At 30.5% G+C, this 47,443-nt stretch carries 43 protein-coding genes and 1 rRNA gene; 35 read left to right on the top strand and 9 right to left on the bottom strand.

Annotation, left to right across the window (positions count from 1 at the left end; genetic code table 11):
- The 6 genes from BUA92_RS18775 to BUA92_RS18800 all read left to right on the top strand — a co-directional run.
- Window positions 1–2,349: tandem-95 repeat protein (locus tag BUA92_RS18775; protein WP_175550934.1), on the top strand; the 2,349-nt coding region annotated here is incomplete at its 5' end.
- A gap of 147 nt (window positions 2,350–2,496) precedes the next feature.
- Window positions 2,497–2,814 (top strand): PadR family transcriptional regulator, encoded by a 318-nt coding sequence (locus tag BUA92_RS18780; RefSeq protein ID WP_073022209.1) that lies wholly within the window; start codon window positions 2,497–2,499, stop codon window positions 2,812–2,814.
- On the top strand, window positions 2,811–4,121 hold the full coding sequence (locus BUA92_RS18785; RefSeq protein ID WP_073022210.1) for a DUF2812 domain-containing protein: 1,311 nt from the start codon (window positions 2,811–2,813) through the stop codon (window positions 4,119–4,121). The genes BUA92_RS18780 and BUA92_RS18785 overlap by 4 nt, the downstream gene beginning before the upstream one ends.
- A gap of 3 nt (window positions 4,122–4,124) precedes the next feature.
- Complete coding sequence (locus BUA92_RS18790) at window positions 4,125–5,438, top strand: DUF2812 domain-containing protein (protein WP_073022211.1); 1,314 nt, start codon at window positions 4,125–4,127, stop codon at window positions 5,436–5,438.
- Between the two features lie 3 nt (window positions 5,439–5,441).
- Window positions 5,442–6,734: a DUF2812 domain-containing protein gene (locus tag BUA92_RS18795; protein ID WP_073022212.1), complete on the top strand. Its 1,293-nt coding sequence runs from the start codon at window positions 5,442–5,444 to the stop codon at window positions 6,732–6,734.
- Between the two features lie 2 nt (window positions 6,735–6,736).
- Entirely contained in the window at window positions 6,737–8,002 is a 1,266-nt protein-coding gene (locus BUA92_RS18800) for a DUF2812 domain-containing protein (RefSeq protein ID WP_073022213.1), read from the top strand.
- A 52-nt stretch (window positions 8,003–8,054) separates the two neighbouring features.
- Here BUA92_RS18800 and BUA92_RS18805 read toward each other — a convergent pair whose 3' ends face one another.
- Window positions 8,055–8,570, bottom strand: coding sequence for a nitroreductase family protein (locus BUA92_RS18805; protein WP_073022214.1), 516 nt, complete (start codon window positions 8,568–8,570; stop codon window positions 8,055–8,057).
- A 348-nt stretch (window positions 8,571–8,918) separates the two neighbouring features.
- Here BUA92_RS18805 and BUA92_RS18810 point away from each other — a divergent pair, with 348 nt between their 5' ends.
- The 7 genes from BUA92_RS18810 to BUA92_RS18840 all read left to right on the top strand — a co-directional run bounded on the left by BUA92_RS18810 (window position 8,919) and on the right by BUA92_RS18840 (window position 16,315).
- Entirely contained in the window at window positions 8,919–11,024 is a 2,106-nt protein-coding gene (locus BUA92_RS18810) for a helix-turn-helix domain-containing protein (RefSeq protein ID WP_073022215.1), read from the top strand.
- 135 nt (window positions 11,025–11,159) lie between these two features.
- Entirely contained in the window at window positions 11,160–11,270 is a 111-nt protein-coding gene (locus BUA92_RS23880) for a DUF2500 family protein (protein ID WP_207650362.1), read from the top strand.
- 24 nt (window positions 11,271–11,294) lie between these two features.
- On the top strand, window positions 11,295–12,224 hold the full coding sequence (locus BUA92_RS18820; protein WP_073022216.1) for an NAD-dependent epimerase/dehydratase family protein: 930 nt from the start codon (window positions 11,295–11,297) through the stop codon (window positions 12,222–12,224).
- Window positions 12,225–12,435: 211 nt separating this feature from the next.
- Window positions 12,436–13,815: an FAD-binding oxidoreductase gene (locus BUA92_RS18825; RefSeq protein WP_073022217.1), complete on the top strand. Its 1,380-nt coding sequence runs from the start codon at window positions 12,436–12,438 to the stop codon at window positions 13,813–13,815.
- Between the two features lie 159 nt (window positions 13,816–13,974).
- Window positions 13,975–15,345: a glycoside hydrolase family 1 protein gene (locus tag BUA92_RS18830; RefSeq protein ID WP_073022218.1), complete on the top strand. Its 1,371-nt coding sequence runs from the start codon at window positions 13,975–13,977 to the stop codon at window positions 15,343–15,345.
- A gap of 33 nt (window positions 15,346–15,378) precedes the next feature.
- Window positions 15,379–15,681 (top strand): Dabb family protein, encoded by a 303-nt coding sequence (locus BUA92_RS18835; RefSeq protein WP_021803720.1) that lies wholly within the window; start codon window positions 15,379–15,381, stop codon window positions 15,679–15,681.
- 70 nt (window positions 15,682–15,751) lie between these two features.
- Complete coding sequence (locus tag BUA92_RS18840) at window positions 15,752–16,315, top strand: NUDIX hydrolase (RefSeq protein ID WP_073022219.1); 564 nt, start codon at window positions 15,752–15,754, stop codon at window positions 16,313–16,315.
- 20 nt (window positions 16,316–16,335) lie between these two features.
- Here BUA92_RS18840 and BUA92_RS18845 read toward each other — a convergent pair whose 3' ends face one another.
- Genes BUA92_RS18845 through BUA92_RS18855 form a run of 3 tightly spaced genes read right to left on the bottom strand, consistent with a single transcriptional unit; the run spans window position 16,336 to window position 18,153 of the window.
- Window positions 16,336–16,872 carry a YcxB family protein gene (locus tag BUA92_RS18845; RefSeq protein ID WP_073022220.1) on the bottom strand — a complete coding sequence of 179 codons (537 nt, stop codon included), beginning with the start codon at window positions 16,870–16,872 and terminating at the stop codon, window positions 16,336–16,338.
- Window positions 16,873–16,883: 11 nt separating this feature from the next.
- On the bottom strand, window positions 16,884–17,393 hold the full coding sequence (locus tag BUA92_RS18850) for a YcxB family protein (protein WP_073022221.1): 510 nt from the start codon (window positions 17,391–17,393) through the stop codon (window positions 16,884–16,886).
- Window positions 17,394–17,421: 28 nt separating this feature from the next.
- On the bottom strand, window positions 17,422–18,153 hold the full coding sequence (locus tag BUA92_RS18855) for a hypothetical protein (RefSeq protein WP_073022222.1): 732 nt from the start codon (window positions 18,151–18,153) through the stop codon (window positions 17,422–17,424).
- Between the two features lie 724 nt (window positions 18,154–18,877).
- Here BUA92_RS18855 and BUA92_RS18860 point away from each other — a divergent pair.
- The 3 genes from BUA92_RS18860 to BUA92_RS18870 are packed head-to-tail and all read left to right on the top strand — an operon-like array spanning window position 18,878 to window position 20,855.
- Window positions 18,878–19,675: a M55 family metallopeptidase gene (locus BUA92_RS18860; RefSeq protein WP_073022223.1), complete on the top strand. Its 798-nt coding sequence runs from the start codon at window positions 18,878–18,880 to the stop codon at window positions 19,673–19,675.
- A gap of 9 nt (window positions 19,676–19,684) precedes the next feature.
- On the top strand, window positions 19,685–20,476 hold the full coding sequence (locus tag BUA92_RS18865) for an aminoglycoside adenylyltransferase domain-containing protein (protein WP_073022224.1): 792 nt from the start codon (window positions 19,685–19,687) through the stop codon (window positions 20,474–20,476).
- The gene (locus tag BUA92_RS18870) at window positions 20,469–20,855 is read left to right on the top strand and encodes a VOC family protein (RefSeq protein ID WP_073022225.1); all 387 of its coding nucleotides are present in this window, start codon (window positions 20,469–20,471) and stop codon (window positions 20,853–20,855) included. The genes BUA92_RS18865 and BUA92_RS18870 overlap by 8 nt, the downstream gene beginning before the upstream one ends.
- Window positions 20,856–20,900: 45 nt before the next feature.
- Here BUA92_RS18870 and BUA92_RS18875 read toward each other — a convergent pair whose 3' ends face one another.
- On the bottom strand, window positions 20,901–21,548 hold the full coding sequence (locus BUA92_RS18875) for a YczE/YyaS/YitT family protein (RefSeq protein ID WP_073022226.1): 648 nt from the start codon (window positions 21,546–21,548) through the stop codon (window positions 20,901–20,903).
- A 315-nt stretch (window positions 21,549–21,863) separates the two neighbouring features.
- On the opposite strand from BUA92_RS18875, the gene BUA92_RS18880 reads away from it, so the two are divergent.
- The 5 genes from BUA92_RS18880 to BUA92_RS18900 all read left to right on the top strand — a co-directional run bounded on the left by BUA92_RS18880 (window position 21,864) and on the right by BUA92_RS18900 (window position 26,956).
- Window positions 21,864–22,658 (top strand): YdcF family protein, encoded by a 795-nt coding sequence (locus BUA92_RS18880; RefSeq protein ID WP_073022227.1) that lies wholly within the window; start codon window positions 21,864–21,866, stop codon window positions 22,656–22,658.
- A gap of 21 nt (window positions 22,659–22,679) precedes the next feature.
- The gene (locus BUA92_RS18885; RefSeq protein ID WP_073022228.1) at window positions 22,680–23,498 is read left to right on the top strand and encodes a CPBP family intramembrane glutamic endopeptidase; all 819 of its coding nucleotides are present in this window, start codon (window positions 22,680–22,682) and stop codon (window positions 23,496–23,498) included.
- A gap of 14 nt (window positions 23,499–23,512) precedes the next feature.
- Complete coding sequence (locus tag BUA92_RS18890; protein WP_073022229.1) at window positions 23,513–24,376, top strand: metallophosphoesterase; 864 nt, start codon at window positions 23,513–23,515, stop codon at window positions 24,374–24,376.
- Between the two features lie 15 nt (window positions 24,377–24,391).
- Window positions 24,392–24,895, top strand: a complete 504-nt coding sequence (locus tag BUA92_RS18895) for an AAA family ATPase (protein ID WP_073022230.1) — start codon at window positions 24,392–24,394, stop codon at window positions 24,893–24,895.
- A gap of 279 nt (window positions 24,896–25,174) precedes the next feature.
- Window positions 25,175–26,956 carry a helicase-related protein gene (locus BUA92_RS18900; protein WP_073022231.1) on the top strand — a complete coding sequence of 594 codons (1,782 nt, stop codon included), beginning with the start codon at window positions 25,175–25,177 and terminating at the stop codon, window positions 26,954–26,956.
- Window positions 26,957–26,989: 33 nt separating this feature from the next.
- Here BUA92_RS18900 and adhE read toward each other — a convergent pair whose 3' ends face one another.
- Entirely contained in the window at window positions 26,990–29,623 is a 2,634-nt protein-coding gene (gene adhE, locus BUA92_RS18905) for a bifunctional acetaldehyde-CoA/alcohol dehydrogenase (protein ID WP_073022232.1), read from the bottom strand.
- 274 nt (window positions 29,624–29,897) lie between these two features.
- On the bottom strand, window positions 29,898–30,647 hold the full coding sequence (locus tag BUA92_RS18910; RefSeq protein WP_034856372.1) for a DeoR/GlpR family DNA-binding transcription regulator: 750 nt from the start codon (window positions 30,645–30,647) through the stop codon (window positions 29,898–29,900).
- 348 nt (window positions 30,648–30,995) lie between these two features.
- On the opposite strand from BUA92_RS18910, the gene BUA92_RS18915 reads away from it, so the two are divergent.
- From BUA92_RS18915 to BUA92_RS18975, 13 genes are all read left to right on the top strand, one after another.
- On the top strand, window positions 30,996–31,817 hold the full coding sequence (locus BUA92_RS18915) for a transketolase (RefSeq protein WP_021803690.1): 822 nt from the start codon (window positions 30,996–30,998) through the stop codon (window positions 31,815–31,817).
- Window positions 31,817–32,734, top strand: coding sequence for a transketolase family protein (locus tag BUA92_RS18920; RefSeq protein WP_021803689.1), 918 nt, complete (start codon window positions 31,817–31,819; stop codon window positions 32,732–32,734). Before BUA92_RS18915 ends, BUA92_RS18920 begins: the two co-directional genes overlap by 1 nt.
- Before the next feature lie 27 nt (window positions 32,735–32,761).
- The gene (locus BUA92_RS18925) at window positions 32,762–34,282 is read left to right on the top strand and encodes a phosphohexomutase domain-containing protein (protein ID WP_073022233.1); all 1,521 of its coding nucleotides are present in this window, start codon (window positions 32,762–32,764) and stop codon (window positions 34,280–34,282) included.
- 211 nt (window positions 34,283–34,493) lie between these two features.
- Window positions 34,494–37,403 carry a sigma 54-interacting transcriptional regulator gene (locus BUA92_RS18930; RefSeq protein WP_341413347.1) on the top strand — a complete coding sequence of 970 codons (2,910 nt, stop codon included), beginning with the start codon at window positions 34,494–34,496 and terminating at the stop codon, window positions 37,401–37,403.
- A 19-nt stretch (window positions 37,404–37,422) separates the two neighbouring features.
- The gene (locus BUA92_RS18935; protein ID WP_073022234.1) at window positions 37,423–37,872 is read left to right on the top strand and encodes a PTS sugar transporter subunit IIA; all 450 of its coding nucleotides are present in this window, start codon (window positions 37,423–37,425) and stop codon (window positions 37,870–37,872) included.
- A 34-nt stretch (window positions 37,873–37,906) separates the two neighbouring features.
- Entirely contained in the window at window positions 37,907–38,212 is a 306-nt protein-coding gene (locus BUA92_RS18940) for a PTS sugar transporter subunit IIB (protein ID WP_021803685.1), read from the top strand.
- A 20-nt stretch (window positions 38,213–38,232) separates the two neighbouring features.
- Window positions 38,233–39,651, top strand: a complete 1,419-nt coding sequence (locus BUA92_RS18945; RefSeq protein ID WP_073022235.1) for a PTS galactitol transporter subunit IIC — start codon at window positions 38,233–38,235, stop codon at window positions 39,649–39,651.
- Window positions 39,652–40,220: 569 nt separating this feature from the next.
- The gene (locus BUA92_RS18950; RefSeq protein WP_073022236.1) at window positions 40,221–40,409 is read left to right on the top strand and encodes a ferredoxin; all 189 of its coding nucleotides are present in this window, start codon (window positions 40,221–40,223) and stop codon (window positions 40,407–40,409) included.
- A gap of 493 nt (window positions 40,410–40,902) precedes the next feature.
- Window positions 40,903–41,952 (top strand): galactitol-1-phosphate 5-dehydrogenase, encoded by a 1,050-nt coding sequence (locus BUA92_RS18955; protein WP_073022237.1) that lies wholly within the window; start codon window positions 40,903–40,905, stop codon window positions 41,950–41,952.
- 41 nt (window positions 41,953–41,993) lie between these two features.
- Window positions 41,994–42,662, top strand: a complete 669-nt coding sequence (gene rpe / locus BUA92_RS18960; protein WP_073022238.1) for a ribulose-phosphate 3-epimerase — start codon at window positions 41,994–41,996, stop codon at window positions 42,660–42,662.
- Window positions 42,663–42,754: 92 nt separating this feature from the next.
- On the top strand, window positions 42,755–43,192 hold the full coding sequence (gene rpiB / locus BUA92_RS18965) for a ribose 5-phosphate isomerase B (RefSeq protein ID WP_073022239.1): 438 nt from the start codon (window positions 42,755–42,757) through the stop codon (window positions 43,190–43,192).
- Between the two features lie 27 nt (window positions 43,193–43,219).
- Complete coding sequence (araD, locus tag BUA92_RS18970) at window positions 43,220–43,912, top strand: L-ribulose-5-phosphate 4-epimerase (protein ID WP_073022240.1); 693 nt, start codon at window positions 43,220–43,222, stop codon at window positions 43,910–43,912.
- Between the two features lie 68 nt (window positions 43,913–43,980).
- On the top strand, window positions 43,981–44,637 hold the full coding sequence (locus BUA92_RS18975; protein ID WP_073022241.1) for a class II aldolase/adducin family protein: 657 nt from the start codon (window positions 43,981–43,983) through the stop codon (window positions 44,635–44,637).
- Between the two features lie 75 nt (window positions 44,638–44,712).
- Here BUA92_RS18975 and BUA92_RS18980 read toward each other — a convergent pair whose 3' ends face one another.
- A complete protein-coding gene (locus BUA92_RS18980) occupies window positions 44,713–45,444 on the bottom strand; it encodes an NAD-dependent protein deacylase (protein WP_073022242.1) in 732 nt (243 codons plus the stop codon).
- Window positions 45,445–45,536: 92 nt separating this feature from the next.
- On the bottom strand, window positions 45,537–46,841 hold the full coding sequence (locus BUA92_RS18985) for a hemolysin family protein (RefSeq protein WP_073022243.1): 1,305 nt from the start codon (window positions 46,839–46,841) through the stop codon (window positions 45,537–45,539).
- Window positions 46,842–47,252: 411 nt separating this feature from the next.
- Between BUA92_RS18985 and BUA92_RS18990 the strand changes: the two genes are divergently transcribed.
- Window positions 47,253–47,443 (top strand): 16S ribosomal RNA (locus BUA92_RS18990); the annotation flags it as partial.

Consider the following 47,443-nt stretch of genomic DNA (forward strand, 5'->3'; position numbering starts at 1 on the left):
TTAAATTGGAACGGAAGTACAAGTTTCGAGTGGAACGGAAGCGATGGAACTGCTTATGCAGCATTAAACGGAAGAGTAGATATAACTATAACTCCAGTAAATGATGCACCAGTTGCGGTAAATGATACAATAACAACAGATGAAGATAAAGCAGTTAATATAAGTGTTTTAGACAATGATAGTGATATAGATGAAGATTCATTAGAAGTAACAGCTGTAACTCAAGGTTCTCATGGAACAGTAGTTATAAATCCAGATGGAACAGTAAAATATACTCCTGACACAAATTATAATGGTGATGATAGCTTTACCTACACAATAAGTGACGGAAACGGAGGAACAGCTACAGCAACAGTAAATGTAACTGTAAATGCGGTAAATGATGCTCCAACGTCTCCTGATTATAATAGAGTAACTCCATATAATACGTCTGTAAGTGGAACTGTGGTTGGAAGTGATGTAGATAATGATAAACTTACTTATTCTTTAAAAACCAATCCTCAAAATGGATATATATATTTAAATACTAAAGGTGAGTGGATATATACTCCAAAAACAAATTTTGTTGGAACAGATAGCTTTGAAGTACAAGTTAGTGATGGACATGGTGGAACTAGTATTTCAAAAGTTACTGTGACTATAAAAGACAAGCTAACACTTGAGGGAACAGTTACAGATAAAAATAGCAATAAAGTTTTACCCAATACTAAAATTGAGATATATGATTTAAAGGGAAATTTGATTTACTCTACTATAACAGATTCAAAAGGGCACTATATTATAAATAATGTAAAAATGGGACTTTATGAATTTAAAATAGGAAATTCACAATATAATATTCAGACGGAAGATATAGAAGTAAAACCATCAAGTGAAACTGAATATACAATGAACAGAAGTTTTCAGCTTGATAAACAAGTTACTTATTCATTGAAGCTTGAAGCAAATCCAGTTACTATAATTGGAGATGGAAAGTCCACATCAATGTTAATTGCAAAAATAGTAGATAGTAACAATAAGCCCGTAGTAAATACTAAAGTTGTTTTTTCAGCAGAAATAGGAAGTTTCCCTAACGGTAATGAAGCTATGACAGATGACAATGGTATAGCTAGAGTTATAATAAAGTCAGCAAAGATTGATGGAACAGAAAGCAGAAGAATACCTGTAACTGCTACTGTTGATGACTCATCTAAAAATCTACATGCATCTGATAGAATATATATTACATTTGAGCCTGGAATAATAGATGGCGTTGTTGTAGATAATGAGAGTGGACTTCCAATATCAGGAGCTGTAGTTGAAGCAAGTAAGGATTTTGATGGGGATGGAATAACAGATTTTTATACTAAGATAATTACAGGAACAGATGGAAAGTATAGTATTGCTATTCCTAAGGGAAATATGCAGTATAATATCACAATAACTAAGCCGGTAAAAGTCGGAAATGAAACTGTTCAAGTAACGTATAAGCAAAATGGATATGCTGGAGAGGTAACAGGAGCAGGAAATGAAGCTTACGCTTCTGTAAACACAGCTGCGGGTATAGTTTTAATGAAGGATACTGAAGGAGATACTGCTTTCCTTAATGACTATTCTAAATTTACACTAGATGTAGTGAATAAGAGTGATTTGTCAGATATATTAAAAGGAAACAAAGCGTTAGAAACTATAAAAGGAATCAATGTTAATCTAAGTGATAAAGGTGTCTTTAATGCTGAAGGTCTGGAAAAGGGAAAAGACTATACTTTAGCTATAAGTTATGCTTTACCAGATGGTACAAAGATAGTAGTTGGAACAATGAATGTTAAAGTTGGGACAGACGGACAGATAAATTTAAGTTCTGCACTTATAGACCCATATGGAACAATTACAGATTCAGTTACCCATAAAATTATAACTGGAGCATATGTTAGACTTTATTATGCAGATACAGAAAGGAATAGAGCATCAGGAAAGGTACCAAATACATTAGTTAATCTCCCTATTATAGAAGGGTTTGATCCAGCTAATAATGAAAATCCTCAACATGGGGATTTAAATGGAAAGTATGCATATATGGTATTCCCTGATACTGATTATTATATAGTTGTGGAGAAAGATGGATATGAAACTTATATTAGTGAAACTATATCAGTAGAAAAAGAAATAGTTAAGAAAGATATAGAAATGGCCTTAAAATTAAAACCTTCAAATCCTAAGCCAATTGAAACTGATGTAAAAAATGTATCAATAGAAAAAACATTACCTAAAACTGGATCAGTAATTGATCTAAATTCATTAGGGGTAATAGGTTTAATTATGTTAGCTTCAGGAGCAGGATTAACTTTGAAGCCTAAAAAGAAAGAATAACAATTTCAAATAGTACTCTAGATTAAATTTCTAGAGTACTATTTTTATATAAAAAATAATGGTAAAAAAATCAAAAAATGTTGCAAATATCGAGTATCGATAATATAATAATATTATCGATACTCGATATTAAAGAGGTGATAACAAATGGCAAGAGAACAGCTTCAGACTCTGACTGAACCAATGTACTATATATTGATGGCTTTGCTTAAAGAAAGATGTGGGGTAGACATCATGGAAGCTGTATTAGAAATATCTAATGGTCGTGTTAAGGTTGGACCAGGGACTTTATACGCTCTCCTTGGAAAGTTTGAAAAGGAAAATATAATAATGGAGACAGAAGTTCAAGGTAGAAAAAGAAGTTATATAATTACGGATAAAGGCAAGGAGATACTTGTAGAGGAATATAAAAGATTAGTTACTATGGTGAATGATGGGTTATCAAATATGGAGGGAGAACTATGAGAAATAAAAAAACTGTTGTTTTTCTTTATGAAGCATATGAATGTTCTGCATTAGAAGAATACTTTGAAGCTATGGCTGAATCAGGATGGTTAATTAAATCTATAAGCAGACCATTTCTAAAATTTGAAAAAATAGAACCTAAAAAACTAAAGTTTTCAGTTGATATATTAAATAAGATTTCGTCTTATGATCCAGATGACAGTGATGATGCATTAGATTACAGAGAATACTGCGAAGCTGCTGGATGGAAATATGTATGCCAAGATAAAAAAATTCAAGTGTTCTATACTGAAGATTATAACTCGACGATAGATATCCAGACAGATGAGGGAGAGAAGTTTAAGTCGGTGGTTAAGGCATCAATGGGGAATGTGTTTTCATATCTTTTTCTTGTGTTGCTTTGGGTATTAAATGTAAAAATGTTATTCATAGGCGATATAAGCTATGCACTAACATCTAATTTTAGCTTCTTTGCATCGGTGGGTATATGTATTTTTATATTTATATATAGCAGTAAAATAATAAGTTTCATAATTTGGTTCTTTAAGGCAAGGAAACAAGTAAAAGAACATAAATCTATACCTTATAATAACTATAAACAATTGAGAAGGAAGAATATTTTATTAAACTCTTATATGGTAATTTGGTTAGGGCTTTTTTTATATTTATCAATTCTTGATGAAACTAAATATAAGAATGGGAATATTACTTTCTTAGTTTTAATGATATCAGTAGTTATAATATCCGTATTTGTGGCGAGATATATTAGAAAGAAAAAATACTCTAGACAAACTAATATTACTTTAGCAATAGGTGGAGGTTTTGCAGCAGTATTTATAGGACTAATACTAGTAGGAATAACAATTTCAACATCTTTATTAAGTGAAGACAATATAAATGAAAGAGCAAAAACCAAGAGTAACCTTACAATTAGTGATTTTGGATATAAGGAAAATGAGAGTGATTTTTATGGGGATTATCAGAGGAGTTTACTTGCAGAACGAGTACGTTACTCAAATAGTGATGAAAACAATAGCTTGGGCTATACAGTTCTAAGTAGTAAGTATCCTTGGATTGTTGAGTTACAAGAAAATAGGATAGTAGAGTGGGTTAGTGGATTTGAAGAGGATTTAAAAATAAGAAATACGAGCCTACCAAGTAATGTTAAGGTTTATTCTGATGAGAAAAATGAAGCATATATATTTGTAACCCCAAGTAAGGTGATTGATATGCATACCAATCTTTCTAGTATTGATAAAGACGAGTTTTTAGATGTAGTATATGAGAAACTGTTAAAGGAGAACTAGGGGATGAGAAATAAAAAGAAGGTTTATTTTGATTATGAAGCATATGAATGCTCTGCATTAGAAGAATATTTTGAAGCTATGGCTGAATCAGGATGGTTAATTAAATCTATAAACAGACCATTTTTAAGCTTTGAAAAAATAGAACCTAAGAAGCTAAAGTTTTCAGTTGATATATTAAATAAAATCTCAAAATATGATCCCGATGACAGTTATGATGCATTAGATTACAGAGAGTACTGCGAAGTTGCTGGATGGAAATATGTATGCCAAGATAATAAGATTCAAGTTTTTTATACTGAGGATTATAATTCGACTATAGACATTCATACGGATGAGAGTGAGAAGTTTAAATCAGTGGTTAAAGCTTCATTAGGCTATATGATTTTATATCTTTTTCTTGTGTTTGTATGGGGACTTAATATAAAAATGCAGTTCAGTTCAGACATCAGTTATGAAGCAACATCTAATTTTTCTTTGTTTTCATTACTTTTAATGTTTAGCTTAATATTAATATACTCTACTAAACCAATTAGCTTTATTATATGGGCCTTAAAATCAAGAAAAAGAATAAGAGAGAATAAATCTATAAAATATAATAATTATAAGCAATTAAGATTAAAAAATATTTTCATATCTTCAATTACAGTAATTTATTGTGTACTATTTGCAGTATTTATCCTTAATGATGATAATGTGCCTAGAAGTGCTGCTGTAGTATCTTTAATACTAATCTTCGGTGTAGTTATAGGTACTGTATTTGTTACTAGATATATTAGAAAGAAGAGATATTCTAGACAAACTAATATTACCTTAGCTATAGGCGGAAGCTTTGCATATATATTTATATTTTTAGCCATTACTGGAGTGATGCTTACATTTGATACATTAGATTATGGTGATAGAAATAAAGTTCCAGAGGATAAAATTGAACTTACCATTAATGATTTGGGATATGAGGAAGATAACTATAGTTTGTATGTTGATTACAGTAAAAGTATGGTTGCTGAAAAATTAATGTATCTTACTTCTAGTAATGAGGATGATGGATTAGATTATACCTTGTTTAAAAGTAAGTACAGTTTTTTAATTAAGCTTCAAGAAAAAAGTTTGGTAAAGCGAATTGGTAAAATTATGGATGACCTAGAGTTGGTGGACTCTAATCTTCCAAAAGATATTAATGTATATACCTATAGAAATGAAGAGGCATATATATTTGTGTCAAAGGATAAAGTATTGCAAATAGATGTTGATTTTAAAGATATGAACAAAGATACATTTATAGATAGAGTATATGAGAAACTGTTAAAGGAGAATTAGGGTATGAGAAATAAAAAAACAACTTTATTTATATATTCTCCTTATGAGTGTTCAGCAGTAGAGGAATATCTAGAGATAATGGCGGAAAAGGGATGGATGATAGAATCACTAAGAAAACCCTTCTTTAAATTTAAGAGAATAGAACCTAGGAGATTAAAATTTTCAGTTGATATATTTGAAGGGATTTCGACTCTTGATCCAAGAAATAGTGAAAAAGCTTTAGACTATAGAGAGTATTGTGAAGCTGCTGGTTGGGAATATGTATGTCAACAGGACAAAATTCAAGTTTTTTATACTGAGGATTATGATAAAACTATTGATATAAAGACTGATAATAATGAAAAGTTTAAGGCTATAGTTAAATCATCTTTGTCGGGATTATCAAATACATTATTTATTGCAATTTTAGCTATTTTGAATATTTGTATACAAGCATTTTTTAATTTTGATGGTATGCTCACTTCAAATATTGGCGTACTTGCAGTAATTTTGACTATTGCTTTTATTATTTATAACTTTATAAGCTTGGCAAGTCTCTCTAAATGGGCTATAAAAACCAAAAGGGTATTAGAGGATGGTAGATATATAGAATATAATACCTACAAACAATTAAAAACCAAAAATTTTTTTATAAAATTATATGCTATTTTGATTGGCTTAGGGGTTCCGTTATTTATGATATTTGAAAAGAATGGAGATAAAACTGTAAATGTTGTTACGGCGATAGCTTTTATAGTTGTAATTATTCTTCTAAGAGGGGTTCAATATATTAAGGATAATGAGAGATTTTCTAAGAGTACTAATGTTGTACTTAGAATTGGGGCAGGAGCTCTTACAGTGGTTATTACTTTAGCATTTTTTGTGGGGCTAGTGGTTTTGGTTATAAGTAGACTTGATGAGCAGAAAAATATAACTGAAGATTTTAAGCTTAGAATAAGTGATTTTGGATATGAAGAGTATGATGATAGATTAATATCCTACACTAACTCAAGTATAGTAGCTGAGAACTTAAAGTATAATTATGGAGATTTATTAGATTATACAGTTTTTCATAGCAATTATAGATTAGCTATTAAATCACATGAAGTTTGGCTAAAGAATAAGTTAAAGAAATTTGACCTAGAGCTTATGGATACTAGCCTTCCTAAAGAGGTTAAAGTTTATGGGAATGAAGGTAGGACAAGATATATAATTTCTTCAGATAATAGGGTTTTAGAATTGTACAATAGGATGAAAACAGATGATGAGGGTGAGTTTTTAGATATAGTATATGAGAAGTTATTAAAGGAGAATTAGGGATGAAGGAGATAAAGACAAGGTATTTTAACTTTGAGCCTTATGAGTGTTTAGCTGTAGAAGAATACCTCGAGATGATGGCAAAACAAGGATGGTTATTAGATACAATAAACAGACCATTTTTTAGATTTAAAAGAATAGAGCCTCAAAACTTAAGATTTTATGTAGATATACCTAATGTGAGGGAAGATAGACTTGGAGATTATATAGAGTATTGCAGAGCCGCTGGGTGGAGGTATTTAGATAAACTAGAGAGCAATTTTATATTTTATGCCGAGGATAATGATAAGACAATAGATATTCATACAGACCAAAATGAAAAGTTTAGGGTGGTTTCTAAAATGTCCTTATCAAATATTGTTCTACGAGTAATATCAATATTAATATATGCTTTTTGGGTTTATATGTGTTTATTTGTGATGGATGATTTTTTGACTTCTAATTTATCTATAATAACCGTTTTAACAATGACCGTTGGTGGAATTAACAGTACTATTAAAGTAATTAATTTTTTCTTATGGAGAGTAAAAGCAAAAAGAAGTTTAACCCAAAACGAATTTATGCCCTACAATAATTATAAACAGCTAAAAAGGAAAAATATATTTTCTAACCTAGGTGTTTTTGGTTTAATTTTCTTTAGCTTTTTAGCTGTTATTAATGAAAATATACACAATACAAAAGCCCTATCTATATTTTTTATATCACTAGCAGTATTTGCGATATTTATGGGAGGTATTATATATCTTTTTAACTCCAAAAAATATTATAAGTATTCTAATGGAATATTGATTTTAGGATATTCAGTAGCAGTTGTTTATATTATAGGAGCAACAATTTCTTTAGGGTCGGTTTCAATGATTGAAAAATTAACTGGGGTAAAACAGGTTAAAATGAGCATTGAGGATTTTGGATATAAACAAGAGAAAGATCCATTTAATGTGTATGATAAAAGTATAATAGCTGAAAAGCTAGATTATAGTTATCATGGGGATGAAAATAGTTTTAGTTATACATCCTTTAAAAGCAAGTATTTTACGGCTATTAAGTTTCAGGAATTAAAGGTTATAAAAAGGGAAGCGAAGTATGGAAGCGATTTAAAGTTAAAGAAAACTAAACTTCCTGAGGACATTCGAGTTTATAGCGATGATGAGAAAAAATCTTATCTGGTGGGGTCAGAAGATAGAGTAATAGATATAAGAAAAGAAATGGACAACATTGATGAAGATGAATTTCTTGATAAGATTTATGAAAAGCTAATATTAGAATAAACATTAAAAGCTCTTGCAAGATTAATTTAAGTTGCAAGAGCTTTTAATTAATTTAGTTATTCTTATTTCCCCAAGTTTCAAAGTGGATATTGTCCTCATTAAACCTGTCAGTTGTGGCTCTATTTTCATCAGGATACCCGATAGAAATAACAGCCAAAGGAGTAATAGTTTCTGGAAGATTAAAAATTTTCTTTAATCCATTAACTCTGCCTTCTTCTGGATAAATTCCAAGCCAAACTCCACCAAGACCAATTTCCTCAGCTCTTAAAAGTATGTTTTCTGTAGCAGCAGAACAATCTTGAACCCAATATCCAGGGAACTTTTCTTTATCCTTATTACCACATACTATTATTGCAACAGAAGCTGTTTTTAATGGAGTAGAATATTTACTGATTTTCATTATTTCTTCAAAAGTATCTTTATTTCTAACAACTATGAAATCCCAAGGTTGAGAATTGCCAGCAGAAGGAGCAGCCATAGCAGCTTTTAATAAATCTTTAACTTGGTCGTCACTTACCTGGTCATTAGTATATTTTCTAATGCTTTTTCTGTTATAAATTATACTCATGGGTAAATCTCCTTTTTAAATAGATTATTTATTTTATGTTATCATATAGGCTATATTGCATTCAAATATGAGTATTTGTATTTTTACTCTGTTAGAACTAGTTTTGATAGATAGAGACAAATTTATTCCTAGAGGTATCTATAATTAAAATAAAGGAGCTTAGTGAAGTATCTGCAAGACTTCTATATCAATATGGGTAAAAGGAATTTGATGCAGTCACTGCGTGACATGCTACAGTAATAAGGTGTATAATTTAGTTAATAAATACAGTTTTGGGAAAGAGGAAATATGACAAGCAGGGACTACTAAATACGGGGATATAGTAATATATGAGAGGAGATTGCAATTATGGATATAAATAGATATTTGAAGTTTGCAGAATCACTAAAACTTGTAAGAAATGAAGTTCTTGAGGATGAGAAGTCGAGTAGCATTATTAATGAAATTTATACAGATTTATTACCTCAGAATGGAGTTATTAATAAGGTTAATTTACCTAGAACAACGATTTTGGTTGGCCGTAAGGGAACAGGAAAATCTACTATTTTTCAAAAGTCGATGAAAGATATTGGTAGTGATAAAAAGATAATAACTTTATATATAGATGTAAAAACACTGTATGAGAATTCGACACCAACAATTTCAACTACTTCACAAACTATAGTACCCCCAGAAGAGTTGATAAAATATTTTATCTATAAGAGTTTTATAAATGAAATTATCATAGAAACAAAAGATAAACTAAAGACTAAATTGGATAAAAGTTTTATAAGAACTGTTCTTGGGTTAGATGAAGAAAAATATTTAGAAATTGAAGAAGAACTTGAAAATATACAAGAATCAATTGATGAAGTATTTAAAAAAATAGATGTCTCATTATTAACTAATATAGGTAATACAATAGAAGATAACAGTGAAGAAAAATGCAAAGGGGATGTAGAGTTATCTAAAACACCTAAAATTACTTTAGGTGGTGAAGGAGCTACAAAAAAATCAATAAAACAAGAGTTTAATAATACATTTATTACTTATCTAGATATAAAAAAATGCTTAATAGAAAATCTATTAAGAATAAGATCTATTTTGAGCTTAAAATACCTATACATCTATTTAGATGATTATTCAGAAATAGATGAGGAAGCACAAAAGTTGTTTATGGATTGGTTTATTGCACCATTAAATAATTTGGCAGATAATTTTATTAAGTTCAAGATAGCTACATATCCTAAACGATTTTATTATGGTAAGTTAGACAGTCAAAAATTTGATGAAATATCACTTGATTTCTTTGAGGCTTTTTATACTTTCAAGAATATATCAAAAATGGAAGAGCTGGCATTAGATTATACTAAAAGATTAATTAATAATAGAGTGAAAGTATTCTTAGGAGATGAAGGATTAAGCAATTATTTCGATATTAAAGATAATGAATTATACGAGTTACTTTTTGATTTATCAATGAATATACCAAGAAAGATGGGATATATTTTATCATATTGTTACGAATCAAATTTAATTCATGGAAATAAGATTACAAAAGCATCATTAGGAAATGCTGCAGTGAGATATTATGATGAAGTTATTAAAAAGTATTTTGAATCTAATCCATACATATTAAGACCATTTACTGATAGAGTTTCTATTGAAAATCAGAAGGATTTAATAAATAAAATTGTTAAGCAACAAGTTGCTAATAAACTTAGTATAGCAAAGTCTTCTGCAAAATTGTTTAAGGTTGAGGGTCAGCCTGCTAGTCATTTTGTTGTAAGTAATGAGCTTAGTCAGTTACTTGATAATCTTGAACTAAATGGTTATATATCAACTTATAATAAGATAAATGACAAGAACAATATACCTTCGACATTGTTTTCAATTGACTACGGTTTATGTAGAAAGAACAATATAAATTATGGGAGACCTAAGGATTCAGAGTTCAGAAAATATTATAATGATACTAGGTTTAATTTTAATAATTTAGTTAGAAATCATTTTAATGAGACACAGATATTACAATGTGAAAAAGGGCATGAATTTGCATTTGAACTATTAGAGCAATTTAAAAAGTTTTCAAATATGAATTGTCCTACGTGCCTAGGTGAACAAATTTTCTCAAAAGTTAATATAGTAGTTTCAAATAAGGAGTTAATTGAACGAATAATGGAGGTAGAGAAAACTACTACTGTTTTATCAGATGTGAATGAATATAACTTGCTGGATTGCTTAAAAAGAGCTCATCCAAGATCAATGTCTAGTACTGATATAGCTGTGGAAATTGACTGTTCTTGGCAATTTGTTAATAAAAGAGCTGATAAGTTGATTGAGAAAGCTTTAATTGAAATTGATGATAGTAGAAGTAACAAAAAGAGATACTACAGAATAACTAGGAAGGCAAGGGACTTAATATTTACTAAAGAGAATGATGCTAAAGAGAACATAGCTGCTACATTAGAATAAAGCAATAATTGGTTAATATATAATTATTTTGATTATAAAATGATTCTATTAACTTTCAGATACCTCAATCATCTCAAATAATATAAATAATAAAAGCCTCAATAACAAGATGGTATTAAGGCAAGATAATATTCAATAGTTGAGTTTGTAGTTCCAGGCTATGATTACGGAATGATGGTTGAGGGAGATAAAGGAACATTAACTTTTCAAGGGACTAGATTTAAAGGGGTTGTTAGGGAATTTTAGACGTAGAAGCAGAAGGAGGATTTTATGAAACTATTAGTTTTAGGGGGAAGCGAGTTTGTAAGTAAAGCTTTGGCAAAGTATCTTATAGCTAAAGGATATAGTGTTGATATACTTACAAGAGGGATAAAGAGTTTAGGTTATGATGGTTATAAAAAACATATTATATGCGATAGAAAAGATATTAATAATATGAAAAGTCAGTTAAATGATGAAGTATATGACTATGTTTTTGATATATCAGCATATACAGAAGAGGATACAAAGATAGCTTTAGAAGCCATAAATAAAGAAAAATTGAAAAAGTATATTTTCTGCTCAAGCGGTGCTGTATACAAGCCATCTAATGATATAGTAAATGAGTATTTTACCAAAGGAGAAAATCCGTTTTGGGGACAATATGGATTAGATAAAAAAGCTGCTGAGGACTATATAATAAATAGCGGAATAAATTATTGTATTTTAAGACCTACTTATATTTATGGAGAAGGTAATAATCTATATAGGGAGTCCTATTTCTTTGATAGGATATTAAATAAAAAGTTTATACAGGTACCTTCTGGAGATGAAGTAAGAACTCAGTTTCTTCATATAGATGATTTGGTTAGAATATTTGAAAGTGCAATGTATTCTAATGAAAGTAATGAAATCTACAATGTAACAAATGATGAGATAGTAACATGGAAAGAATATATAAATATCTGTGGAGAAGTAATAGGAGAACAACCTATAATTAAAGAGGTACACAGTTCAAAATCTATACATGAGGTTAGAACCTATTTTCCATTTAGGAATACTACATATACTCTAAGTATAGACAAGCTAAAAAGTAGTAGCCTTCATGTACCTAAGATAGGATTAAAAGAAGGGCTTGAGAAAACTTTCAAATGGTACAAAGAGAATGATATTAAATTGGAAGATAAAAAGATGATAAATGTTGATAATTTATTGGAATAAATTTTATTGAAAAAGTTCTACTTCTTTAAGAGATGGAGAACTTTTTTATTTTTAAAAAATTTAATTGGTATCTAAAGTAAGTCGAGGAATAAATTTTATGCACTTAAATTGAGTACAATGTGATAATATATATACATACAATAAATATATTGCTTATGTATATATGAAAAACATTGATTGTGTGCATATAAAAAATACAGAAGGTGAAAAAATGATTGATATAAATTATAAAGGATTAACAGGAAAAGTTGTAACGAATAAGAGTACTTCTTATGATGAGGATAGACAAGCTTGGAATAGGGCAATAGAAAGGCATCCACTAGTTATTGTTTATTGTTACGAGACGGAAGATGTTATAAATGCAGTAAGATGGGCTAGAGAAAAGTCCTTAGATATAAGAATAAGGTCAGGAGCACATCATTATGAGGGATATTCAACTGGGGATGGTGTAGTAGTTATAGACGTTAGTCAAATGCAACAGATAAATATAGATGAAGAAAATAAGATTGTAAAAATAGCTGGTGGTGTTAGAAATAGAGAGATATATGAAGCATTAGGAGAAAAAGAGTATCCTTTTCCAGGGGGAGGATGTCCTACAGTTGGAGTTACTGGTTTAGTTTTAGGTGGAGGCTGGGGATATTCTAGCAGACTTTTTGGATTAGCTTCGGATAGTTTAATTGAACTAGAGATGGTTGATTATAAGGGCGATTTAATAATTGCAAATGAATCTATAAATGAAGATTTATTTTGGGCTTGCAGAGGTAGTGGTGGTGGAAACTTTGGAATAGTTGTCAGTATGACCTTTGCACTTTCAGAAAAAAGAAAGATGACCACCCTAATAAATATAGAGTATTTACATATAACAAAAGAAGAAAATATAAAGATTATTGAGGTTTTGCAAAACTCATTTAAAACTTGGGGAAGAAATATCAATATAAAAACAGCCATATATAACTCTAAAGAAAAAGGAAGAGGAGTAAAAATTACAGGTTTGATGCATGGAAGTCTAGAAGAGACAAACATAGCATTAAAGGATTTTAAAAATATTTCAGATAAAGCTATTTTTAAGTTAGAACATATGCCTTTATTAGAAGCAAATAGAGTAATACAGGATAGTCATCCTGATTTTGAAAAATACAAGTCTACAGGAAGATTTGTATATAAAGATTATAGCAGGGAAGAGATTGAAAAAATTATAGAAACTGTTGAGAATGTAGCAGAAGGTTCAACTTATGCGGCTATTTCCTTTTATGGGTTAGGTGGAGCTGTAGAAGATAAAGATAAACAAAGCACAGCATTTTATTACAGAGATGCAAAGTTTATAATGGGAATTCAATCCGTCTGGGAAGAAGATAAGTATTCTGAGGAAAATAAGAGTTGGATCATAGATAGGTTTGAATTCATAAAAACTATAACTCAAGGTTCATACATAAACTTTCCTTTGGGGGAACTTGAGGATTATGAAACAGAGTATTATGGAGAGAATAAGTACAAGCTTAAGGAAGTAAAGGCAAAATATGATCCTTATAATATATTTACTTTTAAACAGGGAATCCAAATAGAAAAAGAACAGTTATCAAATTGTATATAGAGATACGTAATTTAGCATCAACTTTAAGAGTTGGTGCTTTTGTTTTGTAGTCAAAAGATTTTCAAATTATGAAACTTTGAGTTTTATTATAGTGATAATTAAAGCATAATGGTAAAATTTATATTAAGGGTAATAATATATTCAAAGGAGATGAAGGGAATGACAAAAGAAACAAAGAATATAATTCCAGAGAACTTTATGTGGGGAGGAGCAGTTACATCTTTTCAGAGTGAAGGAGCTTGGAATGAAGGTGGAAAAGGAGTATCAATAGTTGATACCAGAGAGATTAAGGAAGGCTTTTCTGATTGGAAGGTAGCAGTTGATTTTTACCACAAATATAAAGAAGATATAGCACTTTTTAAGGAATTAGGTATAAATACTTATCGTACCAGCATTTCTTGGAGCAGAATATTTCCAGAGGGTGAAGGGGACGTTAACGAAGAAGGAATAGAATTTTATAATAAAATATTTGATGAATTGCTTGCAAATGGAATACAACCTGTTATAACTTTATACCATTTTGATATTCCAAAAGCTTTAGCAGATAAATATAACGGTTTTGCATCAAGGAAAGTTGTAGATTTGTTTGAAAACTACGCTAGAACAGTATTTGAAAGATTTAAAGATAAGGTTAAATATTGGATTACTTTTAATGAGCAAAACCTAGTTCTTATGCATTTACAAGCATGGGGAGCTACTCCTAAAGAGGGAGATAACATAGAAGAGTTTTCTTTTCAAGTGTGTCATAATGTTTTTATAGCTCATGCAAAAGCAACTAAAGCACTTCATGAAATCATACCAGATGGTAAAATGGGTGGAATGGTTACATATCTAACCATGTATCCAAATAGCTGCAAACCAGAGGATGCCTTAGCAACATTAAAGGCTAAGGAATTATTTAATGATTTATATTTTGATGTTTTTGCAAATGGAGAATATCCATCTTACGTAACTAGTAGTTTGAAAAAGAAAAATATAATGCCTGTATTTGAAGCTGGTGATGAAGAACTATTAAAAGAAAATACTGTTGATTATTTAACTTTTAGCTATTATCAAAGCCAAACTGTTAAGTTTGTTGGAGAAAGCCCAGAAGAGGTAATGAAGGGCATGGTACCAAATCCAACTCTAAAAGCAAATGAATGGGGATGGTCTATAGATCCTATAGGGATTAGAGTAGCATTAAAAGAAATATATGCACGCTATAGAATGCCTATATTTATTACTGAAAATGGAATTGGCGTTAGAGAAGAATTAAATGAAAATAATACTGTAGAAGATGATTATAGAATAGATTATTTAAAGGCTCATATTGAACAGATGAAGCTTGCAATGGAAGAGGGCGTAGAGGTTATAGGATATCTAATGTGGGGATGTACAGATATACTAAGCTCTCAAGGAGAAATGAAAAAAAGATATGGGGTTATTTTTGTAAACCGTGATGAAACAGATTTAAAAGACTTAAAAAGGTATAAGAAAAAGAGCTTTAACTGGTTTAAGAAAGTAATAGAAAGTAATGGAGAAATTCTGTAGTTCTGCTAAAATAATAGGTAGAGGTGATATAAAATGATAAAACATATAGTAACTTGGAAATTAAAAGAGGAAGCTGAAGGAAATACCAAAGTAGAAAATGCTAAAAAGATAAAAGAGATTCTTGAAGCTTTAGATGGAAAGATAGAGACACTAAAGGCTATTGAAGTTGGAATTAATTTTAATGATAGTACGCAAGCTTATGATGTAGTTTTATATTCTGAGTTTGATACAGTAGAAGGACTAAACATTTATCAAAATCATCCAGAACACGTTAAAGCTGGTACCTTTATAAAGGCAGTTGTAACTGATAGAATAGTAGTAGATTATGAAGTATAATTAATTATAAGAGCACGATAGTTTAAAAGCTAAGTGCTCTTTAATTTATACCAGAATTAAGGAGAAAATTATGAGATTTATTGAGGATATAAAAAACTATAAACCCAACAATGAACAAGAAGAAAAAGATAAAAAGCTGATAGAATATTATATAGATAATTTTAAGGACATTCTTACAAGAGAAAATGAATTAGCTCACTTAACAAGTTCAGCTTTTATACTAAATAAGGATAAAAGTAAAGTTCTTATGATTTATCATAATATTTATGATTCATGGGCATGGACAGGTGGTCATGCAGATGGTGAAGAAGACTTGTTAGCTGTAGCACTAAAAGAAGCAAAAGAAGAGACTGGAATTAAAAAGGTAAGACCTATAACTTCAGATATATTTTCTCTAGAAATTTTACCTGTAGCAGGTCATTATAAGAGAGGAAAGTATGTATCTGCGCATCTTCATTTATCAGTGACCTACTTACTAGAATCAGATGAAAATGAAGAGCTTATTATAAAACCTGATGAAAACAGTGGAGTAAAATGGATTCCTATAGACGAAGTGGCTAAGGTATCTAATGAATCTCATATGAGAGTGATTTATGAGAAGATAATTTCTAAGATAAGGGATGTTTATAAGTAGCAAGAAAATAGCAAGTAGCTTTATGGTAAGTTACTTGCTATTTTCTTATTTAAGTAATTTAGAAATGAAGTTTTTTCTTTCTCATTTAAAAAAGCTGTTAGTGGAATGGGAATTCCATCAGCACTATCTATAAAAATAAAAACATATTCGTTAGTTTCTGAGACTTTATTTATTAATGAGTATTTAATTTTACTTTGGGATCTATTAGTTTTTAAAGTAATTTCATTTTCTTCTAGAGATAAAGTAGTTTCTATATCAAAAGTATCTTTGTTACTCTCACTTAATCTTTTTGAGTAATAAATCTTTCTAACAAATCTAAATATAAGGACTAATATAAATGTTTCTATTAGACCTCCTCCTACTAAAATTAATAGATAAAATAAATTACCAGCAAAGTATCGGTTAGTTATAGCTAAATATAACCAAAGTGAAAAGGAAATAATTGCTGCTAGGAAAAAAATAGATTTAACACTTTTTTTGTGAAGATTGGAATTACTCCATGAATAAAAATCCATGTCCACCAAATGCTTTTTAGTATTTATAAAATTCAATACCATGATAATATCCCCTAATCATATTTTTTATGAGTATTTATATATTGTAAAAAATTATTCAAATCTTCAGAATTGCTAAAAGAATTTTTAGGAACTACTATAACCTTCATAGAATTAAGAAAAATAATAATCTGATTATCTGTAGAGGAAACCTTATCGATAGAGTCCCAATTAATCTTAGTCTCTACATCAACGCTATTTTTAAGAATCCCGCTTTCATCTATTATTAAGTTTTGTTCTGTATCTATAAGTCTACTGTAATTTTTTTCTGCTAGTTTTTTGTAAGATTTTCTTAGTTGAGCAAAGAAAATCTTAGGATAAATTGCAAACCATATTATAGAGAAAAATATAGTAAGTGTCATAAATAGAGTATTTGAGCGAAGAATAATTGCAATTAAGAATATTAGCATAGAACTTATTAAACGTATAGATTGAAAATATCTTTTAGATGATTGTGAGTGATTGAACGCATACAGATTAGTTTCAATAAAATCCTCTTTAGTATTTTTATATTTTATTTCCATTACTATCATCTCCTTTCAATTATACTTTCTAAAGAGCCTTTAAGGTTTTTGTCACAGCTCCGCTTTCTTTATACATTTTAAGCCAAAGTTCATAATTTGGATCATCCTCAGGAATAGGAACTCCTGTGGTGCTTCCAATAACATAGGGGATTCCTTTTGCTTCAAAGTTTCTTTTTCCTCCAGGTATTGTATCAAAAGTTTCTTCGTATAAGCCAGGACCTTTTTTTATTACAGCAAACAATAATCCATAATAATTATTTGTACTATTTGGTGATTTTACTGCTACATATAGTCCACTAGCATCCTCTTTAACAGTATATTTATCTTTCCAACTAGCAGGGAAAGTTATGGAGAAACCAAAACTGTTATTTGTGTATACCTGAGGTTCAGCTGTTTCAACTTTAGGAGGAGCAGCTGGAGTTTGGGTAGCAGGTTTTGGAGTTTTAGGTTTTTCAGTAGAAGTATTTTTGTTTGATTCTTTAGGTTGACTATTGTTTGTGTTAGTTTGGTTATTCGAGCTAGCTTTAGGTTTTTCTTCAGAACTTTTATTTTCTGATTGAGTAGTTGAGTTATTTTCCTGAGAAGAATCATCTTCTGTTGTAGTATCTTCTTTTATGTCATCACTAGTCTCTTCAGTTATACTCTGTTGAGATTCAGTAGGGTTTTCTGAGGTATCCTTAGGTTCTTTATTATTACAACTAACAATAGATAAAGTAAGAGCTGTAATTATAGCAGCAATAAGCAATTTAGTATTTTTCATAAAATCTCCTTTCTTTTGTAAGCGATAATTCAATTAAAAGTTTTGGCTTTATAATTATTATAAAATAACAGGAATTAAAATACAAATTTGCAACTATAAACCCAAATGTAATAGTTAGTAACTATAGATGAATCTCTGAGGGATAAGATTATTAAGGGGTATTAAGAATTTTAATACCCCTATTTTTCATGTCTATAAATTTAATACAAATAAAGTTATATGATGTAACTGGGTAGGTGAATTTGATGGAGCTTGAGGGGAAGCTCCTACAGTGCAGAAGTGCACTGCTATTCGGTAGACACGCACTTCTGATCTGTATAAGGCGTTCCTCAGCCTTTATTAGAATCAGTCTATTTCTCAGCGTCAGTCTAATCATTTAATGAGATAAAGTTAAGAGGAATTGATGAGACTTGGGAAGAAGTCTCTACAGTATAAAAGTTAGATGGATTTGATGGAGCTTGGGAAGAAGCTCCTACAGTATAAAAGTGCATACTTAATTATCTAAGTAAGTAATTAGATAAGTAATTAATTAGGTAAGTGGGTAATTGGATAATTAGGTAAGCAAATAATTAGGTAATTAGATAAGCAAGTAATTGGATAATTAGATAATTAGGTAAGTAGTTAATTATCTATGCAGTTAAGATTAATGAAATAATAAGAGGACTAGGATTATTTAATTGTGGTAAAATATAGGTAAATTTGAGAGGTTTAGTAGGAGGGAAGTATGAAGATATATATTAGTGCAGATATTGAGGGGATAACAGGGGTTACTAGTTGGAGTGAAACTGAGAAAGAGCATGGAGATTTTTCAGTTTTTGCAGCTCAGATGACTAAGGAAGTTAAGGCGGCTTGTGAGGGAGCTTATGAAGCTGGAGCAACTGAGATATATGTAAAAGATGCTCATGATAGTGCTAGAAATATTGATATTAATGAGTTACCGGAGTATGTGAAACTTCAGAGTGGATGGGCAGGAGATCCTATGTGTATGGTAAGTGGATTGGATGAAAGTTTTGATGGAGTTATTTTTATAGGATATCATTCAAGAGCAGGTAGTGGAACTAGTCCACTTGCACATACTTTAGATACAGGCATGTCTTATATAAAAATAAATGGAGTTTATGCTAGTGAGTTTTTGATTAATGCTTATGCAGCAGCTCTTCATAATGTTCCAGTTGTATTTGTAAGTGGAGATAAGGGGCTTATAGATGAAGTTAAACAAACAAATGGAAGTATTAAGACTTTATCAGTTAAAGAAGGAGTGGGACAATGCACTATAAATATTCATCCAACTAAAGCTATAAAAGATATTAAAGCTTTAGTTAAGGAAGCCTTAGTGACAGATTATAGTCTATGCAAAATTACTTTGCCAAAAACTTTTAATATAGAGCTAGCTTATGAAAGACATGAAAAAGCATATGGAAATTCTTTTTATCCTGGGGCAAAACTGATTGAACCAAGGGTTATTTCTTATACTACAGATAACTATTATGAAGTTTTAAGATTGTTTCATTTCTTAACTTAGGAGAAGTATATGAATATCAATATACCAAAAGAAAGCAAGGAACAAATTATTAAAATACTTGATTTGTGTAAGAGTAAGTTAAAAGAAAATTTAGTTGGGGTTTATTTGCATGGATCATTAGCCATGGGATGTTTTAATAAAGATAAAAGTGATATAGATATTATAGTAGTAATGAATGAAGCTGCAAATGACAAGGATGGGATAATAAAAGAACTAATGAAAATATCGCTAAAACCATCACCTATTGAAATAAGTTTTCTATTAGAAGATAAACTTAAGAATCCTAATTCAATTTGTCATTATGATTTGCATTATAGTGAGTATTGGAGAGAAAAGTATACGAATATGTTTCTAGAAAACAAAGAGCTAGGAAAGGATATTTTAGAAGATGGAGACTTACCTGCTCACATAAGAGTTATTAATGAAAGAGGAATTAATTTATGGGGAAAAGATAAAGACTTGATTTTCCCTAAGATTAGTAATGAAGAATATCTAAAGTCAATACTCGATGATTTTGAAGATGCTTGGGAGAGTTTTTATAAAAAGCCAGAGTACTATATTTTAAATACTTGTAGAATACTAAATTTTCTAGAGACAAATAAAGTAACATCTAAGAGAGAGGCTGGGGAATGGGCTTTAGATATTTTACCAGTTAGATTTAGGGCTATTATAAAGTCATCATTAGATATTTATGATGGAAGGAAGATGGTTACTAGTTTTAATAATAAGTTAATTGAAAGTTTTTTAGTTTATGCCAATGAGAATATAATGAAGAATCTTGAGGAGAAAAAATATGTATAAAGAAGCTATGTTTATAATCTATGTTAAAGATCAAGAAAAGTCTAAAAAGTTTTATGAGTCACTTTTAAAATTAAGTCCTAGACTTCATGTACCTGGAATGACAGAATTTCAAGTTTCAGAAACAACTGTATTAGGTTTAATGCCAGAAGAAGGTATCGCAAGAATTCTTGGGAGTAAGATAACTCATCCAAAGGAGAGTAATGGTGCGTCTAGGTGTGAGCTTTATTTATATGTAGATAGTCCAGATGAATATTTGGATAGGTTAGTAGAACTAGGTGGTAAAGAAGTAAGTAAAGGTGAAATAAGAAACTGGGGAGACTATGTATCTTATGGATTAGATTTAGATGGACATGTTGTTGCATTCGCTAAAAGAGATTAGATAATAAAAGGATAAATAGACGTAACTATTTATCCTTTTATTGTTTTAAGAATTTGCAAATGATTTTGCGGTATCAAATAAACTGTCATGTTTAACAGCTTTTACGTTAAAGCGTAGTAGTTTAAAAGTATATTGAATAATAAAACCTATTCCAAACACAGATATTATTGTTCCAATACCAACTTTAGCTCCAAGTAACCATCCTATTATTAAGGCAGCCCCTTCAATTCCCCCTCGGATTACCCCTATAGAAACATTGGGAAGACGCTTGCTAAGAGCAATCATAAGAGAATCTCTTGGACCTGAACCAAGTCCTTGTCCTATATAAAAATAACTCCCAAAAGAGATAATAATTTGTCCAACTAAAAGCATTATTAAACCAAAGAAAAAGTTGTCCATAACAGGAATGATTTTTAAACCTAATAAAATATCTGACATTGCCCCGATTAAAACAGTATTTAGGATTGTTCCTAAACCTATCTTTTCTTTAAGTAATACAATAAATATAAGAATACCCACTCCAGTAAGTATCACAACATTTCCATAAGTAATTCCTGTAATATTAGATACCCCCACACTAAAAGCATCCCAAGGAGCAAGTCCAATATTAGCTTGAATTGTTAGCACTACACCTAAAGCAAATAAAAAAAGTCCCCAAATAAGCTTTAGGGTTCTCAAAGATAATTGTTTCATTTTAAAATACCCCCTTGTATTAATTACAATGATTTTAAGTGATTAAGCGAGGATTGTCAAATTTCACTTGAAATTAGTCTATTTAAGTAGACTACTATTCTTAGATAGATTTTCTAAGCCAAATTAAATTATTATTTTTAATAACCATATAACTGGTTAACTGGAAAACCAGAAATACAGAAATCTGGATATCCAGATATCCAGTTAAATGGGGGAAATATTTTATTAGATTCATTTTAAGTATTAAATTATCAGTATCAAAAAATATATGGTAAAATATTAACAAATACTAATATATCTGGAGGGAAGAAAGCTATGATTAAGAAAATCACTAAAGAGATTGTTGATTCTTTTAATGAGATAATAAAGTATTTAGCTAAAAGAGATATTAAAGAGATTTCAAAAGAAGAATTACTTAAGAAATATAATATAGACAAAGTAGATTTATTAATAATATTGGGAAGTGCTATTCCTTATATAGCTGAAGAGGGCGGCAGAGCTTACAAAAATAATTTAGCAAAAGAGATTATGATAGTAGGGGGAATAGGACACTCAACTATATATTTAGAAGAAAACATACTCAATAATTTAAAATATGAAGGTATAGAAGTGAAAAATAGAGCAGAGGCAGATATTCTAAAAGATGTTTTAGTTAAGAAGCTAAGTATAAAAGAGGAAGACATAATTATTGAAAATAAATCTACTAATTGTGGATCTAATGCATATGAAGCCTTTAAAATTATAGAAAAATTAAACAAAAAGCCAAAAATAGTTTTAATTCTTCAAGATCCAACCATGCAGTTAAGAACAGATGAGTGTTTTAAGAAGGAATGGAAGGATGAACAAGTTGAATTTATTAATTATTCTTGTTTTATACCATTAATTAAAGAAGAGAATGGAGTTATGAAGTTTATAGATAATGATATTTATGGGCTTTGGGATATGCACAGATTCATTTCTTTAATTATGGGGGAAATACCTAGGATTAAAGATGACGAAAATGGATATGGACCTAGGGGAAAAGGATTTATAGGTCATGTGGATATTCCTAAAGAAGTTTTGGAGGCCTATGAGATTTTACTTCCTTATTATAGTGAGTATTTGAGATAAAGATTTAAGTCAGGGGGCTTTATGAATAAGAGGAGCATTATAGATATTAAAGAAATTGCATTTATTAGTTTTTTATCACTGTGTTATATATTTTTTAATTCCAATAATTCAAGTGGCATAATAAAAGGCAAAGTTATAGTTATTTTAATGACTATGGGAAGTTTAATAATTGTTAAGTTATTCAGAAAACAATTAGAACAAGAGGGGAAAATATATTCTAATAAGAAAGCTATTTATCCATTTATTTTACATCCTTTAATTGTCATTGGTTTTGGAGTATATGAATTAATATATAAAGTGAGTTTTGTAGATAAAGTTGAAAGTAATTTGGGTAAATTAGTACTTGTTTTATGTGTAGGAATGATACCTTTTATGTGTTATTTATTTGGAATAAAGATATCTAATTTTAAGTGGAGGATTTCATTAAAACAGATAATTGTAATATCGGTAGTATGCGTAGTATATGGTGTAATTAGATTTTTGTTTTTGGGAAAAGATGGATTAAGATATTATTCTTCATATGATGAAAATATAATGGCCTTTATGATAGATACATTAATTAAGTTTATTAGCCCAGGTTTTTTTGAAGAAATAGCTTATAGAGGTTTTTTTATGTCAGCACTTTTATCTTATAATCTAGATATCAAAAAAATCAATATGATTCAGGCAGTAGTTTTTGGACTAACTCATTTTAGTTTGTATTATGGAGATTATGGTTTTATGGGTATTTTTTTAACAGGTGGGCAAGCTTTAGGGGGATATGTACTAGGGGAAATATATATAAGGACTAAATCTTTGACTCCTTGTATTATATTTCATGTGTTTTTAGATGTTATATAAAATAAGGAGGATTTATGAAAAAGATTAAGGTATTTATTTCTGTAATAGTGGTTGTTTTAATTACTGTATACATAGGTAATAATTCAATAAAAATTTCAGAATATAATATAGAAAACTCCAAGATTCCAGATGAGTTCAATAATATGAAAATACTTCAACTATCGGATTTACATAGTAAAAAATTTGGTAAGGATAATTCATATCTGGTTAAGAAAATTAATGAAATTAATCCTGATATTGTTGTAATGACTGGAGATATGATGAATTCTAAAGGTGATGATGGGGAAGTTTTGATAAATATTATTAAAAAGCTTGGAAATAAATATCATATTTATTATATTGTAGGAAATCACGAGCAAATTTTAGAAAGTAATGATTCGGAGTTATTTAAAAATTATTTAGATAAACTGCTGGATCTTAAAGTTAAAGTGATAAATAACGATAAAATTGAACTTAAAAAAGAGAAAAGTGTTATTAACTTATATGGGATGTGGATTAATTTAAGATACTATGTGGATAAAACTAATAATAATCAAAAAGATATTACTTTTAATGATGAGACAGTTAATCAAATATTAAAAACATCAGATAAAGAAAGTTTTAATTTATTGATAACCCATAACCCATTGTATTTTGAGGCATATTCTAAATGGGGTGCGGATTTAACTTTAGCTGGTCATATACATGGAGGGATAATAAATATACCTTTTGTTGGAGGCGTGTTATCTCCGGAGAAAAAACTTTTCCCTAAATACTATGGAGGGGATTATGTATTTAATAATAGTAATATGATAGTTAATAGAGGTCTTGGAAATGAAGGATATCTAATTAGGGTTTTTAATAGACCAGAGATGAGTGTTATAAATCTAAAAAATTAGAAAGAAGTGTGAGAGATGAAAAAGAAGCTAATAATCATAAATGGAACTATGGGTGTTGGAAAGAGTACTATTTCAAAAGCTTTATATAAAAATCTTAAAAATTCTGTCTGGCTTGATGGGGATTGGTGTTGGATGATGAATCCTTTTGTAGTCAATGATGAAAATAAGAAGATGGTTGAAGATAACATAGTTTATCTTTTGAGTAATTTTTTAAGGAATTCTTCCTTAGAATATGTTGTTTTTAACTGGGTGATTCATGAAGAGAGTATTTTTGATCTTCTATTAAATAGACTTAAAGATTTTGATTTTGAGTTATATAAGATAACTCTTATATGTTCAGAGGAAGTTTTAAGAAATAGGATTGTTGAGGATTTTAAGAATGGAAGAGGAGATAGAAATTTAGAGAATAGTCTTAAAAGGCTTGAGCTTTATAGAAATATGGATACTATAAAGATAGATACAAGTTATAAAGACGTTAGTGAGACGGTAGATGAAATTATAAAAGCAATAAATGAGTAGTTAATTTTAAGAGTATGTTATAATGCTCTTATTTTTCTTGCATAGGAAGAAAGTGCTTTCCTATGCAAGAAAATAGGAATTGAGCGCCTGCCAGTTTTCTTCACATGCGTTCAGAAAGGCAGATGCGCAAAAAAAATCGACGGCTCATAATCGCCTTGACGATTTTTTATTTCAATAATGTTATAATAAATTATCGAATTTGGTTTTAAGGTATGTATTTTATAAATAAACTTATAATATAGGAAGGGATAATCTCATTTGACGTTAGGGGGCTTGGGCGTGAAAAAGAGTAAGGACAGGGATTTTAAAAAGCTTAAAGAACAGATTAGTAACATTGAAACTATTGCGAGAAATTCCAAAAATAATGCCTTGTGGGAGCAGGAGGCCTCTTTAAGAAAGAAAATAAAGATTTTAAAAGGTATGCAGGATAAAGGTTTTAAAGGGTTTAAGGATGTATATTATAGATATATAGATTTATTTAAGTATGTGTCTGAGCGAATAATAGAGGATTACAATAGAAAAAATGGAACTGAATTTAGTTTTAATAAAATAATAAAGGATGACTACGAAGGATTCATGAAATCTGGGGTGTTGAGTATTTTACTTACGAAGCATATACCTAAGGTTTTGGAAGAAGACTTTAACAGAACTTTTCCTAAAAATCCAAAAGATGAATATAGAGAAACTAGAAAATATAAGAGAAGATTTTATCTGCATTTAGGAGAAACCAATACAGGAAAAACTTATAATGCCATGGAAGCTTTAAAGAAGGCTAAGAAAGGGATTTATTTATCTCCCCTGAGAATCTTAGCTCTTGAAAACTATGAAAAGCTAAATAAACAAGGGGTTCCTTGCGATCTTGTAACTGGTGAGGAAGAAGATTTAGTTGAAAATTCTAGACATATAAGCTGCACTATAGAAAAACTTAATATAGATGATGAATATGATGTAGGCATAATTGATGAGATTCAAATGATTAAGGATGACTTTAGAGGTTTTGCTTGGACTCGAGCAGTTTTGGGTCTTAAGGCTAGAGAAATTCATGTGTGTGGTGCTTTTAATGCTAAGAATATATTAGTAAATATTATTGAAGATTGTGGAGAGGATTATGAAATAATAGAATATGTAAGAGAGATGCCTTTAATAGTTGAAGATAAAGCATTTAAGCTTAAAAATACATCAGCTGGTGATGGGTTAGTTGTTTTTTCTAAGAAAAAGGTGTTGGAGTTAGCTAGTTATTTTGCTGAAAAGGGCATAAAAGCTAGTCTTATATATGGTGATTTACCTCCAGAGGTTAGAAGAAAGCAATATGAGGAATTTGTAACTGGTGAAAATAGTATTTTAATAACAACTGATGCTATTGGTATGGGGGTTAATCTTCCATTAAAAAGAATTGTGTTTATGGATACTAGGAAGTTTGATGGTAATGAGGTAAGAAGTTTAACATCTCAAGAAATTAAGCAGATAGCAGGAAGAGCAGGTAGAAAAGGCATTTATGAGAGGGGTTATGTAGCGGCTTATGGAGAAAGTGGAGAATTTATAAGATATAACTTGGAGACTAAGGATGAGAATATTCATGAAGCTGTTTTAGGTCCTAGTGAAGGGATTGTAAATATAAGAAATATCCCACTTAAGGATAAGCTTGCCCTTTGGAGCACAAGAGAAGTTGATGGTAGTTTATACAGAAAGATGGATGTCAGTGAATATATAATAAAACTTGAAAATATAAAGACCTATAGATTATCTCAAGAAATAGAGTGGAAACTTATGAAGATTCCTTTTGATATTAGTGAAAGAGAACTTATGATAACTTATTTGAGTTATATAGATGAAATATTTATATCTAATAAGAAGGAAATAACCAAACCTAGATATTTTATGAATGATTTAAAGGAATTAGAGCTTTATTATCAGAGGATAAATATATATTATTCCTTTGGTAAGAATTTTGGACTGGAAATAGATATTGATTGGATTAAAAAAGAGAGAGTAAAAATAGGAGAGAAAATAAATAGACTTTTAAAGAATATAAGGGAAGAAGCCGAAGATTTAGAATCCTAGGCTTCTTCTATTTTTTGGTGTAGAAAAGGCTTATTATGCAAGTTTAGGGTACTTTGAAAATATGCTTTTACTCTTTTTAGCTTCCTCTAAATCAAATGAGTTTATATACATTTCTTTAATTTCGCTTATAAGAGGATATCTTGGATTAGCTCCTGTACATTGATCATCAAAAGCTTGCTCACACATATCATCAAGATTTCTATAGAAGCTTTCTTTTGATATTCCATATTCTTTTATGCTCATAGGAATATTTATTTTCTTTTTAAGTTCATTTATAGCTTTTATTAATAAATCTACTTTTTCATCCTCAGTATTTCCACCAAGGTTTAGATAATCAGCTATCCTTGCATATCTCATTTTTATATTAGGATATTTATATTGAGGGAATCCTGCTTGTTTTTTAGGATCATCTGCTGCATTAAATTTTATAACTTCATTTATTAGTAAGGCATTAGCTACTCCATGAGGAATATGGTGTTCTGCTCCTAGTTTGTGAGCCATTGAGTGACATACTCCTAAGAAACAGTTTGCAAAAGCCATTCCTGCCATAGTTGAAGCATGAGCCATTTTTTCTCTAGCCTTAATATTTGTTGTTCCTTCTTCATAAGCAAGAGGAAGATATTTAAATATAAGTCTTATAGATTCTAGTGCTAATCCATTAGTATATTCAGAAGCTTGAATAGATGTGTAGGCTTCTAATCCATGAGTTAATGCATCTATTCCTGAAGCACTGGTTAATCCTTTTGGCATATTCATCATTAATTCTGCATCTACTATAGCCATATCAGGTGTTAACTCATAATCTGCAAGTGGATATTTTATGCCTGATTTTTCATCAGTAATAACTGCAAAAGGTGTAACCTCAGAGCCTGTACCAGCAGAGGTTGCTATTGCTACCATCATTGCCTTAGTACCTAATTTAGGGAATGGACATATTCTCTTTCTTATATCCATGAATCTCATAGCAACATCTTCGAATTGAATCTCAGGGTGTTCATATAAAACTCTCATTATTTTTGCTGCATCCATAGGAGATCCTCCCCCTAGGGCTATAATTACATCAGGATTATAACTTAACATTTCATTTGCACCTTTAAGGGCAGTAGATAGAGTTGGATCAGGTTCAACTTCAGTAAATATTCTAAAGTCTACTCCTATTTCACTAAGAACATCTGTAACTCTATTTGTATATCCTAGATCATTTAATATTCTATCTGTTACTATAAAAGCTTTCTTTTTTCCTAAGTCCTTTAGTTCTCTTATAGCAAATGGTAAAGAACCATATTTAAAATAGGTTTTTTGTGGAACTTTAAACCAAAGCATATTTTCTCTCCTCTCAGCTACGTTTTTTATATTTAATAAATGTTTTGGTCCAATGTTATCTGAAACTGAGTTTCCACCCCATGGACCACAGCCTAGTGTAAGTGAAGGGGTTAATCTAAAGTTAAATACATCCCCCATAGCTCCATGAGTAGCTGGAACATTTATTAAAGTTCTAACAGTTTTCATGTTTAAAGTGAATTTATCTAATTTTTCTTGTTGTGTTAAGGTATCTATATAAAGGGTTGAGGTATGTCCTAAACCACCTTGTTCGATTAATCTTGAAGCTTTTTCTATAGCTTCATCAAAGGTTTTAACTCTGTACATTGTTAGTACAGGAGATAATTTTTCATGTGCTAAAGGTTCAGAGAATTCTACAGATTGTGCCTCTGCCACTAAAACTCTTGTATTATCTGGTACAGTAATTCCAGCAAGTTCAGCTATTTTTAAGGCAGATTGTCCTACTATATTTGGATTTATATTACCTTTAACTAATAGTATTTTTTTAAGTTTTTCTGCTTCGAAGAATCTTAATACATAAGCGCCTCTTTCTTCAAATTCCTTTTTTACATCATCATAAATAGAGTCTAAAACTAATACTGATTGCTCTGAAGCACATATTACGCCGTTGTCAAAGGATTTAGATAAAATGATTGAGCTTACTGCCATTTTTATATGAGCAGTTTCATCTATTATGGCAGGGGTATTACCAGCACCTACACCAATGGCAGGCTTACCAGAAGAGTAAGCAGCCTTAACCATAGCAGGGCCACCAGTTGCTAATATGATATCAGCTTCTTTCATAACAATTTGAGAAAGTTCTATACTAGGTTCATCAATCCATCCAATTATACCCTCTGGAGCTCCAGCTTCAACCGCTGCTTTTAAAACTATTTTTGCAGCTTCAATAGTAGCATTTTTTGCTCTCGGATGAGGAGAGAATATAATTCCATTTCTTGTTTTTAAAGAAATCAATGCTTTAAATATAGCTGTTGATGTAGGATTGGTGGTAGGAATAATAGCAGCTACAACTCCTATAGGAGAAGCTATTCTTTTAAACCCAGCAGATTCATCATGCTCTAAAACACCACAAGTTTTTTCATCTTTATATTTATTGTAAATATACTCAGCTGCAAAATGATTTTTCATAACCTTATCTTCCAAAACACCCATACCACTTTCTTCTACAGCCATTTTAGCTAATTTAATTCTTGCATTATTTGCAGCTATGGCAGCATTTCTAAAAATCTTATCTACTTGTTCTTGGGTATATGAGGAAAATATCTTTTGAGCTTTTCTTATTTCTTCTAGTTTAACCATTAAATCTTCACTATTAGTAACTTTCATACAAATCCCTTCCTTTAATCCAAATTGTTAATTATTTAACATCTATGTTAATAATATAACGAGAGTTGAATTAAATCAAGACTATTTTCAGAAAATTTTAAATTTACAGTTTAATTAAAATTTAGCTATATAAGCTGAGTAGCTAATGAAAATGTTTAAATAAGGTGGAAATTTTTATGAGAAAAATAGTAAATTCATAAATAATTGATATCAAAATTGATAATTATTTAACATGAAAATATATAAGAAAAAGTGAGATTTATCTCACTTTTTCTTAATCTATAACAGTTATATTTTGTCTGCTATAAAGATTTTTGATTTCAGAACTAATAGAGTCAGTTATTAAATAACTCAAATCTTGAGGTGGGCAAACAACTTGATTTGAAACTGTTCCTAGTTTATCTGAAGTAACAAGTGCTATTATTTCAGATGAAATTGATACCATTTTTCTTTTGGTCAAACATTCAGAAAGGGTAGGGCAGCTTACCCCTATTTGAGAGTCTATATTGTATATACCCATAATATAGATATCAACTCTCATGGTAGATAATGCCTCAACCGTATCTATTCCAACGTTAATCATTGATTTTTTGTTCAATGTGCCACCAAGCATAATAACTTCTATTTGTTTGTGATTAGCTAAAGCTACAGCTATTGGTGGACTGTTTGTTATTACTGTTGCTTTTAGATTGATAGGTAACTGTTTTGTTAAACATAAATTTGTAGTTCCACCATCAATCAATAAAACCTGATCATCTTTTATAAAGGGTAAAGCTTTTTGAGCTAAACTCATCTTTATATCACTGAAGACTTTTTCTCTAATAGAAAAATCCTCAAGTGGTGGACCTAGTCTAAGAGCACCACTATGAACTCTTCTAATTAATCCTTTATTATCTAGATCTTTTAAATCTCTTCTAATGGTATCTTCCGAAACAGATAATCTATGACTTAAATCACTTGCAATAACCTTTTGCTCAGAGTTTATAATTTTTAAAATTTCCTGTTGACGTTCTTCTTTTAACATAATCACCGTTCCAATCTGCTGAATAGATATACTATAAAGAATATGATAACATATATTTTACAATTATTAAATAAAATATAAACAATTAAATATAAGAAAAAAAACGCAAATAAAAGTAAAAAATATGCGTTAATATACTTTACTTAGCGTGAAAAATAGATTAGAATATAAATGAAGAAGCACAAAACCGCTATAACGGGCAAAAATAAGAAAATAGCTTCAACAATTGTTGCATGTATTCAGTACATCAGCATTCTTAAAAGAAATCGTATAAAATTTATAAAATCTTTGGCAACAACATGCCAATAAAAAATAAGATTTAAGATAAGATTTAAGGAGGAAAAAAAGTTGAATACAGAAAAACTAAAAGATATAGCAAAAGCTATAAGAGTAGACATCATTGAAATGTTAACAGCATCAAAATCAGGACATCCAGGTGGATCATTATCTATCGCAGATATATTAACAGTATTATATTTCGAGGAAATGAACATAAAGGTAGAAGATCCTAGATGGGAAGACAGAGATAGATTTGTTTTATCAAAAGGTCATGCAGCACCAGGATTATATGCAGCTTTAGCAGAAAGAGGATATTTCCCAAAAGAAGAACTTAAATCTTTAAGAAAATTTGAATCAATACTTCAAGGACACCCAGACATGAAGAAAACTCCAGGAGTAGATATGTCAACAGGATCACTTGGACAAGGATTATCAGCAGCTAATGGAATAGCTTTAGCAGGAAAATTAAATAAAAAAGACTATAGAGTATATACAATAATCGGAGACGGAGAACTTCAAGAAGGACAAATCTGGGAAGCTGCAATGAGTACATCTCATTACAAATTAGATAATGTAGTAGCTTTCATAGATCATAATGGACTTCAAATAGATGGATCAAACGAAGAAGTTATGAACGTAAATCCAGTAGATGCGAAGTTTGAAGCTTTCGGATGGAATGTTTTAGTGATAGATGGACATAATTTAGAAGAAATAAAAGAAGCTTTAGTTAAAGCAAAAGAAGTTAAAGGAAAACCAACAGCAATAATAGCTAAGACAGTTAAAGGAAAAGGCGTTTCCTTCATGGAAAATAAAGCTTCATGGCATGGAACTGCACCAAATGAAGAACAAAAAGTACAAGCTTTAAGTGAGTTACAAGGAGGAGAAAAATAATGAATATAGCAACTAGAGAAGCTTACGGAGAAGCATTAAAAGAATTAGCATCAAATGAGAACGTAGTAGTATTAGATGCAGACCTTGCAAAAGCAACTAAGAGTGGAGAATTCAAAAATGTTGCACCAGATAGATTCTTTGATATGGGAATAGCAGAAGGTGACATGATTGGAACAGCAGCAGGATTAGCTACATGTGGAAAAATACCATTTGCAACTACTTTTGCTATGTTTGCAGCAGGAAGAGCATTTGAGCAAATCAGAAACTCAGTAGCTTATCCAAAATTAAATGTTAAAATAGCTGTAACTCATGCTGGTATAACAGTAGGAGAAGATGGTGGAAGTCATCAAGCTATAGAAGATATATCTTTAATGAGAAGTATACCAAATATGGTAGTAATAAATCCAGCTGATGCAGTAGAAGCTAAAAAAGCAGTATTTGCAGCAGTAGATTATTATGGACCAGTTTATATAAGATTCGGAAGAGCAGCTACACCTGTAATCCATGATGAAAACTATGAATTCAAAATAGGAAAAGGTGAAGTTTTAAGAGAAGGAAAAGATGTACTTATAGTAGCAACAGGAATAATGGTAGCTAAAGCTTTAGAAGCAGCAGAAACATTAAGCAAAGAAAACATAGAAGCAACTGTTGTAAATATACCAACTATAAAACCATTAGATAATGAACTTATAGTAAACTTAGCTAAATCTATAGGTAAAGTAGTTACAGCTGAAGAACACAGTATAATAGGTGGATTAGGTTCAGCAGTAGCAGAAGTATTAGCTGAAGAAGCTCCAGCTAAACTTAAGAGAATCGGAGTTAAAGACGTATTTGGTCAATCAGGAACTCCAGATGTTTTATTAGCACATTATGGATTAACTGCAAAAGACATAGTTGAAGCAGCTAAATCACTTTAATAGTAATTACTAAGGGGGGAAATAACCATGAGCACAAGTTTATATAATGTAGTAGATGATAATACAAAACTTACATTAAAAAAGCTGAAAAATGGTACGGATATAAGGGGAATAGCTATAGAAACTGAAGAGTACAAAGAAACCCTAAGCCCCGAAATTGTGAAATTACTTGGAGTTGGTTTTGCAAAGTTTTTAAAAAATAAGTCAAATAATAAAGATAATATAAAAGTGGCATTAGGTATGGACTCAAGATTATCAGGTCCTAGTTTAAAATCAGCTTTGACTGAGTCTCTAACTAAAGTTGGAGTAAATGTAGATGATTGTGGGATTACTACCACACCATCTATGTTTATGACTACAGTTTTAGAAGATTATAAATGTGATGGATCAATAATGATAACAGCTAGCCACCTTCCATATTATTATAATGGTCTTAAATTTTTCACTCCACTTGGGGGATGTGAAAAAGAAGATATTGATGAAATAATAAATTTGGCTTTAGAAGATAATGAAGATTATATAGTGGTATCACAAGGAACTGTTTCAGAAATAGATTTAGTAAAAGACTATTCTAAATTACTAGTTGATAAAGTAAGAAATGCTGTAGGAACTGAAAAACCATTGGCAGGAAGCAAAATAATAGTGGATGCAGGAAATGGAGCAGGTGGATTCTTTGCAGATAAGGTATTAAAGGAACTTGGGGCAGACATTGAAGGTAGTCAGTTTTTAGACCCAGATGGAACTTTCCCTAACCATATACCTAACCCAGAAAACAAAGAAGCTATGGAATCTATAAAAAATGCAGTACTTAACTCAAAAGCAGATTTAGGAATAATCTTTGACACCGATGTAGATAGATCAGCAATAGTTTCTAAAACAGGAGAAGAGATAAATAAAAATGCTCTTATAGCATTAATATCTTCTATAGTTTTAAAAGAAAATGAGGGCGCAACTATAGTTACAGATTCTATTACCTCAACAGGATTAGCAGAATTTATAACTAACTTAGGTGGAGTTCATCATAGATTTAAAAGAGGATATAAAAATGTCATAAACGAAGCTAAAAGACTTAATGAAGAAGGCATCGTATCTCCTCTAGCAATAGAAACTTCAGGGCATGCAGCTTTAAAGGAAAACTATTTTCTAGATGATGGGGCTTACCTTATAGTAAAGATCCTTATAGAAATGTCCAAACTGAAAAAAGAAGGCAAGGATATAGATTCCTTAATAAAAGACTTAAAACATCCTTTAGAAACTGAAGAAAAAAGGATAAAAATTAAGTGTGAAGATTTTAGACCTTACGGACAGTCTGTTATAGAAGATTTAAAAGAGAGTGTTTCTACTATAGAAGGCTGGAGTATTGAACCTAAAAACTATGAAGGAATAAAAATTAATTGCTTAAAAGAACAAGGCTGGTTCCTACTCAGATTATCTCTTCATGAGCCTTTACTTGCTTTAAATATAGAAAGTGACTTAAGTGGTGGAGCAAAAGATATTTATAGTAAGTTAGCTAAACTTTTGGAGAAATATAAGGAATTAGCATTATAAAGAAATACACAAATAAGGTTAGAGAGTAAAATCTCTGACCTTATTTTTTTTTGCCTCAAAATTGAGAACTTTCTCATTTAAATAAATCTAACATTAGTATAAAATTTTAAGAAAATGTATACAGAAAACGTAAGTCTATTTTTGAAAATGTATACAGTTTAATTTCTTTTGGCTTAGAAAGGGGGTTAGGAGATAAATTACAATTAGAAATATGTTTGGCACAGCACTTGCTAAATATATAAACGTAGGAGGATTTAGTATGAATTTAAAAGACAAGTTTATAAACCTAATAAAAAATGAAAACAAAAAAGATCCTTATACTGATGCTAAGCTTGCAAAGATGTTAGCTACATCAAGAGAAAATATCACCGCATTAAGAAAAGAACTTAATATAGGAAACTCTCGAGAAAGAAGAAAACCTTATCTTGAAAGTAAAGTAGAAGAAATTCTAAAAAAAGATCCTAAAATAAATGTAAGTAAAATAACTAGGAAACTTTTAGAAGATGGTTTTGATATATCGAGGCATGTAGTTGAAGAGTTATTGCAAGAAAACGGTGAAAATATTGAAAAGATAATTGATGGAGATGAATACTCAGATCCCTTTGAACTTTTGATAGGTTATAACGGAAGTTTAAAAAAATGTATTTATCAAGCTAAATCAGCAATACTATATCCACCTTTTGGACTTCCTACATTAATTACAGGTGAGAGTGGTGTTGGTAAAACACAATTTGCAGAGAGTATGTACAAGTTTGCTAAGAATTATAGAGAAGGTTCAGAAGACATGCCTTTTATAATATTCAACTGTGCAGATTATGGGGACAATCCTCAATTATTATTATCCTTATTATATGGATACAAAAAAGGTGCTTTTACAGGAGCAGATTCAGATAGTGAGGGATTAGTAGAACAAGCAAATAATGGGATACTTTTTTTAGATGAAATTCATAGACTTCCCCCAAAAGGACAAGAAATACTTTTCTCAATATTAGATAGGGGTACATTTAGAAGGCTTGGGGAAACAGGTGTTGAAAGAAAAGTAAATATAATGTTCATAGGTGCTACAACAGAAAACATAGAATCTCAGCTTCTCCTAACATTTAGAAGAAGAATACCTATGATAATTTCTATACCGTCATTAAAAGAAAGATTTTTTGTAGAAAAAATTAATCTTATATATCAGTTTTTTCAAGAAGAGTGCGACAGAATCAATTACAAGATTTATATAGAGGCAAGAGTAATTGAAATATTGACACTAAAAAAGTTTAACGGAAATATAGGCCAGCTGAAAAGTATAATAAAGGTCATTTGCGCCAGAGCATTTATGAAACACATAAATAGAAGCGAAGACATAATCAATATAGGTTATGACGAAGTTTTAGAATCAAACATAGTTGATAATGGTCTTATGCTAGAAGATGTAAATGTAATGGAAGTTAGAAAGTATAGCAAGGATATGATACTCATTCCCTTGTCTGGAAATAAGATAGAGGTTTTAAAAAACAGTAAAAATGATGATGTGTTTTTAGAAGATTTTTATTCTCAAATTGAAAAGAAGTACCATGAACTATTAAATCTAGATATGGAAGCAGAAGAGTGTGAAGAGATACTTTGGACCTTTATAGTAAATAAGTTTAAGGATCTAGAATTTGATGGGGACAAGGATAAATTAGTTACCTTAAATGATTTAGTAAATCTTATTGATGGAGATATAGTTAACTTAGTTAAAGAGCTAAGAGGGAGTTTGATTAAAAACATTGACTCATCGAATGAAAACGTATTTCTTTATTTAGCTATACATCTTGAAGAAGCTGTTAAGAGGATAATGCTTAAACAGCAGATAATTAACATTAACTTAGCTAAGATAAAGGACGAACTCTTTGAAGAATATAGATCAGCATTAAGTTTTGCAGAAAAATTAGAAAAGAAGAAAAACATAAAAATACCAGAGGATGAAGTTGGATTCATTGCTATGTATATAAAGGCAGCCACTGAAAAGAAACCAAATGAAAGTAGAGTAGGGGTAATAGTTTTATCTCATGGACAGATTGCTACAGAAATAGTAAAGGTCACAAAACAACTATTAAATGTTAATTTCCCAGTAGCAATAGATATGCCTTTAAGTGAAAACCCATCTGTAATTTATGAAAAGGCCCTAGCAGTTTCTAAAATAGTGGATGAAGGAAAAGGAATAATATTTTTAGTTGATATGGGCTCATTAGTTAAGGTTGGGGGAATGATTTCAGACAAGCTTGGAATAAAAACTAGGACAATAGACAGAGTAGATTTATTAAGTGTTATAGAAGCCGCTAGAAAGGCATCTTTACACGATAGCGATTTAGATGAAATTTATTTCAGCCTAACTAGATCTAGAGTAAGTTATCCTAACTTAATTGTAGAAGAAACCTCAAAACCTAAAGCAATAGTTACACTTTGTTTAACTGGAGAAGGAACAGCTTTATTTATAAAAGAATCTTACTTAAAAAATTATCCTAATCTCAATATATTTCAGCTAGGTGTTATGGATGAAAAGCTAAGGGAAAAGATTAAAGAAATAGGAATGAATTATAAGATTATAGCAATAGTAGGTACTATAAATCCAGAGATTGAGGGAATAAACTTTATACCTTATGATCCACTATTAATAAATAACGGATCAAGAGAACTGGAATTTATATTAAATAAAAGCAAGCTTAATAGTAGCTCAATATATGATGATGATTTAATTCTCTTTGAACCCGATATTAAAAATGCTAAGGAGTTAATTGAAATAATGTGCTCCTTACTTATAAATAAAGGATATGTAAATAAAGGTTTTATGAATTCTGTACTAAAAAGAGAAGAAATAGTTCCAACCTTCTTTAAAGGGGGAGTAGCTATGCCTCATGGAGATACATCAGAAGTAAAAAGATCTTCTATGGTTTTCGTAAAACTCAAAAGACCTATAAGTTGGGGATTTGGTAATGTTCAAATAGTATGTCTACCAACCCTTAGAGTTAATGATAAAAATCTTGTAAAAAGTATGTTAAAGCCATTCTTAAAACAAGAGTTTATAGAAGAATTAAAGGCTACTAAAAGCATTAAAGAGTTTAAAGATAAAATTTACTATATATTAAATTAATTAAAGGAGTGAAAATATCATGTTAGATTTAGATTTAATCGAACTAAAATTAAAAGCAAAGTCGTCACAAGAGGTCATAGAAAAGTTAGGAAGTCTTATGTTATCAAAAGGATATGTTCTAGATAGTTATGTAGATGCAGTTCTTGATAGGGAGGAAACACTTCCTACTGGATTACCTATAGATGGGTTTAGCGTAGCTATACCACATACAGATTCAGGTCACGTAAATGAGTCAACAATAGCAATTGCTACATTAGAGGAACCGGTAGAGTTTAATATGATGATAGACCCTACACAAAAAACAAAAGTGCAATTAGTATTTTTACTTGCAGTAAAAAATCCTAATGCACAGGTTCAGTTACTAAAAACATTAATGTCAGTTTTCCAAAACAAAGAATTGTTGATGAATCTTCAAAAAGCTTCCTCAAAGGAAGAAGTAAATGAGCTATTACGCTGCTTGGCAGTCTAATATAAAAATAATATGAAAAGGGGTAGAATGTAAAATGAAAAAATTCAGTGTTTTATCAGTATGTGGATCAGGAACAGTTACTTCATCAATGATAGCTGAAAAGCTAAAAGATGAACTTGAAGAAAGAGGTATATATATTACAACTAAGGAAGCTAGACCAACAGAAGCTTATAATTTAGTATCGGGAGGAGGTTTTGATTTTATAACTCATACAAGTCCACTTCCAGAAGCAGATTATGGTATTCCTACTATTAATGCTGTAGGATTCTTAACTGGATTTGGAGAAGAAGAATTCCTTGATGAAGTTATGGCTGTTATTGAAAAATTAAGTAAAAAGTAGAATAAAGGGGAGGGGTCAAGATGTTTTTTCAAACACTAAAACAAATTTTTGATACATTTGGAGCACCAATATTTGTTCCTATAATGATTTTTGTTATAGCAAAAATCTTAAAAGTAAAAACTAAAAAAGCTTTCTTTTCAGCTTTATATGCAGGGGTAGGACTTGAAGGGTTCACGTTATTATTAAATTCATTTACACCAATCATATCACCAATTGTTCAAAAGATGGTAGATACAACAGGAATTCAATTACCTGCCTTCGACGTAGGTTGGCAAGCAACAGCTTTAGTTGCATTCTCAACTGAACCAGGAATGATATTTTTAGCAGTAGGTTTGATAGTTCAGACTTTACTATTTGTTCTTAAAGTTACAAATGTATTCCAACCTTCAGATCTTTGGAATAATTACTCTTATATAGTATGGGGTTCAATGGTATTTGTAGTTACTAAAAACATGTTCTTAGCATTAGCTTGCATGATTTTATTAAACATGTACAGCTTATTAATTGCAGAGCTTATGGCAAAAAGGTGGTCAAGTTATTATCAATATCCAAACTGTACAATAATCGCTATGCATAATATAGAAGCAGCAGTATTTACAGCAGCTTTTGATCCAATACTTAATGCAATAGGATTTAATAAAATAAAGTTAAATCCACAAATACTACAAAAGAAACTAGGTTTCTTTGGAGAACCAATTTCTTTAGGTTTACTATTAGGTATGTTTATAGGTGCACTTGGAAACTTAACATCACTTAACACTTTAGCAGCTTGGGGAGAAATAACTAAGATGGGTATTGCAACAAGTGCAATCATGGCTATATTCCCTAAGATAGCAGGACTTTTTGCTCAAGCATTCCTTCCAATAACTGAAGCTGCTAGAAAGAGTCTTAAAAAAGGTTCTAACTCTACACGTGAATTCTACCTAGGTGTTAATGATGCTACAGGATATGGTGAACCAGCTACATTAATCAGTGGAGTTATATTAATTCCAATCATGGTAGTAGTAGCAATGGTTTTACCAGGAAACAAAGTATTACCAGTTGTAGATTTACTAGCATTGCCTTACATGGTACAAGGTATAGTTGCATTAACAAATGGTAACATGGCTAAAACAATAGTTAATGGAATCATTTGGTTTGGACTTGGACTATTAATGTGTACTTACACAGCACCATTATTTACTGAAATAGCTACAGGGGTAGGAATCGCACTACCTGCAGGAGCTTTAATGATAACAAGCTTTAATATTTTAGGAAAACCACTTATGGGATTAGTATTCTTTGCATTCTTAAGTCAAAATCCTATATTTATCGGTTTAGCAGTAGCTGTATATGTAGTATTACTATTATTATTCAGAAAGAACAAAGATGTAATCTATGATTACCTAGAAAGACAAGCTGCAAAAAATAACCCAGAACCAATAGCAGAAGCAGTTTAATATTTAAAATAGAAATGTAGTGATGGCTTATTAAGGCCACGCTACATTTTTTATTTGTGAAGTTATACACCTTCATGCTGTAGAAACTCCTATTAGTCTTATAAAATTCATTTATTGTAATACTACCTCTAAAGAATAAAAAACTGCATACTTAATTATTTAATTATCACCGTACTTATGGTAGTACGGTGATAATTAAGTAATTAGATAATTAAGTAATTAGATAATTAAATAATTAGATAATTACTTAATTAGGTAATTAGGTAATTAAAAATGCACCGCTGTTCTGTAGAAGTTCGAAGAACTTCATTAAATCCTTTTAACCACTGCTCTGTAGAAGTTCGAAGAACTTCATTAAGTTTCTCATAGTCTATTTCTATAAAGGAGGAAAGCAGTAGAGGAGTAAAGAAGTAGGGGAGTAAAGGAGTAGAGCCGTATACCAATAAATAATTATACAGAGGTAACATCAGTTACAGAAATGAGCTATACAAAGTGATACACTTTAATTAATCACTTATAGAAATTAATGGTAATCAAAAGTGAATAATTATTTTAAGGAGGAGCTTTTTATGAAGGGATTTGTTGATAAGGATGCCTGTATAGGTTGCGGATTATGTGCTGCTGTATGTCCAGAAGTATTTGAAATGGACGATGAAGGAAAAGCGCAAGCAGTAGAAAATGAACTTGAAGGTAACTTAGTTGAAAGTGCAAAAGAAGCTGAAGAGCAATGTCCAGTAAGTGCTATAACAGTAGAGTAATTAACTTAAAACTTAGACACTAATTTTAAACTTATAAAAGTAGACTACATTCTATTTAAATTACAATGATGAGAAGTCATGTGATTTGTGGAGATGTAGTCTTTTTTTTGTTCCTTTAAGATACACTCCTACAGATTAGCGGTGGAAGGAATCTAATGGAGCTGCACTAATGCTCTGTAGAGACTTCTTCTCAAGTCTCGTAAGATTCCTTTAGGGTGCGCTCCTACAGAATAGTAGTTAAAAGGAGTTTGATGGAGCTGAGGTGCGCTCCTACAGTACAAAGGTGCCCAAAAAGCATAAACATTTTATGAAAAAGGATAATTTTTAAGGAAATGTAATGAAGATGGAAGTTTTACTGTAAAAATCTGCTTTTACATACAGTGTAAATTTATATTTTTGGTTGGCATGGGACTTGCTTTTTATTAATTACAAAAGGTGAACTTTTTAAATAAGGGTATCCTACTAGGAACCTTCTGAAAGGAGTAATAGTTCAATGGAAGGAAAAATGAAAGCAGCAGTTATACATGCATTAAAAGATATTAGATGTGAGATGGTAGACATTCCACAGATAGGATCAGATGATGTTTTGGTTAAAGTTAAATATGCAGGAATATGTGGATCAGATTTACCAAGAGCAATGGTTAGTGGGGCAAGAAAGTATCCATTAATATTAGGACATGAATTTTGCGGTGAGATAGAGGAAGTTGGAGCAAATGTTACAGATTTTGTAAAAGGAGATAGAATTGCTATAGCACCACTTATACCTTGTGGAGAATGTGAATATTGCAGAGCTGGAAATTATGGTTTATGCGATCATTACAATATTATAGGAACTGGAAGTAATGGGGCTTTTGCTGAATATACTAAGGTTCCAAAGGAACATGTACTTAAGATTCCTGATACATTAGATTTTGAAACAGCAGCAGGAATAGAGCCAGCTACAATAGGTTATCATGGATTAGCTAAGGCAGAAATAACACCTGGGGATACTGTTGTAGTAATGGGATGTGGTCCAATAGGTCAATTTACTATGCAATGGGCTAAGATTTTTGGAGCTTCAAAAGTTATAGCCGTTGATATATTTGATGAAAAGTTACAACTTGCAAAAGAATTAGGTGCAGACATAACAGTTAATTCAAAGGATTGTGATGCAGTTAAAGTAATTAGAGAATTAACTAATGGTGGAGCTGATGTAGTTGCAGAAACAGCAGGAAGTAAATTCACACAAGAGCAAGCAATACTAATAGCTAAAAAAAGAGGAAGAGTAGTTTATCTTGGAATATCTCATTCTGAATTACATCTAAAAGAAGAGTCCATAGAAAGTGTATTAAGAGGAGAAATTAAGATACAAGGTTCTTGGAATTCATATACATCACCATATCCAGGAAGAGCTTGGTATGCAACTATAGATTTCATGTCAAAGGGTGAAATTAAATTCAAACCAATGATATCTCATAAGATAAAGGTTGAAGAAGTAGGTAAGTACTTAGAAGATATGGCTGGCAGAAAAATTTACTTCAATAAAGTCCTAGTAGAATTTTAGATGTTTAAAATACTAAAGCATATAGTAAAGGAGAAATAGAGATGGGAATAAAAATATCACCTTCAATATTAGGAGCAAACTTTTGTAATTTAGAGAAGGATATACACAGCTTAGAAAGTCATGGAATAAAATCACTTCATATTGATGTTATGGACGGTAACTTTGTACCTAATATAGCTTTTGGACCAGATCAAATTAAGATGCTTAGGGGTATAAGCAAAGATTTAGAATTTGATGTTCACATGATGGTAAAAAATCCAGATATGTTTATTGAGGCTTTAGTGGAAGCTGGGGCGGATAATATAACAGTTCATGCAGAAACTTGCCCTCATCTCTATAAGACTATTTATACTATAAAAAGCTTTGGCATAAAAGCAGGTGTATCTTTAAATCCTGCTACATCAATAGAGGCAATAAAACATGTTAAGGAAATGCTAAACAAGGTTTTAGTTATGACAGTAGAGCCTGGATTTGGAGGACAAACCTTTATACCATTTATTGGACATAAAATAAAGGAACTACATGAACTTAAAATGGCTAAAGGTTTAGATTTTGATATACAAGTAGATGGTGGAATAAATATAAACAATATTTCAAAGGTTATGGAACTTGGAGCTAATGATATAGTTATAGGTTCTGCAATGTTTGAAGGTGGCGATATTTCTAAAACCTTAGCTGAATTTAATAAAGTGGTTTCAAAATTCTACTAAGGTCTTAGTAGAGTAGGATTTTTTGTGGTAAATGAGTTAAGAAATGGATTAGATGTAAGAGCAGTATTTATAAGTGTTTATGGGGTGAGAGTATGATAGCAATAGGTTGTGATCATGGTGGATATGAACTTAAAGAAGCAATAAAGAAGCAATTAGAGAAAAATAATATTGAATATAAAGACTTTGGAAGCTATTCAAGTGAAAGTGTAGATTACCCTAAGGTAGCTTTTGAAGTAGCAACAGAAGTGGCTCTTAAACATTTTGAAAAAGGCATATTATGCTGTGGTACAGGGGTAGGCGTTTCAATTGCAGCTAATAAAGTGCCAGGAATAAGAGCAGCTTTAGTAAGTGATAAATTCACAGCAAAGGCAACGAGAGAACATAATGATTCCAATGTTTTATGTTTAGGTGGAAGAGTTATAGGAGAAGAGCTTGCTTTTATGATAGTTGATATATGGTTAAATACAGAGTTTATAGGAAAACATCATACAAGAAGATTAGAACAAATTAAGGATTATGAAGCATATTAAACTAAAATCAGAGAGGAGAAATTTAAAATGTTAGAACAATTAAAAGAGAAGGTATTAAAAGCAAATTTAGATTTACCGGGATATGGACTTGTTAAGTTTACTTGGGGAAATGTTAGCGCAATAGATAGGGAGACAGGCTTAGTTGTAATAAAACCAAGTGGTGTTGAATATGATAATATGACAGCTGAGGATTTAGTAGTAGTAGATTTAGATGGAAACATAGTTGAAGGGAAATTAAGACCATCTTCAGATACACCAACTCATTTAGTATTATATAAGAAGTTTAAGGATATTGGGGGAATAGTTCATACACATTCACCTTGGGCTACAATATGGGCACAGGCAACTAAGAGTGTACCAGCATTCGGGACAACTCATGCAGATCACTTTTATGGAACAATTCCATGTACAAGAGCTTTAAATGAACAAGAAATAAAAGGTCAATATGAAGAAGAAACTGGTAATGTAATAGTTGAAACTTTTAAAGATATAGATCCAAGTCAAATGCCAGGGGTACTAGTATATAGTCATGGACCATTTACTTGGGGAAAAGATGCTGATGAAGCAGTTCATAATGCAGTTATATTAGAAGAAGTTTGTAAAATGGCTTATGATACTTTAAACTTAAATACTCATCTGGCATCTATAGATAGTAACTTACTAGATAAACATTTCTTAAGAAAACATGGTGCAAACTCATATTACGGACAAACTAAGTAATTCAATAATTAATAGCATAACTTGTTTCAAGACTTGTTATGCTATTAATTTTATTAGGGGGATAGAATATGTTAGAGAATTTAAAGAGGGAACTTCTACAAGTAGCTAAAGATGCTGAAAAATTAGGACTTTGCAGGCATAAGTCAGGAAACTTCAGTATAAGAGACAGAAAGAGTAATTTAGTGGTTGTAACTCCAGCAGGAGTTGACAGAAATGAACTTATTCATGAACAGATTTGTGTAGTTGATATGGAGGCAAATGTAATAGAAAGATTAGGAGATATGAAACCTACAAGCGAACTTTTAATGCATCTACAGATATATAAGACAAGACCAGATGTTAATGTAATAGTTCATACTCATTCAAAATTTGCTACTTCATTTGCAGTGCTTAAAAAGCCTATACCAGCAATAGTGTATGAGTGTTCGGTACTAGGATTAAAAGAAGGGATAATTCCAGTAGCTGATTATGGAACTCCAGGAACAACGGCACTTTCTAATAGCGTAATAGAACCAATACAAAAAGCTGATGTAGTACTTTTAGAAAGTCATGGAGTAGTAACTGTTGATAAAAATAGTAAAGACGCACTACTTAAAGCTAACTACGTAGAAGAATTAGCAGAGATTTATTATAGAGCTCTTATGATGAATGGTGGAAAAGAACCTAAGGCTGTAAGTTTAGATGAAATTCAAAAATGGAGATATCCTTCTGAAATAAAGTTTTAGGACTAAGGGGAGTTTTATAAAGAGAATACTGTAAGTTTAAAAGCCATCTTTTGTATGAAAGATGGCTTTTATTATCTATAAATCTTCAGTACATTCTTTTAAAACTTTTCCTATAGAATCATGTATAACTAAATCAGCTTTAGTGTCAGCAGAGGTAGTGCTTTTGTTTATTAGTATTAGATTTTTTCCTTTAAAATAATTAATTAGTCCAGCAGCTGGGTAAACAACTAATGAAGTGCCACCAATTATTAAAGTGTCAGCATGAGCTATTGCATTAACAGCTCCATTTATAACATCCTCATCTAACCCTTCTTCATATAAAACAACATCTGGTTTTACAGTTCCTCCACAGTCTGTGCAGCTAGGAGTTTTAGAAGATTTTAATATAAATTCTACTGGATAAAATTTATGACATTTAGTGCAGTAGTTTCTGTGAACAGATCCGTGTAGTTCAAAAACAGTCTTAGAACCAGCAGCTTGATGAAGTCCATCTATATTTTGAGTAATAACTGCTTTTAGTTTACCTAGTTTTTCGAGTTTAGCTAGTGCTAAATGAGCATCATTGGGTTTAGCTTCTTCATAAATAAGTTTATCTTTATAAAATTTATAAAAATCCTCAGTATATCTCATAAAATATGTATGAGAAACTAGTTGTTCAGGAGTAAAAGTTTTATTTAACTTCTCATTGAATAGGCCGCTAGCGCTTCTAAAATCAGGAATTCCAGATTCAGTGGATACACCAGCACCCCCAAAGAACACAATATTATTTGAATTTATAAGTATTTCTTTTAATTTATCTATGCTCATAGAATCTCCTTACATTTAAAGTAAATATAAGTATATTATATCACTTATATATAAAAAGTACCGAGAACTATTATTCTCGGTACTCACAAAATTTATAAGGATATCCTTACTTTTGTTATTCTTTTTTCCTTAACTTCCTCTATATTAAAAGTTATATTCTCATAAGTAAGATTATAAGTCTCTCCATCTTTAGGTATAGAGCCTAGTAGATTTATTAAGAATCCACCTAAAGTGTCTGTATAGCCATCTTCTAGTTCCATATGAAGAGAGTCTGCTAAGTCATCTAAAGATAATAAACCATTTGCTACATAGGTCTTATTATCTAATTTTTCTATATGAGGTTCTTCGTGATCATCTTCATCATTTATATTACCCATAACTTCTTCAATAAGATCTTCTATAGTAAGTATTCCTGAGAAACCACCATATTCATCTATTAATATAGCCATAGTTTTCTTATTGGCTTGAAGTTCTCTAAATAATATATCTATATTTTTAGTTTCTGGTACAAAATAAGGTTGATGAAGAATTTCTCTAATATTAATATTATCAAAACCAACTTTACGAGCCTGTACTATAAAGTCTTTCATATAAAGAATACCTATAATATTATCTATATCATCTTCATAAACAGGTATTCTAGAAAATCTTTCTTCTAATAACTCATCAATGGTTTCTCCTATAGGGGTATCTATATTAAGTAGGTATACATCGGTTCTAGGTGTCATAATTTCTTTTGATATAGTATCATCAAACTCGAATATACTCTCTATCATATCTTTTTCGGTTTCATTTATTACGCCATGTTCTTGTCCAACTTCTATTAAAGAACGTATTTCTTCTTTAGATACTTTCTCTTCTAAATCATCATCATTAAGCTTTGTTATTCTAAGCAATAAATTTGTTGATCCAGAAAGTAGTTTTACATATGGTAAAGCAATTTTAGAAATAAAAATTATAGGTTTAATTGAAAACATTGCTATAGCTTCTGCTTTCTTTAAGGCGATACGCTTAGGAAATAACTCTCCAAATACAAGAGTTACATAAGAAAGTAAGATAGTAACAACAATTTGAGCTACATTACTACTATAAGGAACACTTAGACTATCTAATAGTTTAGCTAATTGTCCTGATACTCCAGTAGCTGCAGATGCACTAGCAAAAAATCCAGCTAAGGTAATACCAACTTGTATAGTAGATAGAAAATTACTAGGTTCGTTCATAAGATCTTCTAGTAATTTAGCTTTTTTGTTGCCTTCTTCGGCAAGGTGTCTGATCTTATTTTTATTAATTGAGACTATTGCCATTTCTGCTGATGCAAAAAAAGCATTGATTAAAGTTAGGATAACTATCAAAACTAATTGAGTCGTGACGCTACCCTCAGGGACTGATTCCATTAAAATTCCTCCTTGTTATTAAACAAAATATGTTATGAAATATATAATACCATATTTAATGATTATATTAAAGTTTTAGTAAGATTGAAAATTTAAATTATAATAAATATTCACAAAACTAAAGAATACAGGCCCTAGTGTATCAATATAAGAAATACTTAGTAAAATAACGAATTATTTAGGAATATAGAAATAATATGATAAATATGATAGATTTGTAGAAAAAGGTCGAAATATATGTGTTAAGATATTATTTGTCGCTGCGGTACAGTAGCGAAAAACAAAAAAACAAAAATGGTCTTTGAAAATTAAACAGAGGAAACTTAAGAAGTTTTGAATAAACTTATTTTATAGTCAACGTAATTCTTAGAGTAAGATTAAACTAAAATTTGTGCACATTAGTGTGACACTTAAATTGAGAGTTTGATCCTGGCTCAGGACGAACGCTGGCGGCGTGCTTAACACATGCAAGTCGAGCGAGGAAATTGCTTCGGTAATTTCCTAGCGGCGGACGGGTGAGTAACACGTGGGCAACCTGCCTGATAGAGGGGGATAGCCTCCCGAAAGGGAGATTAATACCGCATAAAGTCAAATGAAGGCAT

It is taken from the genome of Clostridium intestinale DSM 6191 (assembly GCF_900130055.1).
Lineage (GTDB): Bacteria > Bacillota > Clostridia > Clostridiales > Clostridiaceae > Clostridium_T > Clostridium_T intestinale.

Coding starts and splice junctions, on each gene's coding strand:
- BUA92_RS18895 (WP_073022230.1), top strand. CDS start 24,392: ATGAAAAAGAAGCTAATAATCATAAATGGAACTATGGGTGTTGGAAAG.
- BUA92_RS18950 (WP_073022236.1), top strand. CDS start 40,221: ATGAAGGGATTTGTTGATAAGGATGCCTGTATAGGTTGCGGATTATGT.
- BUA92_RS18870 (WP_073022225.1), top strand. CDS start 20,469: ATGTATAAAGAAGCTATGTTTATAATCTATGTTAAAGATCAAGAAAAG.
- BUA92_RS18860 (WP_073022223.1), top strand. CDS start 18,878: ATGAAGATATATATTAGTGCAGATATTGAGGGGATAACAGGGGTTACT.
- BUA92_RS18800 (WP_073022213.1), top strand. CDS start 6,737: ATGAAGGAGATAAAGACAAGGTATTTTAACTTTGAGCCTTATGAGTGT.
- BUA92_RS18925 (WP_073022233.1), top strand. CDS start 32,762: ATGAGCACAAGTTTATATAATGTAGTAGATGATAATACAAAACTTACA.
- rpiB (WP_073022239.1), top strand. CDS start 42,755: ATGATAGCAATAGGTTGTGATCATGGTGGATATGAACTTAAAGAAGCA.
- rpe (WP_073022238.1), top strand. CDS start 41,994: ATGGGAATAAAAATATCACCTTCAATATTAGGAGCAAACTTTTGTAAT.
- BUA92_RS18780 (WP_073022209.1), top strand. CDS start 2,497: ATGGCAAGAGAACAGCTTCAGACTCTGACTGAACCAATGTACTATATA.
- BUA92_RS18830 (WP_073022218.1), top strand. CDS start 13,975: ATGACAAAAGAAACAAAGAATATAATTCCAGAGAACTTTATGTGGGGA.
- BUA92_RS18810 (WP_073022215.1), top strand. CDS start 8,919: ATGGATATAAATAGATATTTGAAGTTTGCAGAATCACTAAAACTTGTA.
- BUA92_RS18840 (WP_073022219.1), top strand. CDS start 15,752: ATGAGATTTATTGAGGATATAAAAAACTATAAACCCAACAATGAACAA.
- BUA92_RS18820 (WP_073022216.1), top strand. CDS start 11,295: ATGAAACTATTAGTTTTAGGGGGAAGCGAGTTTGTAAGTAAAGCTTTG.
- BUA92_RS18805 (WP_073022214.1), bottom strand. CDS start 8,570: ATGAGTATAATTTATAACAGAAAAAGCATTAGAAAATATACTAATGAC.
- BUA92_RS18865 (WP_073022224.1), top strand. CDS start 19,685: ATGAATATCAATATACCAAAAGAAAGCAAGGAACAAATTATTAAAATA.
- BUA92_RS18980 (WP_073022242.1), bottom strand. CDS start 45,444: ATGAGCATAGATAAATTAAAAGAAATACTTATAAATTCAAATAATATT.
- BUA92_RS18855 (WP_073022222.1), bottom strand. CDS start 18,153: ATGAAAAATACTAAATTGCTTATTGCTGCTATAATTACAGCTCTTACT.
- BUA92_RS18785 (WP_073022210.1), top strand. CDS start 2,811: ATGAGAAATAAAAAAACTGTTGTTTTTCTTTATGAAGCATATGAATGT.
- BUA92_RS18945 (WP_073022235.1), top strand. CDS start 38,233: ATGTTTTTTCAAACACTAAAACAAATTTTTGATACATTTGGAGCACCA.
- BUA92_RS18920 (WP_021803689.1), top strand. CDS start 31,817: ATGAATATAGCAACTAGAGAAGCTTACGGAGAAGCATTAAAAGAATTA.
- BUA92_RS18835 (WP_021803720.1), top strand. CDS start 15,379: ATGATAAAACATATAGTAACTTGGAAATTAAAAGAGGAAGCTGAAGGA.
- araD (WP_073022240.1), top strand. CDS start 43,220: ATGTTAGAACAATTAAAAGAGAAGGTATTAAAAGCAAATTTAGATTTA.
- BUA92_RS18935 (WP_073022234.1), top strand. CDS start 37,423: ATGTTAGATTTAGATTTAATCGAACTAAAATTAAAAGCAAAGTCGTCA.
- BUA92_RS18795 (WP_073022212.1), top strand. CDS start 5,442: ATGAGAAATAAAAAAACAACTTTATTTATATATTCTCCTTATGAGTGT.
- BUA92_RS18875 (WP_073022226.1), bottom strand. CDS start 21,548: ATGAAACAATTATCTTTGAGAACCCTAAAGCTTATTTGGGGACTTTTT.
- BUA92_RS18985 (WP_073022243.1), bottom strand. CDS start 46,841: ATGGAATCAGTCCCTGAGGGTAGCGTCACGACTCAATTAGTTTTGATA.
- BUA92_RS18880 (WP_073022227.1), top strand. CDS start 21,864: ATGATTAAGAAAATCACTAAAGAGATTGTTGATTCTTTTAATGAGATA.
- BUA92_RS18975 (WP_073022241.1), top strand. CDS start 43,981: ATGTTAGAGAATTTAAAGAGGGAACTTCTACAAGTAGCTAAAGATGCT.
- BUA92_RS18930 (WP_341413347.1), top strand. CDS start 34,494: ATGTTTGGCACAGCACTTGCTAAATATATAAACGTAGGAGGATTTAGT.
- BUA92_RS18955 (WP_073022237.1), top strand. CDS start 40,903: ATGGAAGGAAAAATGAAAGCAGCAGTTATACATGCATTAAAAGATATT.
- BUA92_RS18790 (WP_073022211.1), top strand. CDS start 4,125: ATGAGAAATAAAAAGAAGGTTTATTTTGATTATGAAGCATATGAATGC.
- BUA92_RS18850 (WP_073022221.1), bottom strand. CDS start 17,393: ATGGAAATAAAATATAAAAATACTAAAGAGGATTTTATTGAAACTAAT.
- BUA92_RS18940 (WP_021803685.1), top strand. CDS start 37,907: ATGAAAAAATTCAGTGTTTTATCAGTATGTGGATCAGGAACAGTTACT.
- BUA92_RS18845 (WP_073022220.1), bottom strand. CDS start 16,872: ATGGTATTGAATTTTATAAATACTAAAAAGCATTTGGTGGACATGGAT.
- BUA92_RS18890 (WP_073022229.1), top strand. CDS start 23,513: ATGAAAAAGATTAAGGTATTTATTTCTGTAATAGTGGTTGTTTTAATT.
- BUA92_RS18910 (WP_034856372.1), bottom strand. CDS start 30,647: ATGTTAAAAGAAGAACGTCAACAGGAAATTTTAAAAATTATAAACTCT.
- BUA92_RS18825 (WP_073022217.1), top strand. CDS start 12,436: ATGATTGATATAAATTATAAAGGATTAACAGGAAAAGTTGTAACGAAT.
- BUA92_RS18885 (WP_073022228.1), top strand. CDS start 22,680: ATGAATAAGAGGAGCATTATAGATATTAAAGAAATTGCATTTATTAGT.
- adhE (WP_073022232.1), bottom strand. CDS start 29,623: ATGAAAGTTACTAATAGTGAAGATTTAATGGTTAAACTAGAAGAAATA.